The 45695-nt window shown below is 69.7% G+C and carries 42 protein-coding genes; 24 read left to right on the forward strand and 18 right to left on the reverse strand.

Going from position 1 to position 45695, the window contains the following annotated elements; all coding sequences use genetic code 11:
- Nucleotides 1-95: 95 nt before the first annotated feature.
- Nucleotides 96-4073 carry a type VII secretion protein EccCa gene (eccCa, locus tag ACXIZN_RS01015; protein WP_457951959.1) on the reverse strand — a complete coding sequence of 1326 codons (3978 nt, stop codon included), beginning with the start codon at nt 4071-4073 and terminating at the stop codon, nt 96-98.
- A 128-nt stretch (nt 4074-4201) separates the two neighbouring features.
- Between eccCa and ACXIZN_RS01020 the strand changes: the two genes are divergently transcribed.
- Together ACXIZN_RS01020 and ACXIZN_RS01025 are read left to right on the forward strand one after the other, a co-directional pair.
- Nucleotides 4202-4552, forward strand: coding sequence for a hypothetical protein (locus ACXIZN_RS01020; RefSeq protein ID WP_457951961.1), 351 nt, complete (start codon nt 4202-4204; stop codon nt 4550-4552).
- A gap of 17 nt (nt 4553-4569) precedes the next feature.
- Nucleotides 4570-4872 carry a hypothetical protein gene (locus ACXIZN_RS01025; protein ID WP_457951963.1) on the forward strand — a complete coding sequence of 101 codons (303 nt, stop codon included), beginning with the start codon at nt 4570-4572 and terminating at the stop codon, nt 4870-4872.
- A gap of 60 nt (nt 4873-4932) precedes the next feature.
- Here the strand turns inward: ACXIZN_RS01025 and mycP are convergent, their stop codons facing one another.
- Nucleotides 4933-6219: a type VII secretion-associated serine protease mycosin gene (gene mycP / locus ACXIZN_RS01030; protein WP_457951965.1), complete on the reverse strand. Its 1287-nt coding sequence runs from the start codon at nt 6217-6219 to the stop codon at nt 4933-4935.
- Between the two features lie 115 nt (nt 6220-6334).
- Between mycP and ACXIZN_RS01035 the strand changes: the two genes are divergently transcribed.
- From ACXIZN_RS01035 to ACXIZN_RS01050, 4 genes are read left to right on the forward strand one after another with little or no spacing between them, the layout of a single operon-like run.
- Nucleotides 6335-6709: a YbaB/EbfC family nucleoid-associated protein gene (locus ACXIZN_RS01035; RefSeq protein ID WP_457951966.1), complete on the forward strand. Its 375-nt coding sequence runs from the start codon at nt 6335-6337 to the stop codon at nt 6707-6709.
- A 5-nt stretch (nt 6710-6714) separates the two neighbouring features.
- Complete coding sequence (locus tag ACXIZN_RS01040; protein ID WP_143055413.1) at nt 6715-7038, forward strand: hypothetical protein; 324 nt, start codon at nt 6715-6717, stop codon at nt 7036-7038.
- A gap of 13 nt (nt 7039-7051) precedes the next feature.
- Complete coding sequence (locus ACXIZN_RS01045) at nt 7052-13387, forward strand: WXG100-like domain-containing protein (protein WP_457951968.1); 6336 nt, start codon at nt 7052-7054, stop codon at nt 13385-13387.
- Nucleotides 13380-13850 (forward strand): hypothetical protein, encoded by a 471-nt coding sequence (locus ACXIZN_RS01050; protein WP_091599085.1) that lies wholly within the window; start codon nt 13380-13382, stop codon nt 13848-13850. Before ACXIZN_RS01045 ends, ACXIZN_RS01050 begins: the two co-directional genes overlap by 8 nt.
- A 209-nt stretch (nt 13851-14059) precedes the next feature.
- Here the strand turns inward: ACXIZN_RS01050 and ACXIZN_RS01055 are convergent, their stop codons facing one another.
- Nucleotides 14060-15316, reverse strand: a complete 1257-nt coding sequence (locus ACXIZN_RS01055; RefSeq protein WP_457951970.1) for a sensor histidine kinase — start codon at nt 15314-15316, stop codon at nt 14060-14062.
- On the reverse strand, nt 15313-15978 hold the full coding sequence (locus ACXIZN_RS01060) for a response regulator transcription factor (RefSeq protein ID WP_457951972.1): 666 nt from the start codon (nt 15976-15978) through the stop codon (nt 15313-15315). The genes ACXIZN_RS01055 and ACXIZN_RS01060 overlap by 4 nt, the downstream gene beginning before the upstream one ends.
- Nucleotides 15979-16137: 159 nt before the next feature.
- Here ACXIZN_RS01060 and ACXIZN_RS01065 point away from each other — a divergent pair, with 159 nt between their 5' ends.
- The 4 genes from ACXIZN_RS01065 (at nt 16138) to ACXIZN_RS01080 (ending at nt 19657) form a co-directional block, all read left to right on the forward strand.
- On the forward strand, nt 16138-16791 hold the full coding sequence (locus ACXIZN_RS01065; RefSeq protein WP_192742814.1) for a helix-turn-helix transcriptional regulator: 654 nt from the start codon (nt 16138-16140) through the stop codon (nt 16789-16791).
- The gene (locus tag ACXIZN_RS01070) at nt 16791-18440 is read left to right on the forward strand and encodes a right-handed parallel beta-helix repeat-containing protein (RefSeq protein WP_457951973.1); all 1650 of its coding nucleotides are present in this window, start codon (nt 16791-16793) and stop codon (nt 18438-18440) included. The genes ACXIZN_RS01065 and ACXIZN_RS01070 overlap by 1 nt, the downstream gene beginning before the upstream one ends.
- A 58-nt stretch (nt 18441-18498) precedes the next feature.
- Nucleotides 18499-19161 carry a winged helix-turn-helix domain-containing protein gene (locus tag ACXIZN_RS01075; RefSeq protein ID WP_457951975.1) on the forward strand — a complete coding sequence of 221 codons (663 nt, stop codon included), beginning with the start codon at nt 18499-18501 and terminating at the stop codon, nt 19159-19161.
- Between the two features lie 103 nt (nt 19162-19264).
- Nucleotides 19265-19657 carry a hypothetical protein gene (locus tag ACXIZN_RS01080; RefSeq protein WP_034320317.1) on the forward strand — a complete coding sequence of 131 codons (393 nt, stop codon included), beginning with the start codon at nt 19265-19267 and terminating at the stop codon, nt 19655-19657.
- A gap of 79 nt (nt 19658-19736) precedes the next feature.
- Here ACXIZN_RS01080 and ACXIZN_RS01085 read toward each other — a convergent pair whose 3' ends face one another.
- A complete protein-coding gene (locus ACXIZN_RS01085; protein ID WP_007031477.1) occupies nt 19737-20438 on the reverse strand; it encodes an IclR family transcriptional regulator in 702 nt (233 codons plus the stop codon).
- A 79-nt stretch (nt 20439-20517) separates the two neighbouring features.
- On the opposite strand from ACXIZN_RS01085, the gene leuC reads away from it, so the two are divergent.
- From leuC to ACXIZN_RS01100, 3 genes are all read left to right on the forward strand, one after another.
- On the forward strand, nt 20518-21936 hold the full coding sequence (gene leuC / locus ACXIZN_RS01090) for a 3-isopropylmalate dehydratase large subunit (RefSeq protein WP_457951978.1): 1419 nt from the start codon (nt 20518-20520) through the stop codon (nt 21934-21936).
- Nucleotides 21937-21985: 49 nt separating this feature from the next.
- Nucleotides 21986-22588, forward strand: coding sequence for a 3-isopropylmalate dehydratase small subunit (leuD, locus tag ACXIZN_RS01095; RefSeq protein WP_126733600.1), 603 nt, complete (start codon nt 21986-21988; stop codon nt 22586-22588).
- A gap of 253 nt (nt 22589-22841) precedes the next feature.
- Complete coding sequence (locus tag ACXIZN_RS01100) at nt 22842-23507, forward strand: HU family DNA-binding protein (RefSeq protein ID WP_126733599.1); 666 nt, start codon at nt 22842-22844, stop codon at nt 23505-23507.
- Between the two features lie 845 nt (nt 23508-24352).
- Here the strand turns inward: ACXIZN_RS01100 and ACXIZN_RS01105 are convergent.
- The 3 genes from ACXIZN_RS01105 to cofC all read right to left on the reverse strand — a co-directional run bounded on the left by ACXIZN_RS01105 (nt 24353) and on the right by cofC (nt 28275).
- Complete coding sequence (locus ACXIZN_RS01105) at nt 24353-25288, reverse strand: NUDIX hydrolase (RefSeq protein WP_457951980.1); 936 nt, start codon at nt 25286-25288, stop codon at nt 24353-24355.
- On the reverse strand, nt 25285-27579 hold the full coding sequence (locus tag ACXIZN_RS01110; protein WP_457951981.1) for an RNA degradosome polyphosphate kinase: 2295 nt from the start codon (nt 27577-27579) through the stop codon (nt 25285-25287). The genes ACXIZN_RS01105 and ACXIZN_RS01110 overlap by 4 nt, the downstream gene beginning before the upstream one ends.
- Before the next feature lie 66 nt (nt 27580-27645).
- Nucleotides 27646-28275 carry a 2-phospho-L-lactate guanylyltransferase gene (gene cofC, locus ACXIZN_RS01115; protein ID WP_457951982.1) on the reverse strand — a complete coding sequence of 210 codons (630 nt, stop codon included), beginning with the start codon at nt 28273-28275 and terminating at the stop codon, nt 27646-27648.
- Nucleotides 28276-28332: 57 nt separating this feature from the next.
- On the opposite strand from cofC, the gene ACXIZN_RS01120 reads away from it, so the two are divergent.
- From ACXIZN_RS01120 to ACXIZN_RS01130, 3 genes are all read left to right on the forward strand, one after another.
- Nucleotides 28333-29076, forward strand: a complete 744-nt coding sequence (locus ACXIZN_RS01120; protein ID WP_457951983.1) for a lysophospholipid acyltransferase family protein — start codon at nt 28333-28335, stop codon at nt 29074-29076.
- Nucleotides 29076-30089 carry an NAD(P)H-dependent glycerol-3-phosphate dehydrogenase gene (locus ACXIZN_RS01125; protein WP_185927144.1) on the forward strand — a complete coding sequence of 338 codons (1014 nt, stop codon included), beginning with the start codon at nt 29076-29078 and terminating at the stop codon, nt 30087-30089. The genes ACXIZN_RS01120 and ACXIZN_RS01125 overlap by 1 nt, the downstream gene beginning before the upstream one ends.
- A 191-nt stretch (nt 30090-30280) precedes the next feature.
- The gene (locus ACXIZN_RS01130; RefSeq protein ID WP_457951985.1) at nt 30281-30760 is read left to right on the forward strand and encodes a cysteine dioxygenase; all 480 of its coding nucleotides are present in this window, start codon (nt 30281-30283) and stop codon (nt 30758-30760) included.
- A gap of 74 nt (nt 30761-30834) precedes the next feature.
- Here ACXIZN_RS01130 and ACXIZN_RS01135 read toward each other — a convergent pair whose 3' ends face one another.
- From ACXIZN_RS01135 to ACXIZN_RS01160, 6 genes are all read right to left on the reverse strand, one after another.
- A complete protein-coding gene (locus ACXIZN_RS01135; RefSeq protein WP_457951987.1) occupies nt 30835-31848 on the reverse strand; it encodes an asparaginase in 1014 nt (337 codons plus the stop codon).
- Nucleotides 31849-32063: 215 nt separating this feature from the next.
- Nucleotides 32064-32888 carry a class I SAM-dependent methyltransferase gene (locus ACXIZN_RS01140; protein WP_457951988.1) on the reverse strand — a complete coding sequence of 275 codons (825 nt, stop codon included), beginning with the start codon at nt 32886-32888 and terminating at the stop codon, nt 32064-32066.
- Nucleotides 32885-33265, reverse strand: coding sequence for a VOC family protein (locus tag ACXIZN_RS01145; RefSeq protein WP_219149489.1), 381 nt, complete (start codon nt 33263-33265; stop codon nt 32885-32887). Before ACXIZN_RS01145 ends, ACXIZN_RS01140 begins: the two co-directional genes overlap by 4 nt.
- A gap of 42 nt (nt 33266-33307) precedes the next feature.
- On the reverse strand, nt 33308-34045 hold the full coding sequence (locus ACXIZN_RS01150; protein WP_457951989.1) for an FAD:protein FMN transferase: 738 nt from the start codon (nt 34043-34045) through the stop codon (nt 33308-33310).
- On the reverse strand, nt 34042-34452 hold the full coding sequence (locus ACXIZN_RS01155) for an FMN-binding protein (protein ID WP_457951990.1): 411 nt from the start codon (nt 34450-34452) through the stop codon (nt 34042-34044). The genes ACXIZN_RS01150 and ACXIZN_RS01155 overlap by 4 nt, the downstream gene beginning before the upstream one ends.
- A 17-nt stretch (nt 34453-34469) precedes the next feature.
- Nucleotides 34470-35807 carry a ferredoxin reductase family protein gene (locus ACXIZN_RS01160; protein ID WP_457960434.1) on the reverse strand — a complete coding sequence of 446 codons (1338 nt, stop codon included), beginning with the start codon at nt 35805-35807 and terminating at the stop codon, nt 34470-34472.
- A gap of 145 nt (nt 35808-35952) precedes the next feature.
- Between ACXIZN_RS01160 and ACXIZN_RS01165 the strand changes: the two genes are divergently transcribed.
- On the forward strand, nt 35953-36648 hold the full coding sequence (locus tag ACXIZN_RS01165; protein ID WP_126733630.1) for a response regulator transcription factor: 696 nt from the start codon (nt 35953-35955) through the stop codon (nt 36646-36648).
- The gene (locus tag ACXIZN_RS01170) at nt 36645-38078 is read left to right on the forward strand and encodes a sensor histidine kinase (RefSeq protein WP_457951991.1); all 1434 of its coding nucleotides are present in this window, start codon (nt 36645-36647) and stop codon (nt 38076-38078) included. Before ACXIZN_RS01165 ends, ACXIZN_RS01170 begins: the two co-directional genes overlap by 4 nt.
- A gap of 78 nt (nt 38079-38156) precedes the next feature.
- On the opposite strand, the gene ACXIZN_RS01175 is transcribed toward ACXIZN_RS01170, so the two are convergent.
- On the reverse strand, nt 38157-38810 hold the full coding sequence (locus ACXIZN_RS01175; protein ID WP_457951992.1) for a pyridoxamine 5'-phosphate oxidase family protein: 654 nt from the start codon (nt 38808-38810) through the stop codon (nt 38157-38159).
- Nucleotides 38811-38900: 90 nt separating this feature from the next.
- Between ACXIZN_RS01175 and pdxR the strand changes: the two genes are divergently transcribed.
- A complete protein-coding gene (gene pdxR / locus ACXIZN_RS01180) occupies nt 38901-40259 on the forward strand; it encodes a MocR-like pyridoxine biosynthesis transcription factor PdxR (protein WP_457951993.1) in 1359 nt (452 codons plus the stop codon).
- Between the two features lie 33 nt (nt 40260-40292).
- Nucleotides 40293-41261, forward strand: coding sequence for a zinc-binding dehydrogenase (locus tag ACXIZN_RS01185; RefSeq protein ID WP_457951994.1), 969 nt, complete (start codon nt 40293-40295; stop codon nt 41259-41261).
- Here the strand turns inward: ACXIZN_RS01185 and ACXIZN_RS01190 are convergent, their stop codons facing one another.
- Together ACXIZN_RS01190 and ACXIZN_RS01195 are read right to left on the reverse strand one after the other, a co-directional pair.
- On the reverse strand, nt 41262-41804 hold the full coding sequence (locus ACXIZN_RS01190) for a DUF3515 domain-containing protein (protein WP_457951995.1): 543 nt from the start codon (nt 41802-41804) through the stop codon (nt 41262-41264).
- A 19-nt stretch (nt 41805-41823) separates the two neighbouring features.
- On the reverse strand, nt 41824-42057 hold the full coding sequence (locus ACXIZN_RS01195; RefSeq protein WP_007031456.1) for an Lrp/AsnC family transcriptional regulator: 234 nt from the start codon (nt 42055-42057) through the stop codon (nt 41824-41826).
- 133 nt (nt 42058-42190) lie between these two features.
- Between ACXIZN_RS01195 and ACXIZN_RS01200 the strand changes: the two genes are divergently transcribed.
- Entirely contained in the window at nt 42191-43147 is a 957-nt protein-coding gene (locus ACXIZN_RS01200; protein ID WP_457951996.1) for a thiamine-phosphate kinase, read from the forward strand.
- On the opposite strand, the gene ACXIZN_RS01205 is transcribed toward ACXIZN_RS01200, so the two are convergent.
- On the reverse strand, nt 43144-43887 hold the full coding sequence (locus ACXIZN_RS01205) for a GNAT family N-acetyltransferase (RefSeq protein ID WP_457951998.1): 744 nt from the start codon (nt 43885-43887) through the stop codon (nt 43144-43146). The genes ACXIZN_RS01200 and ACXIZN_RS01205 overlap by 4 nt on opposite strands.
- A gap of 52 nt (nt 43888-43939) precedes the next feature.
- Between ACXIZN_RS01205 and ACXIZN_RS01210 the strand changes: the two genes are divergently transcribed.
- The 3 genes from ACXIZN_RS01210 to ACXIZN_RS01220 are packed head-to-tail and all read left to right on the forward strand — an operon-like array spanning nt 43940 to nt 45638.
- Nucleotides 43940-44410 carry a GNAT family N-acetyltransferase gene (locus tag ACXIZN_RS01210; RefSeq protein WP_192742791.1) on the forward strand — a complete coding sequence of 157 codons (471 nt, stop codon included), beginning with the start codon at nt 43940-43942 and terminating at the stop codon, nt 44408-44410.
- Nucleotides 44411-44418: 8 nt separating this feature from the next.
- Nucleotides 44419-44949 carry a gamma carbonic anhydrase family protein gene (locus tag ACXIZN_RS01215; protein WP_257485051.1) on the forward strand — a complete coding sequence of 177 codons (531 nt, stop codon included), beginning with the start codon at nt 44419-44421 and terminating at the stop codon, nt 44947-44949.
- A gap of 11 nt (nt 44950-44960) precedes the next feature.
- A complete protein-coding gene (locus tag ACXIZN_RS01220) occupies nt 44961-45638 on the forward strand; it encodes a uracil-DNA glycosylase (protein ID WP_192742789.1) in 678 nt (225 codons plus the stop codon).
- Nucleotides 45639-45695 lie beyond the last annotated feature (57 nt).

A 45695-nucleotide genomic window follows, 5' to 3' on the forward strand; every position in this document is an offset into this window, starting at 1 on the left:
TCCCTCCCGGAACTGCGGGGAAAACCCAGTCGTTCTCCGAAAGCCAAACACCACCACGAGCCCCGGTGGGGCCTCCGGCAGCTTCCGGCCATACCTCAGGGATGCCGCGGCGGAAGCCACGCGAGCTGGACCAGGCCCTTGTGCCCACGACGGTCGATCAGCCAGCCGCGGCCGGGCGGTAGTACCTGGGCACGCATCCCGCCGAGCAGCGGACCTTCGTCGCGGTCACCGGACATCATCAAGCCAGGGGTCCCGACTTCCCTCAGCCGGGTGAGGAAGGGTTCGAACAGTCCGCGGCCGGCACCACCGGAACGGCGGGCGAGCACGACGTGCAAGCCGATGTCCGAGCCTTGCGCGACCAGCGGCAGGAGAGGCATCAGCGGGTGGTTCTCGTGGGTGGCCACCATGTCGTAGTCATCCACCAGAACGAAGATCTCCGGCCCGTGCCACCAGTTCCTGGCCCGCAGTTGCTCCGGTGTGACGTCCGGCCCCGGAAGCCGCTTGGAAAGCGAGGCGGCGACCTCGGTCATCAGCCCGGCACTGTGCGAGTCGTTGGTGCCGTAGCCGAGAAGGTATTCGTCGCCGATCTCGCCGAGGAGCCCGCGCCGGTGGTCCACCAGCACGATCCGGGCTTCCGAGGGCTGGTAGGTGGTTTCGATCCGGCGGGCCAGCGTCCGCAGGAAGGAGGTCTTTCCGCATTGGGTGTCGGCGAGCAGGAAGAAGTGCGGGTCCGCCGCGAAGTCGTGCCGCATCGGGGAGAGGTCGTGCTCGTGGATGCCGACCGCGAGCCCCGCCTCCGTCCCGGTGATCTCGTCCTTCGCGGGGAGTTCCTCGTACGGGAACACGCCGGGCAGTAGCCGCACCGAAGGCGCGGGAGCGCCTGGCCACGCGGCCTTGACCGCCTCGACGAGTTCGTTCACACCCCTGGACAGATCGTCCGTATCAGTGACGCCGTCGATCCTGGGAAGCGCCACGAGCATCTGATGCCCGCTCATGGAGATTCCGCGGCCCGGAGCGTCGGGCGGAACGCTCATCGCCGCGCGCCGGTCGATGACGGAGTCGATGGGATCACCGATCTTCAGTTCCAGCCTGCTGGCGAACAGATCCCTGACGTTCATCCGCAGATCGAACGAGCGCGAACAGGCCGCCACCACGTGCACGCCGTAGGACAGACCGCGCGCGGCGATGTCGCCGACCGTCTCCTCCAGATCGGGGAAGTCGTTTCGCAGTGTCTGCCAGCCGTCGACCACCAGGAAGACGTCACCGTGCTGCTGTTCGGCGAACCGTCCTTCGGATCGCAGCCTCCGGTAGGTCACGATGCCGTCGATCTGGTGCTCGGCGAATATCCGCTCGCGTTGTGCCAGCAGGGTCGCGACTTCGGCGACGGTCCGCCGCACGGCACCGGTGTCGAGCCTGCCGCAGACACCGGCGACATGCGGCAGCCCGGCGATCGAAGCCAAGGTGCCGCCGCCGAAGTCGAGGCAGTAGAACTGTGTCTCGCGGGGAGTGTGCGTGAGCGCGAGACTGGTGATCAGCGTGCGCACCACGGTGCTCTTCCCGGTCTGCGGGGCGCCGATGACCAGGACATGCCCGGCGGCGCCGGAGAGATCCAGCACCAGCGGGTCGCGACGTTGTTCGAAGGGCCGGTCCACCGTGCCGAGCACCGGCCGGAGCGACCCCGCCATCGTGGTCGAGCCGGCGGTGAGACCTCGTTGGGGATGGGTGACCAGTTCGGGCAGCAAACCGTCCAAGGTCGGCGATTCCGCCAGCGGCGGCAGCCAGACCTGATGCGCGGGCACGCCTCGGCCTGCCAACCGGTCGACCAGGATGTCCAGGAGGGTTTCGCCGACCGCGGCGTCGTTCTCCGCCGTTTGGTCTTCCATCTCCTCTTCTTCCGTGTCGATCTCGGCGCCGAGGTAGCTCGTCGTGTATTCCTGCAGCACCAGTTGCTCCCCGGCGGAAGCGGTGACACCGCCACCGGTGGCGCGCTGGTACACGCCGGAGACGTAGGCGGAACGGAATCGGTCCATCTGGTCGGTGCCGACCTTGAGGAATCCGTGCCCGGGTGCCCGCGGCAGCTTGAACGCGTCGGTGACGCCCAGCACCGCCCTGCTCTCCATCTCGGAGAAGGTCCGCAGTCCGATCCGGTACGACAGGTGGGTTTCCAGACCACGGAGCCGGCCCTCTTCGAGCCGTTGCGAGGCCAGCAGCAGATGAACGCCCAGCGAACGGCCGACTCGTCCGATCTGGACGAACATGTCGATGAAGTCCGGCTTGGCGGACAGCAGCTCTGAGAACTCGTCACAGATCACCAGAAGGGTCGGCACCTCGGGGAGTGGGGCTCCCGCGGCACGCGCTTTCTCGTAGTCACGCAGCGAGGAGAAATTGCCCGCCGCGCGCAGCAGTTCCTGGCGGCGGATCAGCTCGCCGTTGATCGCGTCGGTCATCCGGTCGACGAGGTGCAGCTCGTCGGCGAGGTTGGTGATCACCGCGCTGGTGTGCGGAAGGGTGTCGAGCCGGGTGAAGGTCGCACCGCCCTTGAAGTCCACCAGCGCGAAGTTCAGCGAACTGGGCGGATGTGTCACGGCGAGGGCGAGCACGAGGGTCCGCAGCAACTCGGACTTGCCGGAACCGGTGGCGCCGATCAGCAGCCCGTGCGGCCCCATCCCGTCCTGCGCGGACTCCTTGAGATCGATTTCGATCGGGACACCGTCGGCCTGGATGCCCAGTTTCACCCGCAGCCGGTCCCGGTTCGGCCGAGGCTCCCAGGTGTCGGCGGGGTCGAATTCGTACGGGTCGCCCAGATCCAGAAGCTCGGCGAGTCCCAGCTCGGTGCTCATCGGGGTGTCTCCCCGCAGCCCGGCCGTCAGCCGTAACGGGGCAAGCTGCCGGGCCAGTCCCTCGGCCGCGACCACGCCAAGGAAGTCGGCGCGCCCGAGCGGGGCTTCGCCGTCACTGGTCTCACTGACCAGGTCACCGTCGGCGTCCACGTCGAGCACGACCGTGGTCCGGTCCAAGGCCCTCGGCGGCATGGTGGTCAGGTCCACGATGGACACTCCCTCGACTCCGCCGCCGGTCATCAGGTGATCGGAGCCGGCGATGGCGCCACCGTCGAGCACGACCACCAGATGTGGGCCGGGGACGCGGATGTCGGCCTCCGGATCGAACCTCGGTCGTTTGGAGAGTTCCTCCTCCAGCATCGATTCCAGTGCCTGGACCGACGGCGCCACCAGCCGTAGCGCGCCGAGCGCGTCGGTCCGCTCGGGATGCAACGCGTGCGGCAGCCACTTGACCCATTCCCAGTCCGGACGGCGGTCTTCGCTCGCGCAGATGGCGATCCGCACGTCGTCGGGCGACTGGAGGGTGACCAGCTGGGCGATCACCGCGCGGAGCAGACCCAGCGTGGCGGCGCGATCGCCGCGCAGGTGGATCCGGCTGAAACCGTTGACGGCGATGGCGATAGGCAGACTTCCGACGGTGGAATAGGTGGCGATGAACCGGCGCAGCGCGAGCGCGGACAGCGGTTCGAGTTCCTCCAGCGGTTTGGTGTCCGGGGCGACGAGCGTGGCGGCAGGGGCCTGCGGTCCGGTCCCGATCCGGGCGATGGCGAAATCCTGGTCGTCCTTGCGCCGTTCCCACAGCCGGTAGCTCGCGGCCAGCGACCACAAGGACGCCGGATCCGGGTGCAGGTACTCCATCGTGCGGCGCTGGCCACGCACCGAACGGCGCAGCCGCAGGCGATGCTGGGCGAGGTGCCGCAGATACTTGCGGCGCGCGTGGCCCATTTCCCGTTTGCTGGGGCCGCCGCCCTGCAGAAAGCTCATGGCGACCATGCCGAGCATGCCGACGCCCATCATCCCGAAGATGACGAACCGCATCGAGCCTGCCATGCTGCCGGAGTACATCAGCAGCATCGCGGCCATCATGGCCACCATCGGCAGCACCGTGAGCACCTGGGTCCATTGCCGCCCCGGCGGGGGCGGGATCTCCGGTGGAGCCTGCAGGAGCAGTTCACCGGCCGGCATCTCCGGCGCCGGTTTACGGGCCGGCCTCTTCACCACGACTGTCGCCATACTCACCGATCGTTCGCGAACAACGGCTTCCGCCGGGGGCGATGGCAGGAACGTGCCGCACCGGTCGAATCCACCCGTTCCGGGGGTTAGCTGATCGATGTCAGCTACGCGACCAAGGAAACGGAGGGGTGATGGGCAACGGCGGATTGGTCGATTTCGACTTCGGGATCGTGCAGAACCTGATCAACAACACCGACAGCAGTCAGCAGGATCAGCTCAGCGCGCACCGATCCCACCAGGGGCGGGACTACGACAACATCAGTGGTGGCCTCGCGGGGATCGTTCAGAACGCGGCCTTGTCTCAGAATCAAGGGCGTTCCGAGATCTACGACCAGGTGCACGCCTTCGCGCAGTCACTGGTCGAGAAGGGCAGCTCGGTGGTGAACGTCACCAGTGGTTTCCAGGGTGACGCGGCGCAGACGTTCGCCAAGCAGAACTTCGCGGGCGGCGGCGCCATCGACAGCGGTATCAACCCCTAGGTCTGAAAGGACGGGCTATGAACGGCGGAGATCACTTCAAGATCGTCTACGAGGCCATGAACACGGCCGGCCGGGACATCCAGAACACCGCGACGCAGATCGGGCAGGCCGCCGAAGACCAGGTCGCCAGGATGCGCAACACCATCGGCGCGGGCTGGGGCGGGAACAACGCCGAGGAAATGGGTCAGCAGTTCGCCCTGATGCAGAAGCGGACCGGCTACCACGTCGACGGCATGAACCAGAGCGGCCGCGACTACGACAGCGTCTCCCACATCGGCCAGACCTGTGAAAGCCGGGTAAGCAACATCGTCAACTCCTAGCGGCGACCGGTAGAACCGAAGCCCCGGCGCGGATCTCGCGCCGGGGCTTCGGTCTTCCGGTCATCTCCCGGAGATCAGGAAGATCTGTTCCGGCGGTTCGTCCACCTTCGGTTCGGCGGAGACGGGGGCCGCCAGGCCGGGCCGCCAGCCACGACGGCGACCGCGCGGAAGCACCAGTGCCACGAGTGCGGCGAGCACGATCGCGCCGCATACCGCGGCGGTGAGCCACTTCGCCACGGTGCCGGTCTCTTCCCGCGCGGCGATCAGATCGAGCTGTGCCTGGTCCGGTGGCGCGGGGACGAACGCCGGCAAAGCGGCCGGGTTCGCCGTGTCCAGCCCATCGGTGACCGCCCGGTAGGGATCGACCAGGCCGGCGCCGAACGCCGGGCTGCCGAGGCCGCCGCGCGCCGGGTTCGCGGTCGCCATCAGACGGCGCGCCACCTCCGGGGCGGACAGCCGCGGCCAGGCCGATCTGACCAGGGCGGCGGTGCCGGAAACGAACGGCGCGGCATAGCTCGTGCCGTCGGCGTACGCGTGCCCGCCCGCTCGTGTCGGCGCCAGCACCTTGGCGCCAGGCGCGACGAGGTCCACGTACCGGCCGATCTGGGAGCCGGACATCCTCGCCCCGTCGATGTCGACGGCACCGACACCGAGCACCCCGTCGTAGGCGGCGGGAAAGGAGGGGATCTCGGAAGCCGTGTCGCGCTGCGTGTTGCCCGCGGCGGCGACCACGAGCGCGTCCCTGGCCACGGCGTGCGCGACCGCGTCCCGGATGACGGCGAAATCCTCGTGTCCGGCGAGGGACAGGTTGATCACCTTGGCGCCCTGGTCGGCGGCGTAGCGGATTCCGTTGGCGACCACCTGGGGATCGATCCGCAAGGACTCGCCCTGGCTGCCGACGTCACGGTCGCTGATCCGCACCGGCAGGATCTCCGCGTCCGGTGCGATCCCATGGAAACCGATACCGGTTGCCGGATCGGCGGCGATGATCCCCGCGACCCCGGTGCCGTGCGACACACAGTCGAACGCTCCCGGCAGCGAACCGGCGAGGTAGAAATCCCGGCCCGCGCGCACCTTGCCCGGCCTGGCCAACTGCGGATGGTCGGCGTCGACCCCGGAGTCGACCACCGCCACCAGCACTCCCGCCCCGCGGTTGTACGGCCAAACCCGTTGGGGAGCAAGAGATTGCTGAGCCCACGGCTGGACGGGAACCGCCGCTCGCGCGGGTTCCGGGTCCCGGCAGGCGCCGGGCGGCGGCGCCGCGTGCGCGGTCCCCGCGCCGGCGAAGGTCTGAACGGCCGTCGCGGCCACCACGGCGGCGACGGCGGACATCCGGAGTCGTCTCATTCCGCCATCGTCGATCCGGTCATGACCCGGGACGGAGCGGTGGCCGCAAGCGGCCATCGCGTCGTTCGCGCCCGTTTCGGACGCGAGACTGGCCATAAGCGATCTAGGAGGGGCCGTGGAAGCGCTGTTTCCGGGGGCGGACATGTACGCCGACTACGAACGGCTTGCCGAGGACGTCCGGACGATGCAAGAACGGATGGCCGGGATCCGCGCCACCGCCGATTCCGGCGACGGATTGATCAGTGTGACGGTCGGCGGCGCGGGAGAGCTGATCGAGCTCTGGCTGGACCCTCGTGTCTACCGGACCTTGGATTCGGCCGCGCTGGCCGAGAGCATCACCGAGACCATGCACCGGGCGGCGGCCGAGTCCCAGGAGAAGGGGCTGGCCATCGCCGCGGGCTTCCTGCCGGAGGGGACGACTCCGGAGGGAACGGACCTGCGGTTCGACCCGTTGCTGCACCGGCTCGACGAGCGCGCCGGCGGGCGGTGAGCGGCGTGGCGACGGACCGCAACGGTGATGGCCGGATCGACATCTACCTCGAGGAGACAAGGCGGGAACTGGACGCGCTGAGTGCCGCGGGGTCCGGCTTCCAGACCAAGTGGGCGCCCTTGCGCGGGACGATCGAAGAGCTCACCAAGCAACTGGGCGGCGGGAAGATGGGGGAGATGTTCCAGGATTGCAAGACCAATACCCCTCTCCTGCTCAAGAGCGCCGATTCCGTGGCGGTGAACTACGGGAACGTGGCGACAAACGGAAGAACCGGCGCGAACGTCTACGAGGACGGTCAGACCGAGGCGACCCGGGTCCTCGGAACCTGAGCGGGCGAAGGCGATGTCCTATCCGGCCGTGAATCTCCCGTTCTCGGGCGTCGGCGAGGCGGCCGCCGGTGTCGGCGGCACTCTGTGGGATTGGACCGTCAGCGCGTGGAACGCGGCGGGCGGGGTCATCGACGACATCTGGCCGCCCGACGATCCGGACACGGCCAAAGCGCTGGGCGACGCCTGGATCGCGGGGGCGGACGCCCTCGACTTGGCGGTGGGGGCCGCCGCCCGGGCGGGTGAGCGGATCAAGGAGACCTGGCCGGACGCCAACGGCTTCGACATGTACTTCCTCATCCGTGAGGTCAACAAGGGCCAGTACGGAGGCGGCAGCGAGGGCTACGAGGACCTCGCCGTCAGCATGCGCCGGATCGGGGAGTTCTGCCACCAGTACGGGGAGCAGGTCGCGCGGACGCGGAATCAGATCCGATCGGAACTGATCCACGCGGCGGTGGACTTCGCCCTGATGTTCGCCATTCCCGGCGGCCCGTGGTTGTTCGCGTCCAGGATGGCGCTCAGGCTGGCGAGCCTGGTCAAGATCGCGAGCCTGGGTGGCCGCCTCGGCAACTGGGCGGCCAAGGCCGGAAAGGTCGTGATGATCCCGATCAAGGAGGCGGGCGACGAGGTCGTCACGAACGGTATCGAGCAGGGTCTCAACATCTCCCAGGGATATCAGGACGGCTTCAACGCCAAGGAAAGCTTCACGAACGCCGTCGCGGGGGCGGTCGGCGCACCGGTGAGCGCGGTGGTCGGAACGCCCGGAGCGTTGCTCGGCAAGGGGATCCGCAAGACCGACGCCGGCAAGAACGCGCTGGACAACCCGGTCGGCAAGCACGTTTCGACCGCCGTGAGCTCCTTCACCACGAACGCGATCTCCTCACCGATCTCCAGCTACGCGGCGGAGAACATGGTGAACGGGAACTGGGGCGCGCTGGACGACGTGTCCGGCTACCAGAAGTCGATCAAGGAGAACTGGCTCACGTCGGGAGCGATCGGTCCCGTTCGAGGGAACGCCCACCTCGCCGGTGTGCAGGCGCACAACGCGGTCTTCGGTCAGGACGTGTCCACCGGACCGGGAGAAGTGGCGAAGTCCGGGAACCCGCCCGGTGGTCCGACTCCACCTTCGGCCATGGCCCCGGAAACCGCCGCGGTCGGTGCGGGACACGGTGCCTCCGCCGCGGGCGCGGGGGAAACCGGTGCACCGCAATCGACCGGTGCGGCCCAAGAGACCGGTGCCGCTCATCCGGGTTCCTCGACTTCTTCCACCGGAGCGGCGACGGGACCCGGCCGGGGCGCCGATGCCTTCGGCGGCGGTGAAAGCCGGGCGGCCACCGACACTTCCGCGAGCGATCGGAGCGCCAGTACGGCGGCGTCGAGCCAGTCGTCCTCGGCTTCCGCCGCGGAGCACACGTCCCGAAGCGGTCCGAATACCCCGGCGCAGCAGACATCGGTGTCGTCGACGACGCCTGGTTCGGCAGCACAATCCGGTCCGGGACAGGCGGCGCCCGAACAGGGTTCCTCTTCGACGTCGACTTCCGCACAGGCGACGGCACAACCCGGTCATGCCCAGGTTTCGGCCGCCACCGCTCAACCGGGTCCGGCCCAGGGCGGATCGAGCCAGAGCACTTCCGCACCGGCCAGCCCGGCGCAGCCGGGCCCTGCCAACGTTCCGGGTAGGACTCCGCACGCGAAACCGACGGAAGGTGAACCGAACCGGTCCGAGCCGGGGGCGGATCCCGGCCAGGACGGGGAGACCACGCCGTCGGAAGCCCCGTCCGAGCCCGCACCCGACGTACCCGTACTGCCCGCCGAGATTCCCGATGAACAGGGGCCACCGGACGGCCCTGACGGTCCCGCCGAAGGTGATCCGGCGGAACCGGCGACTCCGGGGGAAGAGCCTGTCCTTCCCTCGGCACCGGTTTTCGTCCCGGCGTCGTCCCCGCGAGCTTCCGGTGAGAAAAACGGCCCGTTGCGGAACGAAAACGAGGAAACACCACCGGACCATCCCGATGACCTGTCGCCCGAGGTGGAGGAGGTCTGGGACGCTCTGCCGCCGGACGTCCAGGAAGCCGTCCGCGAGGCAGGCCCGGCCGTCGCGGGCAGAAAACTGGAAGGCCTGCTCAAGAGTGTTCTCGCGCAACTGATTCCTCGCGACCGGACCAGCCGTCCGCTCGAAGAACAGCTCAAGGCCCTGTATGCCGAACAGATCCGGGCCATGCTGGCGAACCGGGCGGCCGGGATGTCGCGGGTGACACCACTGGAGGTGTTCACCGCCCGGGCCGGCGCCGCGATCCGCGAAGTGGCCGCGAAGAAACCGCGTCCGTACGGCCGGGCGGTGGCCGAAACCGAGTTGCGGAAGCTCGGTGGGCTCAGCGCCGAGCTGACGGAGGCCGCCGAAGCCGAAGGCAAGAACGCCGAATTGCCGCTGACGCTGGAAACCCATCTCCGCAAGATCCTCGATCATCTGGCCGTCAACGGGGTTCCGGGTCTCGACAAGATCGGCGAAAGCGTCCGCAAGCATCTGAAGCGTGCCCTCGGCATGCTGGCCGACGGTGACCCGGCGACCCGGGAACAGCTGAACGGTGACCAAGCGAATCTCACCGGCCTCGAGGGTGAGCTCCGGGTCGCTCTCGCCCTCACCGAGCTCACCCCGGACCAGCTCGCCGAATTGGGCTTGACCGGCCTGCGGGTCACCGGGCTCGGCATCAAGACCAGCGACACCGACATCGATGTCCACGGAGTACTGGCGGACAGCGGTGTAGAGGTCCGGTTCGAGGTCAAGAACGTCGGGGCGAACAGCGAAACGTCGATCGTCAAACAGATCGACAAGCACCGGCGCGACGCGGGCCCCGGCGCGCTGGTCATCGCCGTGTTCAGCAACGAACTGACCAGCGAGGTCGACGGAGCGATCGCCGCCGGTGCCGACGCCGTCCTCCAGTGGAACGGCCTGCGGTTCACCGTCGTCGCCCGGCGGGATCCGGACGGACCGTCCGCCGCGGCGTCCCCGAATCCGCCAGGTCCCCAGGGGTTGCCACCCGCCGCTTCAGGGAATCCGCTGCCCGATGAAACCCGTGCCGGGCAAGAGGATCCGGAGGCCATCCGCCGGGCGATGGAGGCGGAGACCGCCGGCGCGATCTCGCTCCGGCGGCGGTTCCTCATGGGCGTGCTCATCGCCGTCCGGCTCCTCGGCCTGCCCAACACGATCGACAGCGCGATGGAGACCAAACCGCCCAAGAGCGGCCCGGTGGAACTGATCCGCAAACGTCATGAAGAAGAGGCGGCCCCGGACGAGTCCGGTAAGCCGGGCCCGCCGCCGGACGATCCCGAGGGCCCACCGTGGCGAGGCCGAGCGCGGTTCACCCCGGGAACCGGCGAAGTGGACGTCGACATGTCGCCACCCGCGGGGCCGCCAGCCAACCCGCCCGGACCACCGCCGGGGCCGCCGGTACCACCCTCGTCGCACGCGGAACGGTTCTACCACCCGGACAATCCGGCCCGGCACGAGCACTCGTTGCCGCAGCACGACTTCACGCGGAGCCGGTTGCTCCTCAGTCTCCGCAGCGAGACCGCGCTCCGCACGCTGATGGCCGAGGCGGGCTTGGCATGGAACGACCTCCGGCTGATCCTGCTCGAACAAGGTTTGCTGCCCGCCGATTCGCGGCCGCTCCGGGTCCGTGACGTCGCGAGGATCCTGGAAGCCCACTGGGTCCGCTCGCGAATCCGGTCCGCGTTGCAGGAGACCGCCGACCACGCCGCCCGCGAATTCGCGAAGCTCGCGGAAGGACTCGTTCCCGCCGAGTCCGAGCGGGCCCGCAAGATCGTCGAACACGTCAGGAACGGCACGATGACCCCCGCGCTGAGGGGGATCTTCATCCAGCAGATCTTCGCCGAGGAGGTCATCGCCAGGGAACGGGAGATCCTCGGCGACCACTTCGGACGGTTCCGGCTGCGCACCTCGCCGTCGTATTCCCTCGACGGACAGGGCCGCGCACCGGGTGGGCCGTCGCACTACTCCGGGTGGGTGGTCCCGAACCTCACGCTCGATTTCGTCGTGGACGGGCAGCCGGTGGTCGTGCACGACTACGACCTCAGCACCGGGAGCCGCGCCCCCGGCCGGGACCGGGTCCATCGCGGCAACACCTTCACCCGCGGTGTCTTCGAGACGGAGACACTGCGTCCGGGGGATCCGGCCGCGCCGCCGGGAGCCCGCCCGAGTCCGTTGCCGGGGCCTCCGGGTGAGATTCCCGCGAGCCCGAACGAACCCGGCGCGATCGAGCGGGCGATGGAAGCGGCCAACGCCCCCGTGCTGTCCTCGGGGCGCCGGATCCTCATGGGGATCCTCCTCGCCGTGCGGCTCCTCGGGGTTCCCAACACGATCGACAGCGCCCTCGAGCTGAAACCGCCCAAGAGCGGGCCCTCCGACGTGATCCGGCCGCGGAACACCGACGAACAGGGTCCCCGCCGTCGTCGTCCGCAAGGCCTGCCACCGCGTGATCCGAACGGCCGGTTCACGACCGCCCGGATCGATCCGGATACCGGGGAGATCACCTTCGGCGAGTCACCCGGCCCCGCCACGATGGGTGCGTCACGGCACGACGAAGTCGGCGGCTCGCGGTGGATCGAAGCCCGGCGGAAGGTGGCCCCTGGGCCGTGGGACGGAGCCGTGGTCACCGGCGAGGGCGTTCTCTACGCGCCTGGCGGGATGTCGATCGGCGACGACATGACCACCCGTAACGCCCACATGCGGGTGATGATCGCCCAGCGCCCGGACGGCGCGCGAGCCTACGTGGTCACTTTGCACGGAAGCGGGAACGGTCACCCGATCCCCGGCCTCAGCCTGACCGTGGACAGCCGCCTGACCCAAGAGCAGATGCGGGCCATCGAAGAGATCTTCATGCTCAGCCCCGAGCAGGTGGCCGAGGCGACGCTGGCCAGTCCGTACTACACACCTGGGCGTCCGGTCCAGTTGAACTCCTGCCATTCCGGATCGTCCGGCTGGGCGCAGCGGTACGCCGACGCGCTGGGTGCCGAGGTGATCGCGCCGCTGGCCAGGCTGGACGTGATGCCGGACGGATCGCTTCGGGTGCACGGATTCCCCAGCGGCAAGGGCTGGGCCAGGTTCACGCCCGGTGCGTCGGCGCCGGTCGAGGTTCCGGCGCCGGGCAACCTGCCGCCGGCGGAGCCCGGGCCGGAGAGCGCGGGTACGGCCAGTTCCCTGGACGCGGTGATCAACCCCGGCCGGGACGAAACGGCGGAGTTCCTCGGTCGCGCCGACGTCCAAGACGCGCTGCGGCGGGGAAACGAGATCAGCGGGCGGGATCCGGATTCGCGGATCAAGGTCGGCGGTGTCCCATTCCATATCGGCGACGCGATCGCCAAGCTGCTGCCGCGGCATCCGGAGTTCGTCGAAACGCTTCTCCGGACACCGTTCCTGCTGAACTCCCTGCTGGCCAGGCCACAGACGCTGGGAAACGTGCTCCAATATCCGGAGGCGGTCGAGATCGTCCTGGAATCGCTGGCCGAACTGGAAACCAGGGGCGCGGAGGACATTCTCCGCGCACACCGGGAGACACCGCGGCCAGGTCCGATCGAACTGGCCGACTTCCAGCGCCAGGCCGTCGAGGACGCGGTGTCCGGGATCCCCGAGCAGGACCGGCGGGTACAGCCTGGCCAGTTCGGCTACGCCCCACCCGCCGGTTCGACGCCGGAGCAGCTCCGGGCCTATCAGAACGAGTTCCTGTCCGGGCTGGAGGCATCGTGGCGCTCGAACCAGGACGAGCTGAACGAACTGGCGGACTGGCTGGCGGCGGAGGCGGGCGGGATCGCCAAGTACCGGGACAAGGTCAAGAGCCGGGTGCGCGCGTTGGACAAACTGGCGAAGGACGACGGCACGGGCTCCGTGCTGACCGACGTGGTCGGTGCCCTCGTGCGGTTCGACACCGTCGCCGACGTCTACCGGGCGCTGGCGATCCTGCACGCCCGGCTGGCCTCGGAGGGGTCGCCGATCAGCATCGTGTACCTGGAAGACCGCTTCGCCGGACCACAGAAGAGCGGCTACCGGGACATCCAGATGTCCGTTCGCCTGTCGAGCGGGCATATCGCCGAATTCAGGCTGCATCTGAAGTCCATCGACGAGGTGGCACGCTACGAACACAGCCTCTACGAGGTGCGGCGGGACTTCGCGGCCGTGAGCAGGGAACAGGACCGCGCGGTGACTCCGGAGGAGACGGCGATCGAAGCACTGATACTCAGGCGTGAACGGGAACTGTTCCAGGAGGCGACGAACCGGGGCATGACCGCGGACGACGAAGACGGCCGCGAAGACGACGAAGGGAAAGACCGTGAGTGAGAACCCGCTGGCGGACGAACTGCCGATGTTCTTCCGCTACCACGGCTTGACCTACCGGGTCGACGGAACTCCGGAGGGTGGCCTGACCGGTCATCTTCTCAACCTGAGGACCGGACGGATCGACGAGGATGCCTCGCACGTCCACGAGGTGCTGTTCGCCATGGGAGAGGACGTCACGGTGCTGGACGAGGCCGGCTACGTCGAACTCACCGAGATCAAGCGTTCACGGGCACTTCGCGGTGACGGGCCGATCTTCGCGCTCTACGACGCCATCCAGGCCGTCTACGACAAGGCGAGGGAGGAGTCGCGGCGCCTCGAACCGGAGGAGCACGCCCTCCTCCGCTCGATGTGGACGCGGACCTTCGCCCTGTGGGCGCAGGAGTTCGCGCGTCGCGACGCGGGAGAACCGCCCTCATTCGAGTTCCGGTCGCTGCTGGGAGGTACCGCCGTCGAACCGGGTTAGCGAGGGGCAAGGCAACGGCGGCGTGACACGAGGGCCGTGTCGCGAAAGCCACTTTCGAGACGTCTGGTGTCCTGAAAGTGGCTTTCAGGACACCTTCGAGCCTCCGCCGCCCACGAGGAGCGTATGACCCACCGATCGCGGCGAACGCCGGGCAGTGAAGGGCGTTGACACCCGACAGGACACGTTTGCCTCGCCACTCGGCAGAACGGTCAGTTCGGGCTGACCGGGAACCGCAGTTCGAAGATCGCGCCGCCCTCGTCCGCGTTGTACACCGCGAGGGTGCCGCCGTGCGCCTGCGCGACCCAGCGCACGATCGACAGCCCGAGCCCGGAAGACCCGCCGGTGCTGGCGAACCGGTCGAACGCCTCGCCCGCCAGCGCGGTGTCGATACCGGGGCCGTGGTCCGCGACGGTCACGGTGCCGCCGGCGACGGTCAGGTGCACGAACGCCTTCGAGCCCGGGTGGCGGCCGTAGCGCATGGCGTTGTCGAGAAGGTTGCCGATCGCCCGTTGCAGCAGCGCGGGATCGGCGTTGACCTTGGTGGGCGCGGCGGTGACGGTGACTTCGGCGCCGTCGGTCGCGGTGTCCTCGACGATGCCCACCACCAGTTGATCGAGCCAGATCGGCTGGATGCTCAGCTGTTCCACCCCGGCGGCCAGCCGGGCGCGGACGAGGAGATCGTCGATGATCCCGCCCATTCTCGCGGCGAGGCGGACGGTGCGCGGCAGGAGTTCCGCCGACTGCGCGGGGTTGGCCATCGCGGTTTCGGCGAGCGCGCGCAGGGCGGCGACCGGGGTGCGGAGGTCGTGCGCGGTTTCGGCGAGCAGGACCTCTTGCTGCTGCAAGGCCGCGGCCGCGGGACGGATCGAGCGCCCGGACAGCAGGTGGCCCGCGAAGCCCAGGATCGCGACCAGCAGCACGGTGCCGCCGATCACCAGCAGCGTGAACGTGGTGTGCGCGGAATCCTCGGCCTCGGTGGACTGCACCGCGACGACGGCCGCGAAGGTCTTGCCGTCACCGTCGCGCAGCGGTTCGGCACGGACCTTGACCATGTCGCCGTTCGACGCCTTTTGATGCCCCTGCACCAGCTTGCCGGTCTTCACCGCCTCGGTGGCGAGCCCGTTCAGCAGTTGCGTGCTCATCGGGACGCAGTTCGCCCGCGAAAAGTGCGGCTGGAACGCTGGCGCCCCGCCGGGCAGGATCGCGAACTGGGGGCAGCGGTCGTTCAGCACGTCGGTGTTGACCAGGCCGAAGCCGACGGTGCCGTCGTCGTAGGCGACCTGCCTGCTGACCGACGAGGTGACCTGGGTCAGCGCGGCGTCGATCCGTTCCTCGCCCTGGCCACCGTCCTCGGTGATGAGCAGCCACGCGAAGACGACCAGCCCGAGGGTGTTCATCACGGTGAACAACGCGGTCAGCGTCCAGCGCAGCCTGCGCAGCCGATCGGCCGAGGAGTGGGTGTTCACCGCGAGCCCAGCCGGTAGCCGAGGCCTCGGACGGCGTGGATCAGTTCGGGTTCCTTCAGCTTGCGGCGCAACCGCTTCACCACCACATCGACCACATTGGACATCGGATCGGCCTGCGCGTCCCAGCAGTGCTCGATCAGGTCGGCCCGCTGCACCGGCAGGCCCGCCCTGGTCAGCAGGTATTCGAGCACCGCGTACTCCTTGTTGGTCAAGGTGAGCAGCACGCCCGCCCGGCGCACCTCGCGCCGCGCGCAGTCCATCACCAGGTCTTCGTGGTGCAGCACCGAGGGCCGGTCGAAGGCCGACCGGTGGCACAGGTTGGCCACCCGCTCCGTCAGTTCGGCCATCACGAACGGCTTCACGAGGTAGTCGTCGCCGCCGTGCTCGAAGCCGGCCACGCGGTCGGCGAGCGCGTCGCGGGCGGTGAGGAACAGCACCGGCGCGCGCCAGCCCAGCTGCCGTCGCATGTGGACGTACTCGATGGCGTCGCCGTCGGGCAGCATCCGGTCCAGCACCACGCAGTCGTGGTGGGTTGCGCGCAGCAGCCGGTCCGCGGTCGCGATGTCACCGGCCTCGTCGACGGCGTAGCCGGCCGCGCGGAGCTGCGTGACCAGCGCGAGCCGCAGATTCTCGTCGTCTTCGACGACCATCACCCGTGTCATCAAAACCTCATGTTCGGACAGCGAAAGTAGACGCGTGCAGTTCCCGGTGCCCCTGAACGCTAACGCGTCGGGTGCCCGCGGCCGCCCCGGTGGCGGGGAACTGGCATGAACAGGACGTCGTCGGCGGCACCGCGCCGGGGGAAGAGGGAGGTACCTGCGATGACCGTGCAGACCGGCCAGCTCAGCCTGGTCACGGGAACGGGCCCGGGCAGCGACCGGGCGGGGCTCGGCGAACTGCTCGCGGAAGCGACCGGGGAGGTGCTCGTCATGAGCACGGGAACGGACACCGCGTTCCAGCGGATCGCGCTCGGAGGCGTGCGGCCCGGCGTGCGGCACAAGGTGCTCTTCCCCGATTCCGCGCGGATGTCCGGCGCGCTCAACCGCATGTCGCGGGCCGGCGCCGAGGTGCGGACCGACGCCGAAGTCCCGATGGACGCGCTGGTGATCGACCGGACCTCGGTCGTGCTCCCGGCGGAGGGCAGGCAGGCCGGTTCCGCGGTGTTCCGGCTGCCCGGCGTGGTCACCGCGACGGTCGGGCTGTTCGAGCGGATCTGGCAGGCCGCCGCCCCGCTCGTCCCGCTGGACCTCCCGGACGACGGGAACGCCTCGATCCTGACCTGCCGCGAGCAGGAGCTGCTGACGCTGCTCTTCTCCGGCACCACCGACGAATCCGCCGCCGCCCGCCTGGGTGTCTCGGTGCGCACGGTGCGCCGGATGGTCGCCGACATCATGAACCGGCTCGGCGCGCGCAGCCGGTTCCAGGCCGGCGCCAAGGCCGTCGACCGCGGCTGGCTGATGGCGAAGGCGGGCTGATGACGACCTCGACTCCCGGCCGTGTCCTGCTGGTGGCCCGGCGGCCGGGCGCGTACCCGACCATCGGCGACGCTTTGACGGAGGCGTCCGACGGCGCCGTCATCACCATCGCGGGCGGTGAATACGCGGAAACCGTCGAGCTGACCGGCCTCCGGGTGACCTTGGTCGCGGCGAACGGCGCCACCGTCGTCGTCGACGGCCGGGGCGCGGAACGGCCCGTTTTCCGCGTCACCGGCGGAGCGCTCGTCCTCGAAGGGATCGAAGTCCTGGCGGGCGGCGCGGCCGCGATCCAGGCCGACGACACGGAACTCACGGTCCGGGACTGCACCGTCTCCGGCGGACGCGGCCCGGCGATCGCGATCCGCGGCACGACGGCGTTCACCGTGAGCGGTTGCGTGATCTCGGGTGCTGAGCAGGGGATCCTCGTCGACGGCTCGCCCGGGCGGATCGAGGACACCACCGTCGAAGACGTGACGGGCGACGGCATCACCCTCGGGCAGGGCGCCGATCCGGTCGTGCTCCGCTGCACGGTCACCGGCTGCGGGCTGAGGGGGATCTACGTCTACCAGTACGCCCGGCCGGTCGTCGAAGGCTGCACCGTCTCGCACACCGGTCACGAAGGCATCGCCGTCGCGCACCACGGTGTGCCGGTTCTCAAGCGCTGCACGGTCACCGACACCCGTGGCCCGGGGATCGCCTTCGCGTCCGGTTGCGGTGGCGAGATCTCCGGTTGCCGGGTCTCGAACACCGCGGAACCGGGTATCGCGATCGCCGAAGGGGCGACACCGACGATCGGTGAGACCGCGGACCCCGGCGTCGTGGGGGACAACGCGCTGGACGAGATGCTCGCCGAACTCGACGGGATGATCGGCCTACCCGGCGTCAAGGAAGAGGTCCGCTCGCTGGTCGACGAGTTGCAGGTCAACGAATGGCGCCGCCGGGCCGGGCTGCCGGTCGGCGCCGCCGGGCACCATCTGATCTTCGCGGGCGCGCCCGGCACCGGGAAGACGACGGTCGCGCGGATCTACGGCAAACTCCTGAAGGCGCTGGGAGTCCTGCCGGTCGGCCAGTTCCGCGAGGTCTCCCGCCGGGATCTCGTCGGGCAGTACATCGGGCACACCGCGGAGAAGACCGCGACGGTGTTCGAGGAAGCCAAGGGCGGCGTCCTGTTCATCGACGAGGCGTACACGCTGACGCGGCTCGCCGGCTCCGGCGGCGATTTCGGCCAGGAGGCCATCGACACCCTGGTGCCGTTGATGGAGGAACATCGCGACGAGGTGGCGGTGATCGTGGCCGGGTACACCGGTGAGATGGTCGACTTCCTCGCCGCCAACCCCGGTCTCGCGTCGCGCTTCGGCAAGACGATCGAGTTCGAGAACTACAGCCCGGACGAACTGCTCGCCATCTTCGGGCGGATGGCGTCCGCCGGGGACTACGAACTCGATCCCGCCGCGGGCCCGGTGCTGACCGGCCATTTCCGGCGAGTTTCCGGTGACGTCAACTTCGGCAACGCGCGGGACGCGCGGCTGCTGTTCGAGAAGGCACGCACGGCTCAGTCACAACGCTTGCGGCTGCTGGGCCGGATGCCCGCGATCGAAGAACTGCGCGGGTTGCACGTGGCCGACGTGGAGGCGGCCATCGCACGCTGATGCCCTGCGGAAGGTCGATCGCAGACACGGGTTCACCGGTAAGGACTAGAGTTCCGGTGTGCGGGTGCTGGTGACCGAGGACGACGAGAACTTGCGGGTGGCGCTGGAATTCGCGCTGCGCGGGGACGGGTTCGCGGTGGACACCGCCGCCGACCTGCCCGGCGCGGACGAGGCGCTGATGGTGAACGCCTACGACTGCGCGGTGTTCGACCGGATGCTGCCTTCGGGTGACGCGCTGGCCTACGTGCGCAACCGGCGCAGCGCCGGATGGCCGCTGCCCGTGCTGTTCCTGACCGCGCGCGACAGCGTCGCCGACCGGATCGACGGCCTGCGCGTCGGCGGCGGCGACTACCTGGTCAAACCGTTCGCGATGCCGGAACTGATCGCGCGGGTGCGCAGCCTGTGCCGCCGCGACATGGCCGGGCAGGCGGTGGTCCTGCGGTGCGCCGACGTCGAACTCGACACGGGCAGGCACCAGATCTCGCGGGCGGGCGTGCTGCTCACCGTGACGCGCAAGGAGTATCTGGTCATGGAGCGGCTGATGGCCGCGACCGGGCGGCCGGTCTCGCGGCGGGAACTGATCCGGTACGCGTGGGACGAGATGGCGGATCCGGCGTCCAACGTGCTGGACGTCGTGATCGCGCGGCTGCGCCGGAAACTCAAGGACCCTCCGCTGATCCACACCGTGCGGGGGTCGGGTTACCGGATGGCGCCGCTCTGACCCCGGCTCGAACCGCCCCTGAACGAGACCATCGCCACTCCGGCCGCCCCGGATGTGCCATGCTCGACAGCGCACGAGGCGGCGAAACCGAGAGGTGACGAGGGTGTCCATCTGGGCAGGCGTGATCAATTTCGTCCGGGCGCGGTACGAGGTGCTCGAAGAGCGGGGAGACTGGCTCCGGTTCCGGGTCGACACCGGCGACGGCCGCGGCCAGCAGGTGTCCTTGCACCACCTGCCCGACCACGACGGCGCGGAGTGGGTGGAGATCTCGTCCCCGGTCGGCTGGGCCGACAAGATCGATCTGCGGCGCCTGCTCGAACTGGCGGGCGGCGACTCGGTCGGCGGCGCGGCGGTGGTGGACGGTGTCGCGCTGCTCAAGCACACGATCCCGCTGGTCGACTTGAACCTGGTCAACGAGTTCGAGCACCCGCTGAAGGCGCTCGTCACACGTGCCGACACGTTCGAACACGAGCTCACCAAGGCCGACGAGTTCTGATAGGACCCTTCGGAAGTACGTGAAGGCCCCCTTCACTGCGCTGGACGCAGTGAAGGGGGCCTTCACTCGTTTCGGGGGCTCAGAGGCGCTCCTGGAGCGCGTCCGCGGCGGCGAGGAGGTCCGCCGCCCAGCGCGCCCCCGGTTTACGCCCTATACGTTCGATGGGCCCGGAAACCGACACCGCGGCGACGACGGTGCCCGTCGAATCCCGCACCGGCGCCGAGACACTCGCCACACCGGGTTCCCGCTCGGCCACGCTCTGGGCCCAGCCGCGGCGGCGGACTTCGAGCAGGGTGCGCTCCCCGTACACCGCCTCGGTGAGGATCGTGCGCTGTGTGTGCGGATCCGACCACGCGGCGAGCACCTTCGCGCCGGAGCCCGCGGTCATCGGCAGCCGTGAACCGATCGGCACCGTGTCCCGGAGCCCGCTCGGCGGCTCCGCGGTCGAAACGCACACGCGCTGGACGCCGTCGCGGCGGTACAGCTGAACGCTTTCGCCGGTGATGTCGCGCAATTTCGGCAGCACCGAACTCGCCGCGTCGAGCAGCGGGTCGGTCGAACCGCCAGCCAGTTCCGCGAGCGCGGTACCCGGGCGCCAGCGCCCGTCGGGGCCGCGGCGCAACAGGCGATGCACTTCGAGGCCGACCGCGAGCCGATGCGCCGTCGCGCGCGGCAAACCGGTCCGCGTGCACAGTTCCGCCAGGCCACAAGGATCTTCGGCCACGGCCTGAAGCACGGCCACGGCCTTGTCGAGTACTCCGATACCGCTATGCTGTCCCACAAGCCGATACTATCTTCCCGAAGTTTGAGATGTCCAGATGGTGGGAAGTGCCGATTTCACCGCATGTGAGGAGCCGGAAATGCCCCGGACACTGGCCGAGAAAGTGTGGGAGTCGCACCTGGTGCGGCGCGGCGAGGGGGCCGAGCCCGACCTGCTCTACATCGATCTCCACCTGCTGCACGAGGTCACCAGCCCGCAGGCGTTCGACGGACTCCGCCTGGCCGGCCGGAAACTGCGCCGCCCCGACCTCACCATCGCGACCGAGGACCACAACGTCCCGACGATCGACATCGAGCTGCCGATCGCGGATCCCGTGTCCCGCACCCAGGTCGACACCCTTCGCGCCAACTGCAAGGAGTTCGGCGTCCGGCTGCACCCGATGGGCGACGCCGAGCAGGGCATCGTGCACGTCATCGGCCCGCAGCTGGGCCTGACCCAGCCGGGGATGACCGTGGTGTGCGGCGACAGTCACACCTCGACGCACGGTGCCTTCGGCGCCATGGCGTTCGGCATCGGCACCTCCGAGGTCGAACACGTGATGGCCACGCAGACCCTGCCGCTCCGTCCATTCAAGACGATGGCGATCACGGTCGACGGTTCGCTGCGGCCCGGCGTCACCGCGAAGGACATCATCCTCGCGGTGATCGCGAAGATCGGCACCGGCGGCGGTCAGGGCTACGTCCTCGAGTACCGCGGCGAGGCCATCGAAAAGCTGTCGATGGAAGCCCGGATGACGGTGTGCAACATGTCCATCGAAGCCGGCGCGCGCGCCGGGCTCATCGCGCCGGACGAGACGACGTTCGAGTACTTGAAGGGCCGCCCGCACGCTCCGCAGGGCGCCGATTGGGACGCCGCCGTCGAGAACTGGCGCGAACTCCGCACCGACGACGACGCCGTCTTCGACGCCGAGGTGCGCCTGAACGCCGACGAGCTCACGCCTTTCGTGACCTGGGGCACGAACCCGGGCCAGGGTCTCCCGCTGGGCGCCGAGGTGCCGGACCCGGAGCGCATCGGCGACGAGAACGAGCGCATCGCCGCTGAGAAGGCCCTGTCCTATATGGACCTGAAGCCGGGCACGCCGCTGCGCGAGATCGCGGTGGACACCGTCTTCCTCGGCTCGTGCACGAACGGCCGTATCGAGGATCTGAGGGCCGCCGCGGACGTCCTGCGCGGGCACAAGGTCGCCGACTCGGTCCGGATGCTCGTCGTCCCCGGCTCGATGCGCGTCCGCCAGGCGGCGGAAGCCGAAGGGCTGGACCGGGTCTTCACCGAAGCGGGCGCGGAATGGCGTCAGGCGGGCTGCTCGATGTGCCTCGGCATGAACCCGGATCAGCTCAAGCCGGGTGAGCGCAGCGCGTCGACATCGAACCGCAACTTCGAAGGCAGGCAGGGCAAGGGCGGCCGGACGCATCTGGTCTCGCCGCTCGTGGCGGCCGCCACGGCCGTGCGGGGCACGCTGTCCAGCCCCGAAGACCTGCGGCCCGCCGTCGCCCGCTGACGGCGCAGACGGCACTGACATCGCTGACATCCGCGAAGGAGTTCCCAACATGGACGCGTTCACCCACCACACCGGCGTCGGGGTCCCGCTGCGCAGGTCCAACGTGGACACTGACCAGATCATCCCGGCGGTCTACCTCAAGCGCGTGAGCCGCACCGGCTTCGAGGACGGGCTCTTCGCCGCCTGGCGGTCCGACGAGTCGTTCATCCTCAACCAAGAGCCGTTCAAGAACGGGTCGGTCCTGGTCGCGGGCCCGGACTTCGGCACCGGCTCGTCCCGTGAGCACGCGGTGTGGGCCTTGATGGACTACGGATTCCGGGTCGTCATCTCCTCCCGGTTCGCGGACATCTTCCGCGGCAACTCGGGCAAGCAGGGCCTCGTCGCCGCTCAGGTCGAGCAGGCGGACGTCGAACTGCTGTGGAAGCTGCTCGAAAACGAGCCCGGGACGGAGGTCACGGTGGACCTCGAGTCGAAGACGGTACGAGCCAAGGACTTCACCGCGCCCTTCCAGATCGACGACTACACCCGCTGGCGGCTGCTCGAAGGGCTCGACGACATCGCCCTGACGCTCCGCCACGCGGAGGAGATCGACACTTTCGAGACCCAGCGGCCCTCCTGGAAGCCGGTGACCCTCCCGGCGGCCTCCTCCTAGGGGCGGCCGAAGGGGGCGGATTCCCTTGCTGAGCAGGGAATCCGCACCCCGGCCGGGGTCCTCCACGACAGCCCCGAAACCACACCGAACGGCACCTCGAGAGGCCCTGAAGGGGTCCCTCGGGAGGCGGAACAGCCCCCGAGACAAGGGAAATTTCCGCGCGTCGTTTGGAATTTGTGCTGCATTGGTAATACCGTGTGCGCTAAGTCGGCCGACGGGGCCGTGTACAAGTAGTTCTTCTTGGAGGACTGGAATGGCCAACAAGGCCCAGCTGATCGAGGCGCTGTCGGAGCGCCTGGGCGACAAGAAGGTCGCGTCGGAGGCCGTCGATGGCCTTGTCGACATCATCATCCGGACGGTCAACAAGGGCGAGAAGGTGAACATCACCGGCTTCGGTGTGTTCGAGAAGCGCGCCCGCGCCGCCCGCACCGCGCGGAACCCGCGCACCGGTGAGACCGTTCGCGTCAAGAAGACCAACGTGCCCGCGTTCCGCGCCGGCACGACCTTCAAGGACGTCATCAGTGGTTCGAAGAAGCTGCCGAAGGCCACCGCTGTGAAGCGCGCGACCGCCGGCACCTCCACCCGCGCCACCACCACCCGCGCGACGACGACCCGGACGGCCGCCAGCCGCCCGGCCGCGACGCGTTCCACGACCACGCGGACCCGCGCCGCCGCCACGACGACGCGTGCCGCCGCGAAGCCGGCCGCCAAGGCGACCGCGACCAAGGCGGCGGCCAAGACGACCGCCACCAAGGCCGCGCCGAAGACCGCCGCCAAGGCCACGACTCGCGCCACCACGGCCAAGAAGGCGACCGCCACCAAGGCCGCCGCGAAGCCGGCCGCCAAGGCGACCGCCGCCAAGGCTCCCGCGAAGAAGGCTCCGGCCAAGCGGACTTCGGCTGCCGCGAAGAAGAAGTAAGCTCCCTCGGCAGGAGAGAGCCAACGGCAGGGCCCCGCGCACGGCGCGGGGCCCTGCCGCATTTTCAGGACACCAAGGAAGCACCTGTCTTGCCCTGACGCGCTCGCTCGTGGTCTCCGGGGATCTTGGGGCCGCTACGGATCCGCGGCCGCCCAGTGGCGTATGTGACGCGATTCTCGTGCCGGTGGGCGAAGTTCCGGAAAAGAATCCGCTTCGACCCCGGGGTTCCCTGTCACCCCGATGGACGCGCCTTCCCGGTGGGTGGCTCCACAGTGGAGCGATGAGTGCGGGTCCGCGTCGACACAGGCGGAGTAGGCGCGTCACCCACGTGGGGGAGCGGTGCTTCGGATTTCCTTGTGGGGCCAAGCCTGACGTGAGGGGCGCGAAGGCCACTTTCGCAACATGGGGGCGGGCTCGGTCGTCGTGGGGCGTTGCGAAAGCCACTTTCGCAACCTTCAGCGTTGTGAAAGCCACTTTCGCAACGTGGAGGGGCGGCGGGCTCGGCCAACCCGGCGCGCGCCCCGCCGCATGTCGCGAAAGCCACTTTCGCGACATCAGACGTCCCGAAAGTGGCTTTCGCGACACCCCCGCGCCGGACAGAGGGGCCCAGCAAGTCCTCAAATCGCCCTGCAGCGCGTGAAGGCCCCCTTCCCTCGGGCCAGCCGAGGCAAGGGGGCCTTCACGCGTNGCCACTTTCGCGACATCAGACGTCCCGAAAGTGGCTTTCGCGACACCCCCGCGCCGGACAGAGGGGCCCAGCAAGTCCTCAAATCGCCCTGCAGCGCGTGAAGGCCCCCTTCCCTCGGGCCAGCCGAGGCAAGGGGGCCTTCACGCGTGACAAAGCCTCAGGGGTGCGCGGGAGCCGGCGTGGGCAAAGGCGACGCGAAATAGTCCGCGGCCACCAGCACCGGCCCGTCCTGTTCGCTCGCGGGCCGGAACGACAGCACCCAGAACGAACCCTTCTTCGAAGGCACCACGCCGCCGCGCGCCGCGGTCAGATCGACACCGTCGCGATCGGCCAGCGCGCTGACGACGTCCGGGATCACCCCGCCCTGACTGGAGATCACCGGCGTCCCGCCGTCAGCGGCGATGGCCAGCAGCCGCGCGACACCGAGGACCGGGTCCGGCCAGTAGCCCTCTTCCGACAGCAGCGGCTCGTGCCGGATCTCGACGCCGAGGTCTTCGGCGAGCCCGTTCACCGTCTGGACACAACGAAGGCGCGGCGCCGAGAGCACCCTGCCGGGCGCGTAGAGCCGCAGCAGCGAGCGCAGCGCTTCGGCCTGGCGCTGGCCCGCGTCCGACAGCGGACGCAGGTCGTCGTCGCCGTTCCACTCGTCGCGTTTCCCCGCTTTGGCGTGCCGCACCAGGATCACCGTGGCGAGTTCGGACGGCAGCGCGGAGAACTCGCGCAGCACCCGGACGTCCTCGGCCCGCGTCAGCAGTTTCTCCGCCGCCTCCGCGTCGAGCCAGCGCAGCTCGTCGACTTCCTCGTTCGGCGCGAAGGCACCGGAGACGGCGTGCGCGGAGAAGTAATCGACGGTCTTCGGCGCTCCCGCGACGGTGTATCCGGTCCGGACCAGATAGCGGCCGAGGACCGCCTCGAAGCCGGTCTCCTCTTCGATCTCCCGGACCGCCGCGCCCGCGATGGTCTCGCCGGGATCCAGCTTTCCCTTCGGCAGCGACCAATCGTCGTAGCGTGGCCGGTGGACCAGCGCGACCTCGATCCGGTCCCCGTCGCGACGCCAGAGGACGGCTCCCGCCGCCCGGATGACCCCGCTCATCCCGCCGCCCCGTGCCGCTTCGCCAGCTCGACCTGGTGGTCGCGGACGTCGTCGCCCGACGCGGGGAACGGGGTCCACTCGCCGGTCGAGTTCAGCACCCAGCACCGGGTCGAGGGATGCAAGGCGGATTCGAAGATGTAGTCCAGCTGCGCGGTCAGCTTCGGATCCTTGACCCGCACCAGCGCCTCGATCCGGCGGTCGAGGTTGCGGTGCATCATGTCCGCGCTGCCGATCCACCGCGTGCCGCCCGCGAGGAAGGTGAAGACGCGCGAGTGTTCCAGGAAGCGGCCGAGGATGGACCGCACGTGGATGTTCTCGCTCAGCCCCTCCACACCCGGCTTCAGCGAGCAGATCCCGCGAACCACGATGTCGACCGGAACCCCCGCCTGGGAAGCGTGGTACAGCGCGTCGATCACCTGCTCGTCGACGAGCGAGTTGCACTTGATCCGGATCCCGGCCGTCTGGCCGGCGCGGGCGAGTTCGATCTCCTCGCCGATCGCGCGCACGATGCCGCGGCGGATCCCGTGCGGCGACGTGAGGATGTTGCGGTAGGTGTCCTGGCGGGAGTACCCGGTCAGCACGTTGAACAGATCCGTCAGATCCGCGCCGATCGTCGGGTCGGCGGTCAGGATGCCGAGGTCCTCGTACAGGCGCGCGGTCTTCGGGTTGTAGTTGCCGGTGCCGATGTGGCAGTAGCGGCGGATGGTCGAACCCTCCTGGCGCACCACCATCGACACCTTGCAGTGCGTCTTCAGCCCGACGAGCCCGTAGACCACGTGCACGCCCGCGCGTTCCAGCGTTCGGGCCCAGGTGATGTTGGCCTGTTCGTCGAACCGCGCCTTGATCTCGACCAGCGCGACGACCTGCTTGCCGGCCTCGGCGGCGTCGATCAGCGCGTCGACGATCGGCGAGTCGCCGGAGGTGCGGTACAGCGTCTGCTTGATCGCCAGCACCTTGTCGTCCGCGGCGGCCTGTTCGATGAACCGCTGGACGCTGGTGGAGAACGAGTCGTACGGGTGGTGCACGAGGACGTCGCCCTCGCGCAGCGTCGCGAACACCGACTTCGGTGTCTCGCGCTCACCGAACGCCGGATGCGTGGCGGGAACGAAAGGGCGGTCCTTGAGTTCCTTGCGGTCGACACCCGACAACTGGTGCAGGCAGGTGAGATCCAGCAGACCGGGGACCTCGACGACGTCGCGCGGGTCGACCTCCAGTTCGCGCAGCAGCAGTTCGAGCATGTGCTCGCTCATGTCCTGCGCCACTTCGAGCCGCACCGGCGGGCCGAACCGGCGCTGCGCCAGTTCGCGTTCCAGCGCCTGGAGAAGATCCTCGTCCCGGTCCTCTTCGACCTCGAAGTCCGCGTTGCGGGTGACGCGGAACGCGTGGTGCTCGGTCACCTCCATGCCGGTGAACAGCTCGCCGAGGTGGGCGGCGATCAGTTCCTCCAGCGGAAGGAACGTCGCGGTGCGGCTCTCCCGCGGCTGCTGCTCGATCCGCATCAGGCGCGGCACGTTGCTCGGCACCTTGACCCGCGCGAACCGCTCCGTGCCGGCTTCGGGGTCCCGGACGGTGATGGCCAGGTTGAGCGAAAGGCCGGAGATGTAGGGGAACGGGTGCGCGGGATCCACGGCCAGCGGTGTGAGCACCGGGAAGATCTGCTCGCTGAAGTAGTTGGACAGCCTGAGCTGGTCGGCGCCGGCCAGGTCGTTCCAGCCGACGATGAGGATGTCCTCTTCCGCCAGCTGCGGCCGCAGGTGCAGCTCGAAGGCGTTCGTGTGCCGCTCGACCAGGTCCTGGTTGCGTTTGGCGATGTAGGCCAGCTGCTCGCGCGGGGTGAGCCCGTCCGCGCTGCGGACCGGGAGCCCGGTCTCGTCACGGCGCTTCAGCCCGGCGACCCGCACCATGTAGAACTCGTCCAAATTGGACGCGAAGATCGCCAGGAACTTGGCGCGTTCGAGCAGCGGCTGAGACTCGTCCTCGGCCAATGCGAGCACGCGCGCGTTGAAATCCTGCCAGGACAGCTCGCGGTTGAAGTACCGGTCGTCGGGCAGGGATTCGACGGCGGTGGGCGCCGACGTCACCGCGGGCGGCGCGGCGGGCAGCGCGCGGAACTCCTGGGCGGGACGGCTCGCCGAACCGCCGCGCGTCGCGCGGACGGCCGTGCGCGGGGCCGGGCTGCTGTTCTTTCTCGTCCTGGCGGGTTTCGCCGTGCCGCTGTCCGGTTCCGGTTTCGCGGCGGAGGTCTTCCGCTTCCTTGCCGAGTTCGGGGTGCCGCCGTCGTTTGTGCTCACGGCTTCATTGTTCACCACTTGGGGCGATTATGTGCGCCGCGCGCGGGTCGCCAGGGTGAACTCTCGTCACATCGCCACGCAGGGTGTTCCCAACAGCGTTGAAGTGCGCTTTCCGGTACCGAGCGTGCGAACGTGAGCGAGATCATCCGCGGTGTCCACGTCGGCCCTGAGCGATTCCGCGGCGATCGTGAGCGGGGTCGCACCGGACGCGGTGTGCGCCCGCGCGGAACCCTCGCCGAACCGGGGCGCCAGCGCGTTGCCCGCCCCCGCGAGCAACAGGGTCGTGCCCGTTCCCTGCCGGTCCGCGACGAACGCCCGGTGCCCGGCGGCCTCGGCGAGGGCGGCGGTGAGGTCTTCGGTCCGCAGCGCGGGCAGGTCGGCCTGCAACGCGCCGACGAGACCGGACGGCGTGTCCCTGCGCAGCAGTTCCTCACCGTGGCGCAGGGCGGCGTTCAATCCGCCACGCGACGGTTCGGTGACGATTTCGACGCCCAGTTCGGTGAGATCCGCCACCGACGCCGGGTCGGCGGCGACCACCAGCACCCGGCGTACCCCGTCCGCGGAGGTCGCCGCGGACAACGTGTCGTAGGCCAGCGCCAGCACCAGTTCGGCGTGCCGCTCGGGCACGACCGCGCCGCGAAGCCGCGACTTGCCCTCCGCCGGGCGTTTCATCGGCACGATCAGGTCCACATCCACATCTCACTTCTTACCCGACCCTCCCTGGACCGCGCTCGTACGCGCGCGGCAGGATCAGTGGCCTGGGACGACACGTGTGACTTCGAGGAGGACGAATTGGCCCGGCGTGAGAAGGGCGGCATCTGGGTGGGCATCGCCGCCGCACTGTTCTACCCGGCGACCGCCATCGGCAAGCGGGTCTACCGCAACGCCGAGCGGGTCCCCCGCGAAGGCGGCGCGCTGCTCCTGCTCAACCACGTGTCCCACATGGACCCGGCGGTGGACGCGGTGTTCGTGCACCGCCAGAAGCGGGTGCCGCGGTTCCTCGGCAAGGAGAGCCTGACCAGGACACCGCTCTTCGGCAAGATCTTCGTCGGCGCCGGCCAGATCCCGGTCTCGCGTGGTTCGGCCGCCGCCGGTGACAGCCTCAAGGCCGCCCACCAGGCGTTGCGTGACGGCAAGGTCGTCGTGATCTATCCGGAGGGGACGATCAGCAAGGACCCGGACGGCTGGCCGAAGAAGCCGTTCACCGGTGCCGCGCGGCTCGCGCTGGAGACCGACGTGCCGGTGATCCCGATCGCCCGCTGGGGCACGAACCACATCTTCAACGGCTACACGAAGAAGTTCACCCCGTTCCCGCGCAAGACGATCACGCATCTGGTCGGCGAGCCGATGGATCTTTCCGCCTACAAGGACGGTTCGACCCGCAGCGCGTCCAAGCTGCGCGAGGTCACCGACCTGATGATGACCGAGATCACCGCGCTGCTCGCGGAGATCCGCCAGGAGGAACCGCCCGCGAAGAAGCCGGAGGACGACGCCTGATGGCCGAGGTCCAGCGGGTGACCGTGCTCGGCGCCGGATCGTGGGGGACGGCGTTCGCGAAGGTGCTCGGCGACGCCGGACGCGACGTGACCATCTGGGCCCGCCGGCCCGAGGTCGCGGCCGACATCCGGGAACGTCACCGCAATTCGTCCTATTTACCCGATATCGAACTGCCGGAGCGGATCACCGCGACGGCGGATCCGGCCGAGGCCCTCGACGGCGCGCAGGCCGTGGTGCTCGCGGTGCCGAGCCAGACGTTGCGGACCAATCTGTCGGAGTGGTCCGGTCTGCTGCCCGCCGACGCGATCCTGGTGAGCCTCGCCAAAGGCGTCGAACTGGGCACGCTCAAGCGGATGAGCGAGGTCATCGCCGAGATCGCCCGCGTCGACGCCGGGCAGATCGTGGTCGTGTCCGGGCCGAACCTGGCGAAGGAGATCGCGCTGGGGCAGCCGGCGGCGGCGGTGCTGGCCTGCACCGACCACGACAACGCCAAGGCGATCCAGCGGGCGAGCTTCAACCAGTACTTCCGGCCGTACACCAACACCGACGTCGTCGGCTGCGAGCTGGGCGGGGCGTGCAAGAACGTCATCGCGCTCAGCTGCGGGATGGCGGCCGGGCTCGGGCTTGGCGCGAACACCGTGGCCACCCTGATCACCCGCGGGCTGGCCGAGATGGCCAGGCTCGGCGCGAAACTGGGCGCCGATCCGCTGACCTTCGCCGGGCTCGCCGGCGTCGGCGACCTGGTGGCGACCTGCTCGTCGCCGTTGTCGCGCAACCGGACCTTCGGCGAACGGCTCGGCCGGGGCGAGACGCTGGAGCAGGCGCTCGCGGCCACCGGCGGTCAGGTCGCCGAGGGCGTCAAATCGTGCACGTCGATCCGGGAGCTCGCGATGGGGCTCGGTGTCGACATGCCGATCACCGACGCGATGCACCGCGTGTGCCACGAAGGGGTCGACCCGCGGCGCGCGGGAGCCGAGCTGCTCGGCCGGTCGCAGAAGCACGAATGGTCCTGAGCGGTCCACGGTGTGGGATCGGTTGACCGCCGGGCCCCGTGCTGGTTCGCTGAGCGCATGTTCGCACGTGGGATGACTGTGTCGCGGGGCCTCTCGGGTCTTGGCGCCGTCTCGTGTGCGTCGTGTCGCTGTTGTCGGTGAACTCAGCCCCGGCCCAGCTCGACACCCACTTCCTTCTGCGAGGACCCTTCATGTTCGCCGTCCCGGACAACACGCTCGTCATTCCCGAGAACCCCGCCCTGCGCCACCCGGTGCGCGTCGCGCTCGAATTCGCCGCGGACCGTGATCGCTGGCGGCACCTGCTGCGCTACGACCCCGGCCAGCGGTTCTCCGCCCTCGTCGACTCGGACGAGCTGCAGGAGATCTGGCTCATGAGCTGGCTGCCCGGTCAGCGCACCGACCTGCACGACCACGAGTTCGCCGCGGGCGCGTTCACCGTCGTCAGCGGGAAGCTGAGCGAGACCGTCGCCCGGCGCGCCGTCGACGGGCGTGCCGTGACCGAGCTGCATTCGCTGTCGGAGGGCCAGTCTCGCGTCTTCGGCCCCGGCTACGTCCACGAAGTGCGCAACGACGGCCCGGATCCCGCCGTCAGCGTGCACGTCTACCGGCACCGGCCCCGCGCGATGCGGCCGTACCACCTGGACCCCGTCTCGGGCCCGGTCCGGGACTGACACCTCCCGCTTTTCGTCCTCTGAATGCTCTCCTTGCGCGTGCAACTACCGCATTCAGAGGACGAAACGCCGAGTCAGGCGAGGTCGCCCCGGAGCCGGAATTCGGCCTCGACGCGGTCTCGCGAGGCGCCGGTGGCGAGCAGGGTGTGCAGCAGGAGCCGGGATTTGCGCGGGTCCAGCCAGCCCGCCATGGTCGCGCCCATCGCGATCAGATCCGATTCGGAACCGCGGAAGCCGTAGGTGCCGCGGAACGTCGGCCCGGCGCCGGTGCGGCCGGCGACCACGATCGGCACCTCCGGCAGGACCCGCTCGATCACTTCGGCGGACCCCGCCGAAACGTGCCCGGCGCCGTTCGCGGCGAGCACCACCCCCTTCACCCCGGCCTTGACCAGCGTTTCCAGGAGTTCGCCGGTGTCCTCGACACCGCTCTCGACGATCGGCACCAGCCCGGAGAAGTCCGCGTTCGCCAACGACAACGCCGCCGGTCGGGCGGCGACCGGGTGGAAGTAGTGCACCAAGCCCTCGCTGAGCAGCGCGAGCGGTCCGGCGGGATTCGAGGAGAACGCCTCGACGTGGCTCGAATGCGTTTTGCGGACCCAGCGAGCGGCGTGGACGTCGTCGTTGAACGCGACCAGCGAGCCGCGGCCCCGGCTGCGGGGATCGGCGGCGACGGTCAGCGCGGCGAGGATGTTTCCCGCACCGTCGGCGCTGGGCAGGCTGGGATTGCGCATCGCGCCGGTGATCACGATCGGCGCCTCGGAGGCCCACGTCAGCTCGAAGAAGTACGCGGTCTCTTCGAGCGTGTCCGTGCCCTGGACCACGACGACGCCGTCAGCGCCCTCGTCAACCGCCTTGGCCGCCCAATCCCGCGTCCTGATCAGGGTCGCGAAATCCATCGAGGCGCTGGAAATCCCCGCGAGCGTCTCCGCGCGGACATCCATCTCGAGGTTCTCGCCCAGGTCGCCGAGCAGGTCGGCGGCGGTGAGCCGGGGGACGGCGTGGTCTTCGCCGTCGCCGGGGACCATCGAGATGGTGCCGCCCAGGGCGGCGACGGCGACAAGGGGCCGTTTCTCAGGGGAGACGCTCATGAGGACATTCTTCCAAAGACTCGTGAGTGGTAAGGACGGTTCTAACCGTCCTTACCACTCACGAGACTTGACCGACCACGTCTCCGCCGCCCTTTGCTCGCCGCTTGAAGTACATGTCGCGAAAGCCACTTTCGAGACGTCTGGTGTCCCGAAAGTGGCTTTCGCGACGTGCTCGCCAGAACCCCAGGCCGGACCGGAGCGCGTGCGCCCGGCGCTCAGGCCTGCTTCACGGCCTCGATGGTGAAACTCGCCGCCAGCCGCCGCGGGTCCTCCGTCAGCCGCCATTCCTCGGTCGCCTCGTTCAGGGTCATGAACCCGGGCAGCGCGTTCCACGGCACGCTGTCGTGCTCCACCAGCCGCGTCAGCGTGAGCCCGGCGTCGAGCAGCGAAGTGACGATCTCGCCCAGCCCGTGGTTCCACTCGTGCGTCCGGTTGTGCTGGAACGAAACGTCGGTGTCCACATAGGTCCCCGGTTCGTCGAACACCAGCGGTTCGGCCTGCTCGAAGTACGGGTAGCGCGGCGTGATGAGCGGCTGCGTCTCGTCGAGGGTGCCCAGCATCGGGTGCATGTCGCGGATGAACAGCCGTCCGCCCGGCTTCAGCAACTTCCCGACGACCTGTCCCCAGCGGGCGATGTCCGGCAGCCAGCAGATCGCGCCGATCCCCGTGTAGACGAGGTCGAATTCCCCCGCGCCCAGCACGTCGGCGGCACTGTACACATCGGACTCGTGGTAGTCGATCTCCGCGCCGGTCTCGGCGGCCAGCCCTCGCGCGATCTCCAGCGCGGGCGCGGAAAAGTCGAGGCCGGTCATCCGTGCGCCGAGGCGCGACAGCGAAAGTGTGTCCGTGCCGATATGGCACTGCAGGTGCACTCCCCGGGCGCCGGAGACGTCGCCGAGCAGCGGCCGGTCGAAGGTGACTACACCGCTGAGGTGCGCTGGGTCAGCGACGAACTTCTTGTAGCCGTAGTCCGCCGAAGCGGCGTGCGCCGGAGCGCGTTCGTCCCAGTTCGCCCGGTTGACGGTCAGGTAGTCCGTCATGCGGTGGCGGCCTTCTCGGCGGCGCTGCGCAGCACGCAGAATTCGTTGCCCTCGGGGTCGGCGAGGACCGCCCAGCCGGTGCCGTCCGGGTTGCGCCGGTCGTGCAGGAGGGTCGCGCCGAGTTTCAGCAGGCGCTCCACCTCCTCGTCGCGCGGGATGTCCGGCGTGAGACAGAGATGGATCCGGTTCTTCACCGTCTTCGGTTCGGGGACCTGCCCGAAGAACAGCGTGACTCCGTTGTCCATCTCGATGATCGCTTCGGGATCACCCGGCACGTCGTCGTCGGCCATCGGCTTGCCGACGACGCCGCTCCAGAACCGGCCCAGTTCGTAGGCGTCGGCGCAGTCGAAGAAGAAGTTCTGTACGACAGAGGTCATGACGCCGCAGTCTGCCTGAGCTCGTGAAGCCCGGCCAACGGTTTAAGCGAGCCGCAGTCCAGGCGACCGGTGCACCTGCCGTTCCGCGTCGATGACCAGCACCTGGCAGCCCGGTTGCGAGGCGACCCAGGCGATTCCCTCGGTCCCCATCGCGAAAGCGGCCGTGGCCAGGGAATCCGCCGTGACGAGGTCGCCGGCGGCCACGGTGACGCTCAGCAGCCCGGTGGGCGGGCGCCCGGTCCGTCCGTCCAGGATGTGCGCGCCGCGTTCGTATTCCGCCGAAGTCGCGACGGCACCGCCGGACGATTCGACCACGGCGCAGATCGCGCCGGGGCGCTCGGGATGCCGGATGCCGACCCGCCAGGCGCGGCCGGGTTCCGGCTCGCCGGAGGTGACCACGTCCCCGCCGGCGTTGACACAGAAGACGTCCAGGCCCTCGGCCAGCAACAACGCCGCCGCCCGCTGCACCGCCCAGCCCTTCACCACCGCGTTCGGATCGAGCCGCCGGCCGGGGAGACGGGCGGTGAACGCCCCGCCGGACAACCGTTCGTAGTGATCGCACAGCGAGAGGATCTCCAGGAGGTCGTCGCTCAGCTCCGACGGCGTGAGTTCGCCGCGGTCGTAGCGGCAGACCTCGCTGCCCGCCTGGAACGGGCTGAACCGCGCGTCGACCTCCCGCAGCCAGCCGAAAACGCCGTCGATCGCGTGCTCGGCGAGTTCGCCGTCCGCCCGGACGTCGACCGAAACCGGCAGCCCCATCACCTGCTCGACGCGGTTCATCTGGCGTCCAGCGCCGCCTGCAGGGATTTGACGTACGACTCGCTCGTCGACGTGGCCCCGGAGACGGTGTCGATGTCGGCGCTCTGCGCGGTCAGCGTCTCCGCCTGCAGGACCGGGATCGCCTCGACCCCGCGGCCGCTCGTCGGCCGTTGCAGCAGGCGGACTTCGGAGATCCTGTCCTCGGCCGAGATGACCAGCCGCACCTGGACGGTGCCGTACCTGTTGCTCTCCACCGAACCGTCGACGGTACGTTCGGCTCCTTCGGACGCTCCACCGTCCGAAATGGACGTGCTCGGCGCGGCGACCGCGACGGTTTCCGAGCCGAGCGGACCCGGTTCGTACAGCCAGACACCGAGGAAACCGGCGGCCGAAAGGGCGACCGTGGCGGCGACGATGGTCTTCTTCATGATCGGGACTCCTTGACTCAGGCGGCGAGGCTGAAGCGTTCGGCGTGGACCTGCTGGGACGGCACCCGCAGCTCCCGCAGGCTGCGCAGCGTCGCCGACGTCATCCCCGGCGGACCGCAGACGAAGACGTCCCGGTCCGTGATGTCCGGCACCATCCGTCGCAGGTTGGGCGCGCCGAGGACCGGACCGGCCTGATCGGACGGTCCACTGAGGACCCGGACGACCGCGCCGCGCGCCCGCGCCAGCCCGATCAGCTCGGGCAGGAGGACGGCGTCGCGCTGGTCGCGGACGCGGTAGAGCACCACGACGTGTCCGGAGATTTCCTCCAGCAGCGCGCGGATCGGGGTGATCCCGACACCGCCCGCGACGAGCAACGCGTCGGGTTTCCGTTGGTGCATCGTGGTGAACGCGCCGTACGGGCCTTCGGCGAACACCCGGGTGCCGACCTTCAGCGACCGCAGGGACGCGCTGCCGTCACCGGCGGCCTTCGCGGTCAGGCGCAGGGTGCGGCCGTCCGGCGCGGCCGACAGCGAGAACGGGTTCGCCTGCCACCAGCGATCCCGGGTCATGAAGCGCCACAGGAAGAACTGGCCTGCCCGCGCGGGCATCTTGTCGAGATGCTTCCCGGAGATGTACACCGAGACGACGTCGCGGGATTCGGGGACGACGGCGACGACCTTCAACCGGTGACGCAGATTACGCGCCAGCGGCAGCACCACCCGGCCGGCGACGACCGAGCCGAGAGCGACACCCCATACCGCCCACCAGTAGACCTGCGCCCCCGGCGACGACGCGAACGATCCGCCCAGCGCGATCTGATGGCTGAACGCCAGCACGACCGCGGCATAGGTGTAGAGGTGGAGGAAATGCCAGGTCTCGTACGCCAGACGGCGCCGGGCGAACCGGGCGGAAACGGCGCCGACGAGCAGGATCAGCGCGAACGCGACGACCGCGCGCAGGATCCCCTCCAGTTTGGTCACCATCGTGACGAACTCATCGGCCACGCCGGTGTCCTCGACCTGCGCGTAGCCGCAGACGATGAACACGAAGTGGGCGAGCAGTGTCCACAGGAGGGTGAACCCGGTCCAGCGGTGCCAGCCGGTGAGCCGGTCCATGCCGAGGCGGCGGTCGAACCACGGCAGCCTGGCGACCAGCAGCAGCTGGAACGCCATCGCCAGCGCCCCGTACAGCCCGGCGAGCCTGCCGATGCTGATGAGCACGTTGTCCGACGGCCCGGCGGCGAAGAAGAGCATGGTCACGGCGGCCACGTTGGCGCCGAGGAAGAGGAAGAGCCCGGCGCGCGCGGCGATCCTGGGACGGATCGCCGGGCGCGGTCTCGCGGCGGTCTGCGTCATGGTGGTCACACGTGGTTCCTTCCGGTCCGGTTCAAGTACGGAGCCTGCTGTGCCAACCTGTGACCTTTCTTGGCGGAAGCTGTCGGCTTCCTGTCGTGTGCGCTCCCGCCTCGCCCTCGCGCGCGCGTTCACGGAGGATGGCGTTGTGAACACCGAGAACCCCGTCCGCCTGCTGGTGGTGGACGACGAGCCGCATATCGCCGACCTGGTGGCCACCGTCGCCCGCTACGAGGGCTGGCAGGCCGTCACCGCCGGATCGGGGGAGGCCGCGCTGGCCAAGGCCGCCGAATTCGGGCCCGACATCGTCGTGCTCGACCTGATGCTGCCCGGGATCGACGGGTTCACCGTGCTGGACAAGCTCCGCGAGTCCGGGACGGCGGTGCCCGTGGTCTTCCTGACCGCGAAGGACGCGACCGCGGACCGGGTCGCCGGGCTCACCCGCGGCGGTGACGACTACCTCGTGAAGCCGTTCTCCGTCGAGGAACTGATGGCCCGGCTGCGCGCCGTTCTGCGGCGGAGCACCAACCAGGCCAAGGCGGCGGTGCTGCGGGTCGGTGACCTGACCCTGAACGAGGACACCCGCGAGGTCGCGCGCGCCGGCGTGCCTGCCGAGCTGACCCCGACCGAGTACGAACTGCTGCGCTACCTCATGCGGCGTTCGCCTTCGGTGCTGACCAAGGCGCAGATCCTCGACCACGTCTGGGAATACGACTTCGGCGGCCGGTCCAATGTGGTCGAACTCGTCATCTCGCATCTGCGCCGCAAACTCGACACGGGCGGCGAACCGCTGATCCACACCGTGCGCGGTGTCGGTTATGTCGTCCGGCAGGCGGCGAGATGAAAATGCTGCGCCGGTGGTTCGGCGCCTGGCGCCGGTCGAGGCTCGGCACCCGGCTGGCGCTCGGGCTCGGCGCGCTGGCGCTGGTCGTGTTCGCCGTCGTCGGGACCGTGATGGTCGGCATCATGAAGGGCTACCTGAACGACCGGCTCGACGAGCAGCTCGCCAAGACCCAGATCAGCCAGGTGCCGTCGCTGCGCACCACGCACGGCGGGAAGCCGCAGCAGGCGTACGGCTGGTTCTCGGCGGTTTTCGCGGTGCGGGACGGCGACGCGCAGCCGCAGGCGGGCGGTTCCCTGCCGCCGGACACGAAGGCCTTGGCGAAGGTCGCCGAGGACGCGACGCGGACGGAGGTCCTGCGCACCGTCTACATCGAGGACAAGGGCACCTACCGGGTCCGGGCCTGCCCGATCGAACCGGCGCAGAACATCGTGCTGGTCAGCGCCGCGCCGCAGGCCGATCTGGACCGGACGGTCAGCCAGCTGATCATGGTCGAGGTCGTCGCGTTCCTGCTGGCGTTGGCGGTGCTGGTGATAGTGGGGCGGCTGGTGCTGCGGCGCGGGCTGCGCCCGCTGAGCGACATGGCCGGGACGGCGCACGACATCGCTTCGCACGACCTCACCACGAACGCCGATCTCCCGGTGCGCGCGCAGGCGAGCGGCGGCGGTGCCGAGGTCGAGGAGCTGCGGACGGCGTTCAACGTGATGCTGGCGCACCTCGATTCCTCGCTGGTCGCGCGCAGGGAGGCGAACGAACGGCTGCGGCGGTTCATCGCCGACGCCTCCCACGAACTGCGCACGCCGCTGACGTCGATCCGGGGCTACGCCGAGCTTTTCCGCTACGCCGCGGCGAACGAACCCGCCGAACGCGAGGCGCATCTGTCGAAGATCCGGGAAGAGACGCAGCGGATGAGCGTGCTCGTCGACGATCTCCTGCTCCTCGCGCGTCTCGACGCGCCGGAGACCGAGGCACCGCTGCGGCTGGTCGGCGTCGACGTCGCCGAGCTGATCACCGACGCGGGGGAGGCCTTCGCCGCCGGCCGCCCGGAGCATCCGCTGAGCGTCGGCGCGCTCCCGGAAGGTGTTGTCCTGCAAGCGGATCCGGTGCGGCTGCGGCAGGTGCTGGACAATCTGCTCGCCAACGCCGCGGTGCACACGCCGCCGGGGACGCCGGTCACGTTGTCGGCCACGGCTTCGGGCTCGGAGGTCGTCCTGCGGGTGAGCGACGCCGGGCCCGGGATCCCGCCGGAGGCGCGGGAGCGGATCTTCGACCGGTTCTACCGGGTGGACACCGCCCGCACGCGCGGCAACGGCGGGACCGGGCTCGGGCTTTCGGTGGTGCTGTCGCTGGTTTCGGCGCACGGCGGGACGATCGAGGTCGAGAGTGTGCCGGGGGCGACGACGTTCACCGTGCGGCTGCCGCGCCACCGCTGAGTTCCTTCCCGAGTGTCATGAAAGGGCCGTTCAGGACACTTTTCGTCCTGAACGGCCCTTTCATGACATCCGCGAGCACTACCCGACCCGCCGCTTCACGTGGTCCGGCACCGTCCACTCACTGACGAGATCGGCCGACGGCTCCGGCTCCCCGAACACGGTCCGCACCGGCAGCACCCCCGCCCATGAGAGATCGGCCGCGACCTCGTCCTCGGGATCGTCGGGTCCCTCGCCGCGCATCTTCACCGAAGCCTCGGTGAGGTCCAGCTCCAGCACCGAAACGGACGCGAACTCCTTCGCGTTGACGTCCCTCGCGTGCTCCCACGAACCGGGCGCGAGGTGGTCGGTCAGCACGCGGAGGCCGTGCATCTTGCGTTCCCGATCGGTGACGGCGGCCGCCCTGCCCAGGATCACCGCGCTGCGGTAGTTCATCGAGTGGTTGTTGACCGAGCGCGCGTAGACGATGCCGTCGAGCAGGGTCACCGTGACGCAGACCTCGACGCCGTCGGAGTCGCGCATACTCCTCGCGCCGGTCGATCCGTGCAGGTAGAGCGTGTCGCCGTCGCGTCCGTAGCCGGTCGGGATGACCAGGGGGACGCCGTCGCGCACGACACCGAGGTGGCAGACCAGGCCTTCGTCGAGCACCGAGTACAGCGCCGAGCGGTCGGTGAGGGCGCGGTTCTTCTTGCGGCCGAGGGTGGTCCGGTCGGTGGGAGAGAGCGGGGTCGACATGCGAGCAGTCTCACCCACGAGAGTGGCCTGTAATAATGTCCAATTCTCCTATACTTGAGAAGGCCACTTCCCGTAAGCGCGGAGTACACCATGTCCGACACCGCTCTGCCGGTCAGTCTCGACCGCGATTCGCTCGTCCCGCTCGCGGTCCAGCTGGCCGACGCGTTGCGCGCGGCCGCGGGCGACGGACATCTGCGCGGCGGCGACAGGTTGCCCTCGACCAGGGCGCTCGCGAGCCGTCTCGGCGTCAGCCGCACGGTGACGTCGGCGGCGTACGAGCAGCTTCACGCGGAGGGCTGGATCGCCGGCCGCCACGGCTCCGGCACGTATGTCACCACCACGCCGCCCGCGGACCGGCCGTCGAAAGGGCCTGCTCCGGGCATCCCCGCCAAGCCGCCCACGCTGGTCGACCTCACGCCGGGCGTCCCGTGGGCCGACGGTATCGAGAAGGCCGCCTGGCGTCGCGCGTGGCGGGCCGCCGCCGACCCGCGCCCGACCTATCGCGAGGACAGGGCCGGTTTGCCCGCGTACCGGGACGCGGTGTCCGAGCATCTGCTGCGCCACCGCGGCCTCGCCGCCGGAACGGTGCTCGCGACCGGCGGGACGACGGCCGCGGTGATCGAGCTCGCGGGCGCGATGCTCTCACGCGGTGACCGGGTCGCGATCGAGGAGCCGGGTTATCAGCGCGCGGTGCAGGCGTTCCGGCGGGCGGGGATGGAGGTCGTGCCCGTCCCGGTCGACGAGGAGGGCCTGCGCCCGGACGCCGTTCCCGCGGACGTCCGCGCGGTGTACTGCTCGCCCGCGCACCAGTATCCGCTCGGCAGCCGGATGAGCGCTTCCCGCCGCGTCGACCTGGTCGAACTCGCGCGCGCCAACGGCATGCTGGTGATCGAGGATGACTACGACGGTGAGCTGCGGTTCGACGTCGCGCCGCTGCCGTTGCTGGCCGCGCTCGCGCCCGACGTCGTCGCGCATCTGGGGACCACGAGCAAGATCCTCACGCCTGCCCTGGGCGCGGGCTGGATGGTCGCGCCGTCGCAGGTCGCGGCCGCGGTGCTGGAGTACCGCGAAGCGACCGGGACCCGCCCTTCGCCCGCCGGGCAACGGGTGCTCGCCGAACTGGCGCGGCACGGCGATCTGGGCCGGCACCTGCGCAAACTCCGGCGGGAACTGTCGGAGCGCCGGTCACTGGTTTCGGCCGCGCTGACGTCGGCGGGGATCCCGGTGCTCGGTGACGACGCGGGCGCGCATCTGGTCGTCCCGTGCGGCTCGGCGGCCGACGAGGCGGCGCGGATGGCGGCGGCGGAACGCGCCGGGATCCGGCTCGACGGGCTGGCGCGGCATTTCGCCGGGACGCCGACGGTGTTCGGGAACCTCATCGGCTACGCGGGCTGTTCGCGCGAGGCGCTGCATTCCGCGCTCAAACCGCTGATCGCCGTGCTCGCTTGACCTCCAGCGAACTGGAGGTCATAGCTTGCGCTCATGCGTGAGATCAGAGTGTCCCGGTTCGGCGATCCCGGCGTCCTGGAGCAGGTCGAAGTGCCCACCCCTGAACCGGCGGAGGGTGAACTCCGCGTCGCGGTGACGGCGGCCGGGGTCGGCTGGCTCGACGCCCTCATCCGGCGAGGTGACGGTCCCGACGTGTTCGCGGTCGAGCCGCCGTACGTGCCGGGCGGGTCGGTGGCGGGCACCGTCGACGCGGTGGGTGCCGGTGTCGACGCGGCCTGGCTGGGCCGCCACGTCCTCACCCACGCACCCGGTGGGTACGGCGGGGGATACGCGGACACGGTCGTCGCGCTGCCGGATGACACGTTCGTGATTCCCGACGGGCTGGATCCCCTGCACGCGGTGGCCCTGTTCGACGACGGCAGTACCGCGCTGGCGCTGCTGGAGAAGACCCCGGTCACCCCGGGGGAGCGGATCCTGGTGGCACCTGGCGTCGGTGGCCTCGGCAGTGTGCTGGTGCAGCTCGCCCGCGCGGCGGGTGCGACCGTCTTCGCGGCGGTCCGCGGTGCCGAAAAGGCGGCGATCGCGCGGAAACTGGGGGCCGAGCCGGTCGACTACTCGGCGGCGGACTGGACGGGCGAGGTCCTCGCCCTCACCGGCGGCCACCGGCTGGACGTGGTCTTCGACGGCGTCGGCGGCGAACTCGGCGCGGCCTCGCTCGCGTTGCTGAGGAACGGCGGCCGCTTCTCCGGCTACGGCATGTCCAGCGGCGCGGAGACCGTGATCGGCGACGCCGACCGTGCCCGGCTGTCCGTCGTGGACATGGCGCAGCTGGTCGGGTTCTGGCCCGACAACCCGCGCCGGGTGCGGGAAGTGCTGCGGCAGGCGGCCGACGGGAAGCTGACGCCGGTCATCGGCCGGACGTACCCGCTGGCGGAGGCGGCCGCCGCGCACTCGGACATCGAGGCGCGGCGGTACACCGGCAAGAGTCTTCTGCTGCCTTGATCAGAAGCGCAGCGGCACCGCGGGGAGATTGGCGGCGATGACCTCGGAAACGGTCTGGAGCGGCCCGGTCCCCGCGGTGACCGGCACGGTGAGCGCCGTGTAGACGGGGCGGTCCACCACGAACCACGTTGCGGTGCCCTCGCCCTCGACCTGCAGCCACTGGACGCCGTTGATCGTCCGCAGCTGCGAGGTCGGGGTCAGCTCCGGCGGCTTGCCGAGCCCGCACCGCAGGACCACCGGGTCGCCGGTGCCCCAGCCGATCGTCGCCTCGGGGGCGGGATCGGCCAGCTTGCGCCGGACCAGCGTGTTCCCGGACGACGTGAGCTCGTGCGGGAGGGCGCCGACGAGTTTCGCGCATTCGGGTGATCCCGACTGCGGTGCCGGGACCGGGACGAGCGGGAGCGGACCGTCGGCCGCCGGGGCGTCGGATTCCGCGCCGCGGGTCAGCCCGAAGACGGCCACGCCCGCGACGAGCAGGATCGCCAGGCAGGCGGCCGCGATCAGCAGGGGTTTCGGCGGTGCGCCGGTGTCCGTGTCAGCCACCGGACAACTACACCACTCGTCACAGGTGGACGACCGGGCAGGTCAGCGTCCGCGTGATGCCCTCCACGTTCTGCACCTTGGCGACCACGAGCTGGCCCAGCTGGTCGACGGTGTCGGCCGCGGCCTTGACGATGACGTCGTACGGGCCGGTGACATCCTCCGAACTGGTGACACCGGGGATGGTGGAGATCTCCGCGGCGACCGCGGCCGCTTTGCCGACCTCGGTCTGGATGAGGATGTATGCGTGGACCACGGCGCGCCCCTTCGTAAAAGTCGGCTCAAGGTAGGAACGTTGTAGCAACGTATCGCCAGCCCCGGGAAAAACCTAGGGCTTCCGACTATCGGTGATCGATATTTGTCCGGACAAGGGAAAGTGGAGGTGACGGGTGTCACCGAACGACGGCACGGTCGCCGGGACCGGTGAATTCCGGTTGATCGAGGCGGTGACCGCCGGCTGGAAACAGCCGGAGACGACACTGCTCGGACCGGGGGACGACGCGGCCGTCGTGGCCACCCCGGACGGCCGGACGGTGGCCACCACCGACGTCCTCGTGCAGGGCGTCCATTTCCGGCTCGACTGGTCCAGCGCCGAGCAGGTGGGGCGCAAGGCGGTCGCGGTGAACCTCACCGACATCGCCGCCATGGGCGCGCGCCCGACGTCCGTCCTCATGGGATTCGCGTGCCCGTCGGACACGCCGACGTCACTCGTCACCGAACTCACCCAGGGCATGTGGCTCGAAGCCGACCGCGCGGGGATCGGGATCGTCGGCGGCGACATGGTGCGCGCCGACCAGATCGTGATCAGTGTCACCGCCCTCGGCGACCTCGGCGGCCGGGAACCGGTGACCCGGTCCGGCGCGCGCCCCGGCGACGTCGTCGCGGTCTGCGGGCGGCTCGGCTGGGCGGCCGCCGGGCTCGCCGTGCTCGGGCGGGGATTCCGCTCGCCGGTCAGCGTGGTCAACGCGCAGCGCTGCCCGGAGCCGGACTACGAGGCGGGTATCCGCGCGGCCGACGGCGGCGCGACGTCGATGATCGACGTGTCCGACGGGCTCCTGTCGGACCTCGGCCATATCGCCGAGGCCTCCGGCGTCGGGATCGACGTGCGGACGGCGGACCTCGACGTGTCGAGCAGGCTGACCGAGGTCGGCACCGCGCTCGGCGCCGACCCGCTGAAATGGGTGCTCACCGGTGGCGAGGACCACGCGTTCGCGGCCACCTTCCCGGCCTTCGCCGACCTGCCGGAGGGCTGGACCGAGATCGGCGTCGTCACCATGCCGGATTCGGGGGTGACGGTGGACGGGAAGCGGTACGGGCACGACAGCGGCTGGCAGCACTGGCGCTAGGAGCGTGAGGCCCACCAGGTCGATTCCGCGGCGGCGGTGAAGCCGAGCGATTCGTACAGCGGCCTGCCCAACCGGGACGCGGTGAGGGTGACCGGCAGCCCCGCCAGCGGGGCGAGGGAGCCGAGCATCACCGCTCGTCCCACGCCGCGCGAGCGGAAGGCGTCCGGCGTGCCGACCCAGTAGTGGCTGCCGAAGCCGTTGTCGACGACGGTGACGCACGCCCCGGCGACTTCGCCGTCGAGCCGCGCGATGAACACCTCGACGCCCGGCTGGTCGAGGATGGTCGTGGGGAACATCTCACCCGGCCGGAAACGCGCTAGTTCGAAGGCTTCGATCACCACGCGTTCGGCCGCCAGGAGGTCGGTCTCCTCGCGTACCCGGATCACTTCCATCGTGGGTCCGGCGACCGGGGAGGGCGGGCGCAGCATGACCGGCATCCGCCAGCTCCGCATGTCCCCGAGATGGTTCAGATCGGTGACGCTGAAGGGATCCTCGGCCTCCACGGGCCCCGTCGCCCGTGCGGCGAGCTCGGTGATTTCCGCCAGTTCACCCGCGGTGAGGCCGGGCTCCTGGATCAGGACACGCAGCCCCGCGCGTCCGCCGGCGACGGCGAGAAAGCCGCGGCGGCGGATCACCTCGTGGCCGCGGGAACGGCCGGTCGCCGCCCAGAACGCGGCGGAATTGCGTGCCTGGCGCGGGGGAGCCTCGGCGAGGCCGGTGACGGACGCTTCGATCGGCATGAGCGCGAATCTACTTTGGGGGATGGCGAGTCTTCTCGCTAATCTCGCGCTCATGGACCTTCGTGTGCTGGCCTACGACCACCCCGACGCGGTGAAACTGCTGGCCGAAGCGCAGCTCGAACTGGCCGCCCGGTACGGCAGCGAAGACGAGACACCGATGGACGCGGCGCAGTTCGCCCCGCCGAGGGGGCTGTTCATCGCCGCCTACCTCGACGACGTCCCGGTCGCTTGCGGTGCCTGGCGGGCGCACGACGGGCCGGAACCCCTGTTGCCGGGCGACGCCGAGATGAAACGGGTGTTCGTGATGGCTTCGGCGCGAGGCCGCGGATTGGCGAGGGCGATCCTCGCCGATCTGGAACGGACGGCCGCCGAGGCCGGACGGCTGCGCATGGTGCTGGAGACCGGCGACAAGCAGCCGGAGGCCATCGCGCTGTACGAATCGTCCGGATACCGGGAGATCCCGGGTTTCGGATACTACAAGGACGAGCCGGAAAGCATCTGCTACGGCAAGCCGCTGGTCTAGGAGAACGCATGCCGATCTACGCACTGGGCGACCTCGAACCGTCGATCCACCCGGACGCCTACGTCCACCCCGACGCGACGGTGATCGGTGACGTCCGGATCGCGGCGTTCGCGTCCGTGTGGCCGCAGACCGTGCTGCGCGGCGACCACGGGTATATCGAGATCGGCGAGCGGTCCAACGTCCAGGACGGCTGCGTCCTGCACTGCACCCGCAAGGAGCCGACGATCATCGGGAAGTCCTCCGCCGTTGGGCATTCGGTGCACATCGAAGGCGCGCGGATCGGCGAGGGCTGCCTGATCGCGTCGGGATCGGTGGTGCTGAACGGAACCGTCGTCGAGGACGGCGGGATGGTCGGCGCCGGCGCGGTTCTCTCCTACGGGTCCTATGTGGACAGTGGGCACATCGCGCTCGGCGTCCCGGCGAAGACGCGGCCGAACACGTCGTTCGGGCCGGACAAGATCAAGCTGGTCGTCGACGGGTATGTCGAGCGCGCGGCACGGTTCCGGGTCGAACTCCGGCGGCTCGACGGACGTGAGTAAGCTCGCACGCCGTGACCGCACGACCGCTGCAGGACATCGTCGAAGCAGGCTGGGCGAAGGCCCTCGAACCGGTGGCGCCGCAGGTCGCCGCGATGGGGGAGTTCCTCCGCGCGGAGATCGCCGCGGGCCGGACCTATCTCCCGGCGGGTGAACACGTGCTGCGGGCGTTCCAGCAGCCGTTCCACGACGTGCGGGTGCTGATCGTCGGCCAGGACCCGTACCCGACGCCCGGGCACGCCGTCGGGCTGAGCTTCTCGGTGGCGCCGGACGTCCGGCCGATCCCGAAGAGCCTGATCAACATCTACAAGGAGTACTGCGAGGACCTCGGGCACCCGCTGCCGTCGAACGGGGACCTGACGCCGTGGGCCGACCAAGGGGTCCTGCTGCTCAACAGGTCGCTGACGGTGCAGCCGGGGAAGTCGAACTCGCACCAGGGCAAGGGCTGGGAAGCGGTCACCGAGCAGGCCATCAAGGCCCTCGCCGCCCGGGACGAGCCGATGGTGGCGATCCTGTGGGGCCGCAACGCGCGGAATCTGAAGCCGATGCTGGGGAAGGTGCCGTGCATCGAGTCGGCGCACCCGAGCCCGCTTTCGGCGCACGCCGGCTTCTTCGGGTCGCGGCCCTTCAGCCGGGCGAACCAGCTGCTGGAGCAGCAGGGCGCCGGCCCCGTGGACTGGAAGCTCCCCTGATCCTCTTGTGTTGCGCGTGAAGGCCCCCTTCCCTCGGCTCAGCCGAGGGAAGGGGGC

The organism is Amycolatopsis sp. TRM77291 (genome assembly GCF_054166285.1).

Excerpts from the sequence above, each read along its gene's own strand:
- ACXIZN_RS01100 (WP_126733599.1), top strand. The coding sequence starts at position 22,842 with ATGGCCAACAAGGCCCAGCTGATCGAGGCGCTGTCGGAGCGCCTGGGC.
- ACXIZN_RS01045 (WP_457951968.1), top strand. The coding sequence starts at position 7,052 with ATGTCCTATCCGGCCGTGAATCTCCCGTTCTCGGGCGTCGGCGAGGCG.
- ACXIZN_RS01070 (WP_457951973.1), top strand. The coding sequence starts at position 16,791 with ATGACGACCTCGACTCCCGGCCGTGTCCTGCTGGTGGCCCGGCGGCCG.
- ACXIZN_RS01205 (WP_457951998.1), bottom strand. The coding sequence starts at position 43,887 with ATGCCGATCGAAGCGTCCGTCACCGGCCTCGCCGAGGCTCCCCCGCGC.
- ACXIZN_RS01060 (WP_457951972.1), bottom strand. The coding sequence starts at position 15,978 with ATGACACGGGTGATGGTCGTCGAAGACGACGAGAATCTGCGGCTCGCG.
- ACXIZN_RS01215 (WP_257485051.1), top strand. The coding sequence starts at position 44,419 with ATGCCGATCTACGCACTGGGCGACCTCGAACCGTCGATCCACCCGGAC.
- ACXIZN_RS01155 (WP_457951990.1), bottom strand. The coding sequence starts at position 34,452 with ATGAAGAAGACCATCGTCGCCGCCACGGTCGCCCTTTCGGCCGCCGGT.
- leuD (WP_126733600.1), top strand. The coding sequence starts at position 21,986 with ATGGACGCGTTCACCCACCACACCGGCGTCGGGGTCCCGCTGCGCAGG.
- ACXIZN_RS01125 (WP_185927144.1), top strand. The coding sequence starts at position 29,076 with ATGGCCGAGGTCCAGCGGGTGACCGTGCTCGGCGCCGGATCGTGGGGG.
- pdxR (WP_457951993.1), top strand. The coding sequence starts at position 38,901 with ATGTCCGACACCGCTCTGCCGGTCAGTCTCGACCGCGATTCGCTCGTC.
- ACXIZN_RS01175 (WP_457951992.1), bottom strand. The coding sequence starts at position 38,810 with ATGTCGACCCCGCTCTCTCCCACCGACCGGACCACCCTCGGCCGCAAG.
- ACXIZN_RS01145 (WP_219149489.1), bottom strand. The coding sequence starts at position 33,265 with ATGACCTCTGTCGTACAGAACTTCTTCTTCGACTGCGCCGACGCCTAC.
- ACXIZN_RS01130 (WP_457951985.1), top strand. The coding sequence starts at position 30,281 with ATGTTCGCCGTCCCGGACAACACGCTCGTCATTCCCGAGAACCCCGCC.
- ACXIZN_RS01150 (WP_457951989.1), bottom strand. The coding sequence starts at position 34,045 with ATGAACCGCGTCGAGCAGGTGATGGGGCTGCCGGTTTCGGTCGACGTC.
- ACXIZN_RS01160 (WP_457960434.1), bottom strand. The coding sequence starts at position 35,807 with ATGACGCAGACCGCCGCGAGACCGCGCCCGGCGATCCGTCCCAGGATC.
- leuC (WP_457951978.1), top strand. The coding sequence starts at position 20,518 with ATGCCCCGGACACTGGCCGAGAAAGTGTGGGAGTCGCACCTGGTGCGG.
- ACXIZN_RS01185 (WP_457951994.1), top strand. The coding sequence starts at position 40,293 with ATGCGTGAGATCAGAGTGTCCCGGTTCGGCGATCCCGGCGTCCTGGAG.
- ACXIZN_RS01135 (WP_457951987.1), bottom strand. The coding sequence starts at position 31,848 with ATGAGCGTCTCCCCTGAGAAACGGCCCCTTGTCGCCGTCGCCGCCCTG.
- ACXIZN_RS01140 (WP_457951988.1), bottom strand. The coding sequence starts at position 32,888 with ATGACGGACTACCTGACCGTCAACCGGGCGAACTGGGACGAACGCGCT.
- ACXIZN_RS01025 (WP_457951963.1), top strand. The coding sequence starts at position 4,570 with ATGAACGGCGGAGATCACTTCAAGATCGTCTACGAGGCCATGAACACG.
- ACXIZN_RS01210 (WP_192742791.1), top strand. The coding sequence starts at position 43,940 with ATGGACCTTCGTGTGCTGGCCTACGACCACCCCGACGCGGTGAAACTG.
- mycP (WP_457951965.1), bottom strand. The coding sequence starts at position 6,219 with ATGAGACGACTCCGGATGTCCGCCGTCGCCGCCGTGGTGGCCGCGACG.
- ACXIZN_RS01170 (WP_457951991.1), top strand. The coding sequence starts at position 36,645 with ATGAAAATGCTGCGCCGGTGGTTCGGCGCCTGGCGCCGGTCGAGGCTC.
- eccCa (WP_457951959.1), bottom strand. The coding sequence starts at position 4,073 with ATGGCGACAGTCGTGGTGAAGAGGCCGGCCCGTAAACCGGCGCCGGAG.
- ACXIZN_RS01105 (WP_457951980.1), bottom strand. The coding sequence starts at position 25,288 with ATGAGCGGGGTCATCCGGGCGGCGGGAGCCGTCCTCTGGCGTCGCGAC.
- ACXIZN_RS01065 (WP_192742814.1), top strand. The coding sequence starts at position 16,138 with ATGACCGTGCAGACCGGCCAGCTCAGCCTGGTCACGGGAACGGGCCCG.